Genomic DNA, 57671 nt, shown 5'->3' with positions numbered 1-57671 from the left:
TGCGAAACGCGTTTGGTTGTGAAGTTGGGTTGTCTGATCATACGCAAGGTATTGGTGCTTCGGTAGCGTCAGTAGCGCTTGGAGCATCGGTGATTGAAAAACATTTTGTTTTAGATCGTCAGGCTGGAGGCGTTGATGCCGCATTCTCTCTTGAACCCGAAGAACTGCGCGCGTTGGTAAAAGAAACCAATACCGCTTGGCACGCGTTGGGCGAAGTTAAATTTGGTGGCTCAGTGGACGAAGAAAAGGCCAAACAATATCGGCGCTCTATATTTGTCAGCCAGACAGTTCGCCAAGGCGAAATGTTGAGTAAAGACAATATTCGTATTGTTCGTCCGGCATTTGGTTTAGCACCAAAGCATTGGGATACCGTTCTGGGCAAGCGGGCTAAATGTGATTTGCCGGCAGGTAAGGCCTTAAGTTGGGAAGACTTCGAGTAATTCGTGCAGCTATCAACAACCCCTATACATGTCTTATTTCGTGTTGATGCTTCCTCACAAATAGGGTTGGGGCACCTTTTGCGCTGTTTAGCGCTGGCACAAGCATTTGACTCCGCATCTTATCGCGTGACGTTTATAGTTAACGAAGCGGCTTATGCTGTCTGCCAAAGTCGAGAGGATTGGGTTGGTAGCCGAGTTATTATACCAAGTGAATTTGCTGACTCAGATACGCAGGAACTGGCGTGGATAGAGAACTTTATTCAGATTCATGCGGTCGATATTGCTGTGATTGATGGTTATCACTTTGGTGAGTGCTTTCGCGAAGTGTTTCGGCAACTATGTAAACTGGTCGTCGCATTTGACGATATGAATTGTTTACATGCGCTGTTTTGCGATGTAGTGATCAATGCGGCTCCGATGGCCTTTCAGCTGAATTACGACAATACTGCACCCACCGCTACGCAGTGTTTGGGAGCCAGCTATCGTGTAATGCGACGAGAGTTCGCGGAAATACGAGCTTTACCCATCTCGAAGCGTCAAGCGCTAACTATCATCATGGGGGGAAGTGATCCCAAAGGGCTAACTATTCCATTGTTGAATGCAATGAATGCGTACCCGATTCACTTTCCCGTCAATGTGATTACTGGTGCTGCTTATCCTAATCAATCAGAATTGTTGCGCGTGTTAGAAGGCTTGAGCTTTGATGTCAGCCATTATCATGATCTTCAACGTGTCGCAGCGTTATTTAATCAATCTCGACTTGTCATCTCAGCGGCGGGTTCGAGCCAATTTGAATTGCAAACGTGTGGCACACCAAGTCATCTGTTAGTCGTCGCTGATAATCAATTGCTTGCCACTCAATCAGCGCAAGAGGAAGGGTGGGCGCGTGTACACGATTTATCGGTAGTAAACGATTCAGCAATGATTGCTCAGTGTGAAAAAATCGTTGAGTCAGTGCTTTGTGACTTCAATGATTATGAGCAGTTAACCCGTATGCATGAGCTGGCATTGAGGTATGCCGATAACGAAGGAGCAACACGCGTGGTTAAAGCGATTGAACAGAAGTACAAGGAGTTAACAGGCAAATGCTGACGGGATACCAGGTTACTTTGAGAGATGTCGTAGAAAATGATCTAGACCAGTTACGTGAATGGCGGAATTTACCAGAGGTTCGTCAATTCATGCTATCCGACAGTACGATTGATGACGAACAGCAACGTGCATGGTTTAAGAAAGTGCAGCGGGATAAGACGCAGCGTCATTTTGTTATTGAATACAAGGGCCAGGCAATTGGTTCTGCCAATATAAAATCACGAGGAAATAACATACCTATCGAACAGGCGAATGTAATAGAACCGGGTTTGTATATTGGCGAGGCGAAATATCGTCAGAATATTCTTGCTTTCGCACCCACACTATTATTAAACGATTATTGTTTTAACAAGCTGGGCGTGACGAAGTTAGTGGCTGTAGTCAAGCCAGATAATCAGGCAGCACTAAATTACAACGCTAAATTGGGTTATAAAGTCGTCAATCAAGGTGAATTAATTGATATCTCTTTGAATTTCGAGGATTATCAGTTACATACTCAACAGTTGAAAGCATTTTTATCCCGATAGGAAAGTTATGAGTAATCAACAAAAGCTCACAGAAGCATTTTCGCAAGGTTTAGGCATTGAGTCCAAGCAGGTTACCGACGCGCTAACATATAATACGATCCCTGAATGGGATTCGACTGCGCACATGATCCTTATCGCCGAGCTAGAAAATCAATTTAATATCATGCTGGATACTGACGATATAATAGATATGAGTTCGGTAGCAAAAGCGAAAGAGATTCTAAGCAAGCATGACATATCCTTTGATGCTTAATGAACAATATTTTTTGGTGACCGGTGCAAGTGGTGGCATTGGTCAAGCTGTGTGTCGTGCGCTGGTGGCGACTGGCGCGACGGTTTTCATGGGTGGCAGGAATGAGCAGATACTAGAGCTGCTCGCCACGGAGCTGGGCGATAACGCGATTCCGTTTTGCTATGACGTTACCAATCAAGAAGAGGTTAAAGCAGCATTTCAGCACATTCAACAACACGTAGGTCAGCTATCTGGGCTTGTTAACTGTGCCGGTATCATGGTTGACGCTGGGCTTGCGATGACACGAATGACCGATGTAGACGCTTTATTGGATGTGAACGTGAAATCTACGTTTTTACATTGCCAATTGGCCAGTCGACTGATGGCTCGGCAGAAGCGAGGCAATATTATTAATCTTTGCTCGGTAGTGGGCGAAAAAGGCAGTGTCGGGCAAAGTGCCTATGCCATGTCTAAAGCGGCAATAACAGGGCTCACGCGTGCGCTATCTAAAGAACTTGGGCCAGTGGGCATTCGCGTTAACGGCGTAGCACCGGGCTTTATAGACACTCAAATGACAGCCCATTATGACGATAGCAAAAAAGCAGCTCTCATGGATACCATCTCGCTGGGAAGGTTAGGGCAGCCTGATGATGTAGCTGACGCTATCGTCGCACTTTTGAGCGACCAGCTTCGTTATGTTACGGGGCAAATTCTTCATGTCGATGGCGGCATGCAAGTTTAGGCTGAGCATTGATGTCTCTTTTTACTGAACTAGCTGAATATGGTGACGACATTGCGTTCATAACGCCTGCTGAGCGCGTCAGTTATGTCGACGTAGACTCTCGCTGTAAAAAGATGGCAACAACGCTACCTGATAAGCGCTCTCTTATATTGATTAACGCTGAGCATACCGTTGATACCCTGATCGCGTTATTCACTTCGATACGAGAAGGGCATGTGGCGATGCTGGTAAATCCCACTATTGCAAACGATGAGCTTGATAAAATCATTGAGCATTTTTCGCCAAATGTGATGGTGAAAAATGGCATAGCGGTTACTGTTCATAATGAAGAGCTTGTTGCTGACCCAAACGTCGCGTTAATGCTTTCTACGAGCGGTTCAACAGGCTCTGCAAAATGGGTAATGCTTAGCGTTGAGAATCTTCAGGCAAATGCAGCGTCAATTTGTGCATATTTGCCTATCAGACAGGATGATTTAACACTCGGTAACTTGCCTTTACATTATGCCTATGGGTTGTCTGTGATTACGTCTCATATACTCAAAGGAGCCACGGTTTTATTGTCCAGTGTGTCTGTTATTGACAAAGCTTTTTGGCAGTTGTTTGAAGAATATCCGATCACGAGCATTGCGGGTGTGCCTTACACCTACGAGATGCTGGTACGCTTAGGGTTCCATAAAAAAAATTATTCACATTTGCGTTATTTCACGCAAGCAGGAGGAAAGCTATCAACTAGGTTGATAGACACGTTGGCTGATTTTGCCGCTACACAATCGCTCGCGTTTTATGTGATGTATGGACAAACTGAAGCGACGGCGCGTATGGCCTATTTGTCCCCTGAAAAAATTAATGAAAAGGTATCGTCCATCGGCCAGGCGATTCCTGGCGGTGAGTTGACATTAGTCAATGAATTGAACGAGACGATCACCGCGCCATATATGCACGGTGAACTGTGCTACCGTGGCCAAAATGTTATGTTAGGGTATGCGCAACGGCGTTCTGACCTTGCTAAACTCACTAATCCAGAATGGTTGGCAACCGGAGATATTGCATATTTTGATGATGCGGGCGATTTTTACATTGTGGGTAGAAAAAAGCGCTTTGTAAAATTGTGGGGGCAACGTTTTAGTTTGGATGCGATAGAATCGTTGTTGCATGAAAATGGCATTAACGGATTCGTCTTAGGCGTAGATAACCGAATTGATATTATGACGACACAAGGGCAATTGGATATTGCAGAGGGTTTGAGATTGAGATTAGCAAAACAACTAGGTGTTCATCCTTCTGCACTGCGTGTTCATGAGATGGCGTCTTTGCCAATGACGGCCAATGGAAAACCTGATTATCAAGCGCTATCCAACTACCTTACAAAGAAGTATTCATCGTGAGTGTTCCCACGCAGTACCAAGATGCTTTCGACGCATTGATGACCTTGCCACCCTATGATACGCCATATAATGAGAAGCATCCAGTGTTACTCAACGTGTTGAATTTGCTGCACGAGCATCATGTAAACACTTGCTCAGAGTACCGTAACATAATGCAAACTGAGGTGACTGGACGTGATGCTGATACTATATCGAGCTTACCTTATTTAGCAGTTCGTTTGTTCAAATTATTGCGGTTACAGAGTATTGGTGATGATGCCATCTTTCGAGTGCTGAATTCATCGGGTACGACTGGGCAGGTGCCTGCTTATATTCCGTTAGATAGAGACACCAGCTCCCGGCAATCGAAAGTCTTAGTGAGAATCATGCAGGAATGGATTGGCAAACAGCGTCTTCCCATGTTGATTATTGATCACCCTGATGCAGTGAAGCCAGGCGGACAATTTTCTGCACGTGGTGCAGGGATTCAGGGCTTGAGTTTTTTTGGACGGGATCACACTTACGCATTGAAGCCTGACATGTCGCTAGATATTGAGGCAATAAAGCAGTTTCGCGATAAGTATTCCGATCAGCCGGTGCTGATGTTCGGTTTTACCTTCATGGTATGGGCGCATTTTCTAGACTCGCTCGAAAAGTCGGACATATCAATATCGTTTCCAAATGGTATCTTGCTTCACAGTGGAGGCTGGAAGAAGTTGGAAGCGCAAAAGGTCAGCAATGACGCATTCAAAGCTAGACTACATACACTAACCGCCATCACGAAAGTACATAATTTTTATGGGATGGCCGAGCAAGTTGGGTCGGTGTTTGTAGAGTGCGAACATGGGTTTTTACACGCGCCTGTACAGTCAGAAATTATCGTTCGCGATCCGTTTACGTTGGCGGTTCAGCCTCACGGTAGACAAGGCTTGATTCAGGTTATGTCTGCTATCCCTTCCAGTTACCCCGGACACAGTATTTTGACAGAGGATCTCGGCACTATACATGGTATCGATGATTGCCTGTGCACGCGTAAGGGCACGTATTTTTCTGTTAGTGGACGTTTACCCAAGGCCGAGGTGAGAGGCTGTAGTGATACTCAAAAATGATTGATAAACTAGACCCTATTCATTCGTTAAGTCATGAGCGCTTCGATTTAGATGAATTTTTTGACTCTTCACTTTTCCCCACTTACGCACAGCAAACCTTGTCGTTTGCTCGCGCAATGTCACGTCACTTACTGACAGATTTAGCGTGTAAGCAGTACCCTGAATTAGTGTCTTTAGGATTTTGGCTGAGAGATGCGAACCTTTTTCACTTTGAAAAGAAAATAAAAGGAAAGTATTTAAAGCCACTAGGTAGCGTGCTTCACATTACGCCAAACAATGTAGATACAATGTTTATGTATAGCTGGATTTGTAGTTTGCTGATGGGAAATCGGAACTTAGTGCGTGTTTCTACAAAAGAGTCGAGAATTAAAGCACTGTTGCTAAAGGCGATTAAATCGCAATTTTCAAAATCAGAGTTTGCTGCACTGTCTAGTGCAAATCAGTTTATTTCATATGAAAAGGCATCTAATTGGACAACGTACCTTTCAGCCCGTGTTGACGCTCGGGTAATTTGGGGAGGTGACGAAACGGTCAGCGAAATTCGAGCCGCTCAAACGGGTGTAAGATGTCGTGATGTTTCCTTTGCAGATAGGCAGTCAGTTGCCATTGTGAACGGTGATATGTTTACCAATAGCGATACAATTGATGGCGTAGCGGAGCGGCTGTGGCGAGACACTCATCCATATGAGCAGCAAGCGTGTTCGTCACCGCGAATCATATTTTGGCTGGGTGAATTACGTCATCAACGCGCATTTTTTGAAGCAGTAAATACGCTAGCAACGGCGACTTCCCAGCAAATTTACCAACGAAATGAGCGACTTGTGCTCCTCCAACAACTGCGAAGCTCAGGTGTCGTTGACTCTGTGATTATGGATGATGCTATTACGGCTATGTGCTTGGCACAGTCATTTCCACTAAATAAAGTTAATCATCCTGGATATTTGCAATATTTTATTGTTGATTTAACTGCCCTCGAGGCTTTGCCAAGTTATCTTGACGAAAAGGTACAAACAGTTACCTACGCGGGTATTGAAGTGCAAAGATTGCTAAACGTTTTGTCGTGTCCGTCGATAAAAGGGGTAGATAGGGTTGTTCCTACGGGAAGTGCACTGACTTTTTCCCCTGTTTGGGACGGGTATGATTTATTTAGTCAGCTTTCTCGTGAGATTATCTTGGAGTAATTTGGATGACCGAGTTACCAAGTGTGGGAGTAGATGCTATGTTGGCGGGGCTTACCACATTTTTATTCCTCTCAGGTTTACTTCGCCTCATTAAAATATTGAGAGGTAAACGCGGCGCATTGGCAAGTGAAGTGTGTCTCGATGATTTACTTGTACTTTTTGCTAGTAGTGGTTTACTGGCATTGTGCTACGTCACGTCTTCGTATCTGCTAGGCATAGTGTCTTTACTGATTGTTGTCGTTGGCATGCTCTCCTTAATAGACGCAATGCTATTTGTGCAATACAGAATTGAAGTGAATCGGCAAACCATTTCGTGGTTCATGACTGGTAGTAAGGGGCTGGTGAAAGGTATCCCTCATCTTTTATTGGTTTTTAAAAAATATCCGCCCGCGCTCGTTGTCACTCCTCTGTTATGTGCGTATTTAGTGTTGATTAACATGAAAATACTTGTGCCTTTAATTATGCTCGCAATTTTCGTATTGGGATATGTTTGTAGCAGGTCTGGGAGCAAATCATTGTGGGATACTTTGGCAATGATGCTCTCGCTTCTTACTGCGCCAATGGTATTTTACGGCACTTTTGTTTCAAACGCATGGGTTGCAATTTTATGTTTGACTACAATCAGTTTATTGGTGATTTCAATTTTAATTAAGAGCCTGAAAAAGAGCTCTGCTGCCTTTTTAACTACACCTACTTTGCTCTTGAATTTTTTCTCTGACGATAATGTTAGTGTCGATCAGAGCGTTGATTTTAAAGAAGAGCATAAAATCTTTATTCCTCCCAAACCCGCTATTCCGGAAAAGAGCCGATACTTTGGTGAGTGCAAAGGTGCGAATATTATTCTGATTACGCTTGAATCATTAGGTGCATATATTCCTCCGTATAACAATCAAGGCGCGTATTCGACACTGTTGAAGAGATTCGAAAACAACACGTGGAATTCAAGGAAGCATTACTGTTTGTGTCCCAATACGACGGTATCGACCAATCAAATATACAGTGGTGCTTACTCAAATAACCCTTACAATAGGGAGGACTCTTTGTACCCAGGCGTTGAGCCTAAACATGTGAAAACGCTGAAAAAAGCGGGTTACAAAACTTTTTTCTTAGATAGTGCCAATATCAATCTTTACGATTACCATAAATTACTTAATCGTATAGGCTTCGATAAATATTGGGGTACAGATGATATTCCCTCCAATGGTTTACGTGCTGATTATCGAATTTGGAACATGGTAGATGAGTTAGTAGAATGCATAGATGACTCTCCCTTCTTTTTGCATTTAATAAACGATCAAACACATATGCCTTATGAAGTTGTTGATAAACAAAGGTTTAGTCGTCATAAGGGAAGATCTGCCAAAGAAACCTATTTAAATGCAATTGAAGAATCTGATTACATTATTGATGAATTTCTGACACGGCTAGGAAAGAGAATTGATTTATCTGATACGTTAATTGTGTTTACCGGCGATCATGGTGAATCGTTTGGCGAACACGGATACAGTTTTCATTCAAATTCTGTCATATCACAGCAAATGCAGGTTCCTTTTTTCATGCATCACCCTAATTTGGAGTCGAAGAGCATCGAGCACTCTTGTCACTTCGACTTATTCCCAACGTTTTTTGATTTGCTAGGTATTGAGACGTCAGAGCCATGCTTGGGTGCCTCGCTGGGTAAAGATGATAGGCCAAATGCTTACTTTTTTCATTCGGCTACTCTCAAGGGAAATACACCTGCAAATTTTGGGTTTCTTTACGAGAACCAATTTTACTGGACGGATAGACTATTTAATCAGGTTCGGCTGGTAGACGCGCAAGGTAACAATGCATCTTTAAGCAAGCATGAACGAAGCTATACTGAGGCGATGTTGTACCAAATGCTTAAAGCAAGAAATATATTAGCGTAATGGAGGGGGAAACAAATGTTTGTCGCTCATAGCTCTTATGCTCTTAAATTTCTCTCTATTGAAGAGTTAAAAGATAAAGACTACGCAGTGATAGGAGACGGTGACTACGTTGTAAAATTACTCGAATTAGTTAAAGGCACACACGGGACGATGCCGTCGGTTATTTATACGCGGCGTGATAATCCGCGTCTTGAGGGGTGTCGTTTAGAACCGGAATCTAATATCGCCCAAAGTGACATCGAGCTGTTTGTGTTGGGCACAAATCTGTTTCAGTTAGAAATCATTGACAGGGTGTCTAAATGGATACCAACACAGGCTGAGTTTGTAGATGTTTTAATTGGACGAGGGGATATTCATACACAGTTTCACTATCGACAACCTGTGCCTCAATCTAAGCGTTATGTACTTTTCTATGCTATCAACCCGATTGAAAACATTGATCACTACCTTAGATACTTTTTTACTTGGCTGCAAAATCATCAGATGGATGTGGTTATTCGACATCCACTACAACGGGTAGAAACTCACGTAATAGAAAACGCTGAGGGAGTCATTATTTGGAACGGTACAATGTCAATTTATGACTCGGTAAAGACGCGATTAATGAGCTTAGATATTCCTTTCACTTTTGTAGAGTGTGGATTTTTTCCTCAACATGAGTTTTTCTATTTTGACCGTAAAGGCATCAATACTGACAGTCAGCTATCCGAGGATGATCTAGAGTGGATTTCAGATGACCACCTTTTAACTCTTCACGAAAAGCGAGAGACTTTTCGCGCAAGTATCACTTCAATGAACAAACCTCCATTAACGGTTTCGTTGCCTGAAGATTATATATTTGTCCCGCTTCAAGTACCAACTGATACGAATATTGTGAACAACTCTCGTTTTAGTCGTGGTATGCAAGAGTTTATTGACTACATTGAAGCGCTATATCCTAATGAAAATATTGTCTTTAAGGCTCACCCTAAAGATACCCATGCGAGTACTTATCAATATCAACATGGGCACGTATCATCGCAACATACTTTATTGCTTATTGAAGGCGCTAAGCTTGTGCATGGTATAAATTCGTCGGTTTTGTTTGAAGCTGCATTATTGGGTAAAGAAGTTAAGTGTGAAGGCCATTGTCTACTGTCAGTTCACAACGACAAACCTGATAAATTGTTAGCTGCCATGATTTACAGACAATTCCATACGAGTGACACCGCATTTTCCCGTGAGAAGTTGGAGCGCTTTTCGTATCTAGGTTATTCATGCTTCGGATAAAGCTTTGTAGCGTTTGAATCAAACAGCACTCCCATAAGATTAGAGAAACATATGATAAGTGAAAATAATACTGCAGAAACCGTCAAATCTTTTAGTGCGTCGACTGAGAAAAAAATTTACATCGGGTGTGGCGAGGATAGAAGAGAGGGCTACCTTCATTGTGACTTAAGAGAGTTAGAAGGAATAGATGTAGTCTGCAATGCATGGGAGGTATCACAACATATCACAGGCCTAACAGATATTTATTCTCGACACATGTTAGAACACCTAACCTCTATGGAAGCGGAAGCAGCACTTATAGATTGGCACAATGCGCTTGCTATTGAGGGGACTGTTTATATTGTTGTTCCAAATATGGATTTTCATATTCAACAGTGGTTAAAAGCGGATTGGAACGAATCAACAATAAAGGATCCTAACTCTGATGCAAGATACGGTTTTGCCGGAATATTTGGTTGGCAGAGAGAATGTGATCCTCGCAGTGGTAATTATGAAAATACGTATTGGGATGTGCATAAATCTGGTTATAACGAGAAAAGAATGCGCTTTTTACTTGAGCGTGCAGGGTTCGTAGATATCAAGATAGAGATTAAAAATGATGTGCATCTCGTTGCAACAGCCAAAAAGACAATGCAAAGGGGTGAGAGGCAAATTTCAAGTTCACTCGAAAATATTCGCCAAGACCATGTGAATAGATACCGTTTTGCGGCTGAGCAACTTAATAATGCCAGCGTTGAATCAATCTTAGACTTAGCGACTGGAATAGGGTACGGTGCTAAATTACTTGCAGATACCACGGCAGCAAATGTTACTGCAGTAGATATAGATTCTGCTGCCATTGAGTTTGCTCAAAAGCATTATCAGGCAAAGAATGTAACCTATTTATGTCAGGATGCCAGAGAGAGCAGTTTCCAGTCCTTGTTCGATGCTATTGTGTCATTTGAAACGATAGAGCATGTTAAATTTGATAAAGAGTTGATGACATTCTTTTATCAAAATCTTACCGAAAACGGCATATTTATTTGCTCTACGCCGAATGAAATTAACATGCCATTTAGTAAAGAGAAGTTTAAGTTTCATGAGAAGCATTACACGCCCGATGAAATTATTTCAATGGTTCGCCAAGTGGGTTTTACCGACATAGATGTATATTCGCAAAAAGACAATGTTCAAGGTCAAATTCAGCAAGGATACGACGGTGTATTTACTATACTCGTTTGCCGAAAAAGCGCTACGGAGTCAGTATAGTGAAGTTTATTCAAGACGCCGATAATATAGTCAAAGGTAAGAGATGCATCGTTCTTGCCTCTTCAGGTTATTTGAAAGGTCGAGGGAAAATATCAAAAGCGTTTATCGACAGTTTTGATCTAGTCGTAAAAGTCTCTGATATGTGTGAGATACCGGATAAAAACAATGAATTGGGTTCCCGGTGTGATGTTTGGTTTGGATTGCCAAAAATTGATGATTGGACTGTTGATTTGCAAGCTATTTACAAACAGAACGTAAAGTTAATGGTTTTTCAACCTAAACTTCCTCATTATGAATCTACCTGGGACGATTGTGTCGACTGGTTCGAAAAACAGTCTCATCCTGACGGTGTTGCTTATACGTTCGCGAGTGCTAGTAAATATAAAGCGCTTACTGAAAAATTGGGATGTATGCCATTCAGTGGGATTTTTGCCGTAATGGATCTCTTAAGTCGGGGGGCCGAGCAAGTATTTGCTTATGGGCACGATTTTTTTCAATCAGGTTATTTTAAAGAATCTGAAATTTATGATGTGATTGACTCAGGTTGGCATCTTCTCGAGCCTCAGAAAAAGTATTTAGCGAATTTACTGGAAGTAGAACCTCGTTTTTCATGTGATTTAAATACGAAAAGTTTGTTACACCTGTGGTATTCGCAGGATGTCAGCCAAAATGATCGCTACATTGATCAACTATTAGGCGCTGAAAGTGATCATTTTTTTCAAAATTTAACTGGAAATGTTCTGGTTTTTCGAAGTTGTAATGAAATTATATTTGGTAAAATACTCGAAAATCTTTGCGAAAAAACTCAGCACCTTTCGGTTGATGTAGTCTGTCAGAATGCTTTTAAACCGCAGCTTACTTGTCAAAACCTCCGTTATATAGCCGTTGAGAAACAGCCATTTAATAACGAGGAAATCGTCAATAATAAGGTGCTAAGTGATAACTATAGCACATGCGTTATTCCATATAACGGTATTCCACTCTTACACTATCTACCGCTGTTTGAGGTCGCGCTAAAAAAGTCTGTAAAACAAATTATTTTAGTTAACACCAGAGGCGCAATGAAGCGATATTTTGATGTTCAAGGTTTAGTCAATCGGTGTCAAAAATATGCATCAATAAGAAGCGAATTTCGGTGCTTGCAGGATAGATTTGATCGAAAAGGGGCATTTTAATGAGCGAGCAAGGCCGACCTTTAATTGTGGTGGTTGGATGTGGAAACATCGGTTTTAGGCACGTTCAAGCGCTGTTGAGTGAAAAAAATCATTATGACATCTTAGCTTATGATCCTGATGTGGCGGGATTAAATGCGGCTGAGTTTGCACTTTTAAATCAAGATAAATTTGCCTCAAAAATACTGAAAACGACTACCGAATTTCCTAGAAATATGGACATTTCTCTCGCAATTATAGCGACAAATGCTGATGTTAGGTTTGCAGTAACTGAAAGCTTGATACAACAAAACACTGTTAAATCCATTGTTTTTGAAAAAGTGCTATTTCAGTCGAAGGTGGAAGTAGATAAGATGTCTTCGCTGCTGAATCAACAGTCTATTTCAGCGTGGGTGAATTGTCCGAGACGAATGATGCCATGCTACAAAAAAGTCAAAGAACGTATAAACCCACAACAACCTATTAAGATGGAGCTATTTGGTAAAAATGTGGGGATGGCATGTAACGCTATCCACTTTCTAGATTTATTTTTCTACTTAGGTAACATAAATCCAGTAAATTTAGATTTTCAGACAAATTTGGATGACCGTTTACTAAAAGCTAAGAGGAGTGGTTTTTACGAGCTAACTGGGGAGATTTACCTAGAGTGTGATAAACACTCTATTCATATTAATTGTGATGATGATGGTGGCAAGGAAGAAATAAAGATTAAAATAGAAAATAGCGGAGCTGAATTTCAAATTGATGAAATAAATAGTGATATTTTGACGGTAATAGACAATGAATCAATAAAATCTGATTTTATTCTTCCATTTCAAAGCCAAATGAGTCAAAAGTTTTCACTAGGCATTATCAAACATGATAAATGTGAGTTACCATCTTTTGATGAGTCAGCAAAGCTCCATGTTGCGATGATAGAAGCATTTTTGCCTCAATTTAATCGTTTATTGCACCAATCAAACGACTTTATACCTATTACCTGATATGACTCATTCAATATTATTAATTGGCGCGGGCCCAATGGCTGTAGCATATGCAAAAGTACTGCAATCAATGCACATCCCTTTTGATTGCTTGACGCGAAGTGAGGCTTCTGCAAGCTACTTTTATAAAGAAACAAACATTAAGCCATATATTGAACCGCTAGAGAGCAGAGTAGAGGCGAAAGGTGGTTATGAAAAAGCTATAGTCGCAGTGACCATCGACTCTTTGAAATCCGTTGCTTTATCTCTCTTGCACTGTAACGTGAAATCTATTTTGCTAGAGAAGCCAGGTGCGTCTGACTACGCAGGCGTGTTGGAGATTGCAAAGCTAGCGGATATAAAACGGGCCGATGTGTATGTTGCTTATAATCGACGTTTCTATCAATCGGTAATCGAAGCCAAAAGGCGGTTAGCCCGAGATGGAGATATACATAGTGTGACATTTGAAATTACGGAGTGGTCACATCTAATTGATGAAACGATGTTTTCAAAAGAGGTGCTGGAAAACTGGTTTTATTCCAATACAAGTCATGTCGCTGATTTGGCTTTTTATCTCGGTGGTAAACCTAAGACGCTAAACTGCGAAGTATCTGGATGTTTACCTTGGCATTCACGTGGCAGCGTTTTTAGTGGTAGCGGTGCAATGGAGTCGAATGCGTTATTTAGTTATCATGGTGACTGGTCTGGGCCCGGTCGATGGGCCGTATCGGTAAGCAGTGCCTCAGTAAAGTATATTTTTGCTCCCCTAGAAAAATTGCAGATACAAAAAGCTGGCAGTATTTCAATCGATGAAGTAAAACTTAACGGCTCACTAGATATTGACTTTAAACCGGGCATTTACTTACAGACACAGACGTTTCTTTCTGGTGACTGTGAAGAAATGTGCTCGATACATGAGCAGGTCGAGAATATGAAGTATTATGCTCGAATGGCTGGATACGTGTAATGAAGTACGCTCCTGAGCTTGAGTCTCTCACTATAGTCATTGTTACTTATCAACGTCATGCTTTCTTAAAACGACAACTTGATTTGTTAGTCAATTATAATCTTAACATCGTTATCATAGATGGTTCAGAGAACGCATTTGAATATAAATTCAATGATAGAATACGATATGTACACTCCCCCCAAACAAGTATGTATGACAGAATGGCGATGGGATTTTCAAAAGTCGACACAGCCTATACTCTGAGTTTGGCGGATGATGACTTTGTTATCATACCTGCCTTAGTGAAAGCTATTCGGTTTTTAGATGCAAATTGCGATTACGCTTCTTATCAAGGACGAGTTTTTGCGTTCAATAATTATTTTCCAAAATCTGGTATTGAATATTATGAAGTAGGCTTAAATGCGCGTGACTTTTCTTGCGAGCAGGATAATTTAGAAGCGCGGGTGTGTGCATTTTTTCAAAATTATATGCATTGTGTTTACTCGCTCCAACGCTCACATGTGTGGAAAGACTTATCATGCTACGTTTTGCCCGTGTTGTCAGAGTTTGAATTTGCACACTGCTTTAGACCCGCCATGTTTGAATTTTTTTGCTCGTTCTATTTATTGGTGCAAGGAAAGCATAAAGTCACTGATATCGAGTGGTTACTTCGAGAAAATATTCCAGTTTCGAGTAGTCGAGTTGATGAAGCTGATTTAAATCAAAAGTCGCTTTTATCAAAAGGGAGTGAAGTCTTTCGAGTGTTTGCGAATGTCCTGAACAATCGCGCTAGCGAGTACCATATTTCTAACGCATTGGTCGAAAAAGCCTTTATCTATTATCTGGATTGTCACATGCCTCAAGGAAGCACGCCGACCAGTCAACGCTACCCTGATTTAAATTATTTTTTGAAGACCTTATGTTCTTCGGTAAATATAACATCTGAATTTGAATCAATTGATGCTCACATACAACGTCATACCGAATCAACTAACAGGTGGATTCAAGGTCGCATAAACTCCATCGAGAGTATCTATGGGTGTGGTTGGATAGAATCCATGAAAACACGACTTGCTCCTCAATTAGATAATAGAGAGTCTCTAGTTATATTCGGTGCGGGTCAACATACTAAAGCGCTATTGGAGCTGGGCCTTTTCGACGATATGACCGTTTCACTGACAGATAACAATGCGTCACTATGGGGCTCAGACTTGTATGGTATGCGAGTTATATCGCCTAAAGAGATTACACAATATAGCGATACAGTTCTTATTTCCTCTCAAGCGTATGAACGTGAGATAGCGACGCAATTAATGCAGGACGTTAATGAAATAACATTGATCAAGTGTTACGGCACAGAATCGGAGTGAGACGACTTTGAGTAATCAAGATTTACCCTTGTACGTGCTAGCTGGTGGCAAAGGAACACGTTTACGATCAGTTGTCGCTGACGTTCCGAAACCATTGGCCCCAGTAAACGATAAGCCCTTTTTGTATTTCCAACTTCGTGCTTGGATCAAGCAAGGGTTTAAAGAGATTGTAATTCTTGCAGGTTATAAGGCCGAGCAGATAATAGACGCCGTTAATTCTGAACTCTTTTCCAAGTTAAAGGAAGAATGTCACATACATGTGATCTCCGAAGACAAAGAATTGGGAACAGGTGGAGCAATTTTAAATGCAATTGAGCACCTGGAAGAGGACCGAGACTTTGTCGCAGTCAATGCAGACACATGGATTCAGGAGGAAATTCATGAAATGGTAAAAGTAAACGCACCAGCCATGTTGATTGCATCTATTCCTGATTCATCGAGGTACGGTCGTGTATTACTTGAGTCGGATCGGGTGGTTGAGTTTATAGAGAAAAATACCGCGACGATTTCTCCATTTATTAATGCTGGCGTTTACACGTTAAACAGAGACGTTTTTAAAGGTAGAAAAAAGGGAGATGCGTTTTCTCTCGAGTATGACATTTTTCCCTATTTAGCGGAAAAATCATTATTATCTGCCGTAGTTAGAGAGTTAACTTTTATCGATATCGGCATTCCTGAAGACTATGACAAACTTCGTAAGTACCTTGAGAGTATAAAACTAATATGAATACAGACCTCTTTACAGTCGATGAGAATGTAACTCTTCGTGAAGCGTTGCAAAAGATTGATCAAAATAGCATGGGGATTATTTTCTCAGTTGATGAGGTTGGGCGTGTTTCAGGTGTTGCTACAGATGGAGATATTAGGCGAAAACTTTTGTCCGGCGTGTCTTTAGATAATATTGTAGCAAACTGCGTAAATCGAAATTTTATTTATGCAAATGAGGGGTCATCAAGGGAGTACTTGCTTAAAAGATTGGATCAAACAATAAAAGCTATCCCTTTAATTGACGAATCAGGCAAACTCGTTCGGGTGATAACTCGTGATTCATTTCCGCCCAGTAATCAAGAGCCCGTTTATGCGAGATCTCGTGCTCCTGTGAGAATTAGTTTCGGTGGAGGAGGTTCAGATTTAACTCACTTTTTTAGTGAGACAGACGGGGCAGTAATAAATAGTACGATCGCTTTGTATAGTCACGCGACGTTACGAATAAGAACAGATGAAAGCATTGCGATCTATTCAAGAGATTTAAATGACACGCTTGAGGCGAAAAACCTTTCAGAATTGTTACAACATAAAGGCAATTTTAGCCTCATCGTCGCATTGTTGAAGATGATTCAACCTGAATTTGGCTTCGAGCTTTTTTTACACTCTGATTTCAGGATGAAATCTGGTTTAGGGGGATCTGCCGTGGTTACGGCGGCAATTCTTGGATGTTTCAATCAATTTCGCCAAGATCGATGGGACTTGCATGAACTGGCAGAAATAGCTTATCAGGCTGAGAGACATTACTTAGGAATTGAAGGAGGGTGGCAAGATCAATATGCAAGTGTATTTGGCGGGTTCAATTTTATGGAGTTTAAAATGGAGCAAAATATCGTGCATCCGCTCCGTATTCACCCTGACGTTATGCTTGAGTTGGAAGAGAATCTGTTATTATGCGACAGCAACTTAGATCATGATTCAGGTAAGCTGCATGCTCATCAACGCGTTCAAATGACTAAATCAACAGTGAAAGAACGCGTGGAAAAAAATGTCAGACTGACCTATGAAATGCGCAACGACTTGTTGCGAGGGAAGCTGACGCAATTTGGTCAGGATCTTCATGAAGCTTGGCAACTCAAGCGACAATTCTCAGATAAAATATCCTCTCCAAAACTGGATGAGATCTATAATATCGCGATAGACAACGGTGCTATAGGCGGAAAGCTTTTAGGCGCTGGAGGAGGCGGGTTTTTCTTATTTTACGTTCCTGCATTTAAGCGCATAAATCTTATTAAAATTCTAGAAGAAAAAGGGCTCAACACACAGCAATTCAGATTTGAGCAGGAAGGGCTGCGTTCTTGGATGGTTAGAGAGTCAATTTAAACGGTAAAATATTATGATAATCGATGGTGTCTCAATAGGAGATAATCAAACATTTGTTATTGCTGAAATAGGTAATAATCACAATGGCTGCTTTAATCGTGCTATACAGTTAATCGATCAGGCAATTGAAGCGGGTGCTAATTGTGTTAAGTTTCAGGTGAGAAATCTTAACGCGTTGTATCGAGAGCGCTCATTGCAACGCAACGGCGATGATTTGGGCACAGAATATATTTTAGATTTACTTGATGAGTTCGAATTATCTGAACAACAACATGTACAGTTAAAGCGCTATTGCGATGAGAGAAATATCACATACCTTTGCACTCCGTGGGACGAAAAAAGTATCGATTTTCTAGAGAGTCTAAATGTCAAAGCGTACAAAGTAGCATCAGCTGACTTTACGAACGTGCCTTTACTTAAGAAACTCATTCGCACTAAAAAACCACTTATCCTCTCTACGGGCATGAGCACTGAAGATGATCTGCATTTTATTAATGACTTACTGCAATCTGAAAAGGCTGATTATGCACTGCTTCATTGCAATAGCACTTATCCAGCACCGTATGAAGACATTAATTTGCGCTGGCTTAGTTCACTTGGCAAGCTTCATCATCTTGTAGGATATTCTGGTCACGAGCGAGGGATTGGCGTCTCTATTGGTGCGGTTGCTTTGGGGGCTAAGATTATTGAACGCCATTTAACGTTAGATCGAAATATGGACGGCCCAGACCATGCCGCCAGTTTGGAGTTTATCGAGTTTAAAGAGATGGTAAAAGGCATTCGTGAGCTTGAGCGTAGTCTGGGAGATGGAAAGAGCAGAGCCGTTTCTCAGGGGGAAATGATTAATAAGGAAAACCTGAGTAAAAGTTTAATCGTTAACCGAAGCATTTCAGCTGGCACTGTCATCACATCAGATATGATAGATATCAAGAGTCCTGGACAAGGGCTTTCTCCAAGGTATTTTGAAGATTTAGTTGGCGTTAAAGTGAATCGTCATATGGAAAAAGAAGACTTTTTTTATTTGTCTGATTTGACTGGAGAGACGCAAAAGGTTGAAGCCGTTCATTTTAGCCGTCCGTGGGGGATTCCTGTTCGCTACCATGACTTTGATAAGTTCTCAAAGCGAATTTCACCCGATTTGTATGAGTTTCATTTGTCATATTCTGACATGGAACTGGATATTAAAAAACACATCACAGAAGTTCATGACTGTGATTTCGTTGTTCATGCGCCGGAACTGTTTAAAGACAGTAATCTAATGGATTTAGCAAGCCCTGACGAAGAGTACCGCGCATTTTCTATTCGTGAAACACAACGAGTTATAGATATTACCCGCGCTCTAAAGCCTTACTTTAAAAAGGCTGAGAGGCCAATGATTGTGGCAAATATTGGTGGTTACACCATGGATGCGCCGCTTTCTCAGCAGGATAAACAAGGTTACTACGAGCGCTTTGCAAAGAGCCTGCATCAACTTGACTGCGATGGTGTGGAATTACTACCGCAAACAATGGCTCCGTTTCCTTGGCATTTTGGCGGACAAAGATACCAAAACCTTTTTGTGTTGCCTGAGGAAATTACAGCATGGTGTAATGAATTAGGGCTAAGGATGTGTTTTGACATTTCCCATTCAAAACTAACCTGTAATCATTTTGGATTGGATTTTAATCAATTTGTATTAGATGTAGGCCGTGTTTCGGCCCATTTGCATTTAGGGGATGCTAAAGGGGTAAATGGGGAAGGTTTACAGGTAGGAGACGGAGATATTGATTTCGTGGAACTTGCCGCATCCTTGAAGAAATCCTGTCCTAAGGCGAGTTTCATTCCTGAAATATGGCAGGGTCATAAAAATGAAGGAGAAGGATTCTGGATCGCTTTGAATAAGCTTTCAGGATTACTTTAATTTTTTTTATCCGTGGTCGATAACAGATTACATAGTGTTTTATAAGGGCAGTCATTTGTTTGGCACAATGCAGGGGAGGTTGCTCCCTAAGTATAAAGGAAATTATCAAGCGCACCCAAAGGGGTATTGGCAGGAAGAGTTTACGATCGCAAAGCAGTTAGGGTTGGACTGTGTGGAGTTTATTCTCGATTTTGAAGACTACTCTGAAAACCCATTGATGCGTTTCGATGGTTTGCTTGAAATATGTCAAGTTGTAAGAAAAACTGGCGTGTCAGTGCGCTCAATATGTGCAGACTATTTTATGGTCAGCCCATTTCATCAAGCTAACAATGAGCACGCTAATATAAGTGTAGATGTACTTAAATACTTAATTACTATTGCCCCTCTTCTGGGGTGCCGCGATATTGTGATTCCCTGTGTTGATAATGCGTCATTGAAAAGCAGTAAAGACGTTGACAGATTTATTGAGATGTTGCGACCACTACTTGGTTTGTGTCACCAAAATAATGTTAATTTAGCGATAGAAGCTGACTTAGCTCCAAATGATCTACTTGCTTTAATCCGAAAATTTGATTCGCCAAATATTACGGTTAATTATGACATTGGCAATAGCGCTTCGTTAGGGTTTGATCCAAAAGAAGAGTTTGATGCCTATGGTAAATATATTTCAAACGTTCATATTAAAGACCGACTGCGTAACGGCCCTCCTGTAGAATTAGGTAAGGGGGATGCCCAGTTTGACGTTGTTTTTAACGCACTTAAGGAAATGAATTACCAAGGTCTGATTATCATGCAGGCTTGGCGTGATGATGAGGGAGTTGCCATTTTCAAGAAGCAGATGGATTGGATAAACCCGTTTATTCATGCATTAAATGGGACTAATCAGTATGACTGAAACGATTGCAATTATTCCGGCTCGGTCGGGCTCAAAATCTGTAAAAGATAAAAATTTAGCAAATTTATGTGGCTATCCACTCATTGCATACAGCATTGTCGCTGCGAAACTATCAACAGTTGTTGAGCGGGTAGTCGTGTCTACAGACAGCGATGACTACAAGCAAGTAAGCGAATACTTTGGTGCAGAAGTGCCATTTTTACGGCCGCAAAAATTTGCGCAAGATAATTCTACCGATCGCGGCTTCTTACTTCATGCAATGGAGTGGATGAAAGAAATGGAAGGAAATGTGCCGGAATATTGGGTGCATTTGCGGCCTACAACGCCATTACGAGAGCCAGTATTAATTGATAATGCGGTTGAAAAAATTCGAGCTGAGCGACGCGCAACATCGCTGCGTTCTGGACATAAATCACCAGAAAACCCGTTGAAATGGTTTACTAAAGACACACATAGCTTCTATCAACCGATCTTAAAAGACGATGGTTCAGAGCGATACAACCAACCCAAGGAAGCATTTCCTCAAGTTTACGTGCCCAATGGTTACGTCGATGTTGTGTTAGCTTCGCAAATTATGCGGAGTGAAACAACTCATGGCAATCAAATTCTGAGCTTTGATACACCGGTCAGTTGTGAAGTTGACTCTCCAGATGAGTTGGATTATTTGCGTTATCAACTGCAAAAGGACGGTTCTGTATTACTCACCTATTTGAAAGAAAACTTTCCCATTTACTATAAGGAACAAAACTAGTGGCAGGAGTATCATTTACTCATCAACCGCAAGATGTTGCTCATGTTGAGACTAAGTATCGAACAATCAAAACTAAAATACCTGTTCCAGAGAGTGTTCCTCTGCTTGAGGAAATGTACGCGCTAGAGTGTCGGGCAATGCATGGACAATTGCCTGTCATTTGGGATAGTGCCGATAATTTTCAAGTAAAAGATAAATGGGGAAACGTTTGGCTTGATTTTACCAGCACTATATTTGTTGCTAATGCTGGCCATGCTAATCAACGAATTATTGATAGATTACAACAATTGTTGAATAAGCCTTTACTTCATTCATATACCTATGCGCATGATACGCGAATTGCGTATTTGCGTAAGTTAAATGAGGTTACCGCTGCGCAATTTGAAAAAGCCTTTATGCTATCAGCAGGTACTGAGGCGACCGAGGTAGCGTTAAAGCTTATGCGCATGCAAGGTGCCAAGGAAGGAAAGCGCAAAGGTGGAATAGTCTGCTTCAGTGGTGCATATCACGGACGAACGATGGGTGCGCAGATGATGACGGGCAATGTAGCCGCGAAAGAGTGGATTGGTCATCATGATGCGCAGATTCATCACCTTCCGTTTCCTTACCCATGGCTTGAAGAAGTTCAGCAATCACCTAAGGCTTTCTTTGAACGCACATTTGAGCAAATGTGTGAACAACAAGGCTTGAGTGCCAAAGAAGATATCTGTGGATTTATGATTGAAACTTTTCAGGGGTGGGGCGCTGTGTTTTACCCTGACGGTTTTCTTGAAGCGTTAGCAGATTTTGCGAAGGAAAATAAAATATTAATCGCATTCGATGAAATGCAAGCAGGTTTCGGAAGAACTGGGACGCTTTTTGGTTACGAGCATTACAACATTGAGCCTGATTTATTGTGCCTTGGTAAAGGAGCAAGTTCTGGTTTACCTCTTTCAATTGTGATGGGAAGTCAGGAATTAATGGACCTGCCCGATATTGGTTCAATGAGCTCAACGCACTCTGCAAATCCACTTTGTTGTGCTGCAGGGTTGGCAAATCTTGAGGCACTTTTCGAGGATGGATTAATTGACAACTCCATGGTTTTGGGAAGGGTGCTACATCGAAAACTATCTGAACTCAAAGATCGGTACCCTAATGTTATTTCTAAAATTTGCGGGAAGGGATTACTGGCCGCTGTCATTTTTGAAAACGCAAATGGCGAACCATTGAGTGAATTGTGCGATAAGGTGTGTGAAAAAGCCATGCAGAAAGGTTTGTTGCTAGTGCATACAGGCAGAGAGTCAATCAAAATTGCTCCTCCACTGAGTATTGAAGAAGACGCTCTCATTGAAGGGGTTGATGTGCTAGCAGAGTGCATTGCTGAAGCGGTTGAGCAGACATGTTAAAGAATGTGAGGCATACGGGCATTGTGGTTCAAAACCTAGAAGCGTCAAGGTCTTTTTATACCGCCCTTGGTTTTGAGGTCGTGTCCTCTGATGTTGAAGAGGGGGCGTTTATTGAAAGTGTGACTGGGTTAAGAAACGTAAAACTGGAGTGGATCAAAATGCGATCTTCTTGTGGGTTTTTGCTCGAGCTCCTCAAGTATCACTCTCATGATTTGGCGCCCTCTGAAATACCAGCGAATGTTAACAAGCATGGATGCTCTCACATTGCATTTACTGTCGAAAACGCCAGTATGTTCTTGGAAAAAGTGTGTCAATTAGGGGGCTATATGATTAATCCTCCTGCCATAAACCCGACAGGACAGGTCAAGGTTGCGTATTGTCATGATCCCGAAGGCGTACTTTTGGAGATTGTTGAGGAGCTAGTATGAAGAAACTCACGTGTTGTTTATGCTCCAATAATGAAGACGAGCCGATATACTCAGGTAAAATTCGTGATGGACAGTATGGTTCACTGTCAAAAGCAGAGGTCGACGTCCTGCAGTGCACTCATTGCGGTCTAGTGAGATTAAGTCATGATATGAATGAGCCAGATTTCTATGAATCTGAAACCTATCGTGAAACGTTTAATGGAACGGCCTCAATAGAGAGTTATGTACATGTACATGACGTGGAGCAACCTCCGCGAATTAATAAAATTGGTATTGAGGCCTTCAGAAACAAAGTCGTGTTAGATATTGGTTGCGGTGGTGGCGCTTTCCTTGATCAGGTTGCGGGCGTTGCGAAAACGACAATCGCTGTGGAGCCTTTTGTTGGTTTTCATGAAGAACTTAAGAAAAAAGGACACATCGTCGTGTCCTCTTCTGAAGAGCTGCTACCTGAGTGGCGGACATCTATTGATACTATTGTGTCGTTTGGTGTTATTGAGCATGTCGATAATCCACTTAGCTTTCTAAAAGATGCCTATCCATTGTTGAAAGACGATGGGTGTTTTTATTTAGAAACAGATAATCTTAACGATATTTTGATGAAATTGAATGTAGAGGCATTTCCAACGTTTTTCTATCGAACCGCTCACCTTTGGTACTTTAATGCTGAGACATTATCTACTCTCGCTCGAAAGGCTGGGTATCATATTTCTAACACGAGTTTTAGGCATAATTTCGACCTCTCGAATACATTAGTTTGGGCTAATAATGGAATACCATCTGGAAATGGGAAATTGTCGTTCATTGACAATAACCTAAACCTAATGTGGAAACAGTTTTTAGAGCAGCAAGGCTATGCGGATCTGATTTTTATGCAGCTTACTAAGGGGCGCAACTAGAATGGACTTGTGTCTTCAAGGTAAGAAAGTGCTCATTTTTGGGGGCTCTAAAGGAATCGGACTTGCAAGCGCAAAAATGTTTCTTGAGGAGGGAGCGTACGTATGCCTTGTAGCTCGCGATGAAGCGAAACTAAAAACAGTTACGCAGCAGTTAGCCAAGGATTTTGGGCATGAGCGTATTCTGTGGTACACCGCGGATTGCACCATAGAAGATAAAGTAAAGGCAAGCTTTGAGTATGTATTATCCAACTGGAAAACGATACATACAGTCGTATCGTGTATTGGTGATGGTCATAGCTCATCCGACGCAATCTCTGAAGAGGCGCAATGGCAGAGCATTTGGAAAGTGAATTTTGATTCTATCCGGTTTATTTGCCGTGCCGCTCTAAAATGGATTTGCCCAGACAAAGGAAGTATCGTGTTCGTATCTTCTATAGCTGGGCTAGAGTCGATTGGGGCACCCACAGATTATTCCACAGCAAAAAGCGCAATTTCAACGTTTGTCAAAAATGTTGCTCGTAAAACTCAACCTGGCCTCAGAATTAATGTTATTGCACCGGGCAATGTCCTGGTTAAAGGGGGACGGTGGGAGCAGCGACTCAAAGAAAGTGAGAATGAGGTAACTTCGCTAATTAACCGTACGGTGCCTATGAAGCGATTTGGTCGCCCGGAAGAGATTGCTAATTTCATACTTTTTGCTGCATCAGAGTGTTCTTCATTTATGACAGGCTCAACGATTGTGGTTGACGGTGGACAGACAACAGGAATTTAACACTTATGCGTGTAGAGGGTTTATTTAGTTTACAAGGTAAAGTGATTGTCATAACGGGTGCAGCAGGTCTTTTAGGTAGACGGCATGCGGAAGCGGTTGGAATAGCGGGAGGTATTCCCGTTCTATTGGATAAAAGTGAAGCCGCACTTCGTGAGGCTGCGAGTTATCTTGAGTCTAAAAACGTGCCTTCATTTCATTGTGAAACATTAGACATAACCAACGAGGTAGATGTCTCTACTTGCTGTGAAAAAGTATTGAGTAAATTTGGTCACGTGGATGGGCTAATCAATAATGCGGCGAATAATCCAGCAGTAAAAGAAAATGATGATCTGGATAAAGACTTTTCCAGATTGGAAAATTTTCCTCTGTCTCAATGGCAGCAAGATATGAATGTCGGCGTGACAGGTGCTTTCCTATGTGCGAAATATTTCGGATATGCAATCAGTAAAAACCCGGAGGGTGGCACTATATTGAATATATCCTCTGATTTAGGCCTTATTGCACCTGATCAAAGATTATACCGCAAAGAGGGAGTGTCTGAAAACAATCAACCTGTTAAGCCAGTGACCTATTCTGTGGCCAAAACCGCGTTAATCGGGCTAACTCGATATCTGGCAACCTATTGGGCTGATAAAAATGTGAGAAGTAATGTGTTATGTCCAGGTGGCGTAGAGAATGGTCAGGGAGGCACTTTTATTCAGCATGTTTCCTCAAGAATCCCCTTAGGAAGAATGGCTAAAGCCGATGAGTACCAAGGAACAGTTATTTGGTTACTCAGCCAGGCGGCAAGTTATGTTAATGGCTCGGTAATATCAGCGGACGGTGGGCGAACAACGTGGTAAAAAGTCATGCGGCTCTCTCAAGTCTTGGTAAGGCACACATTAATTATCATGCGTACGATGATGTTGAAAATATGAAAAGATTTGACTCTGAGTCCTTTCAACAGTATTGCCAAAGTAAACTAGATTCCTGCGATAAGCACGTTAAATTTATCAAAGAGCATTGTGTTAATAACAATGCTTCTTGGGGGGGAAATATAGTTGAGATAGGGTCAGGGAATAGCAAGCTTCTAATAAATTTAGAACAATCTGGTGTTTTGAACTCCGCAATTGGCTATGAACTCAGTGAATCTCGGAATAGGTTTGCCGAAGCATTTTGCACTCATGAGGGTGTGTCTTGTATCGAAAATGTATGTGGCGATTTTCTCGATGGTGAGGTAACTGGAAATGCTGATTTAGTTATCGCGGTCGACATTGTTGCTCAACTTGTTTCCCCAACTAACCCAGAAGCAGAGAATAAGATGCTCGACTGGATATATAATCAGTGTAAAAAAAATGGGTTTGCACTGTTCGAACTTTGGGACTTTGAAAAAATTAAAGCACAACTAGCCTTATCTGAGGGAAAGTTGAACGTATGGGAAGCGTTTTCTAAAGAAGATCCATTTGAATTTTGTCTTGCCACGCTAAGTGAAACAGGCGAGCGAGATATACTTTGGCAAAAAAAGTTTCTAAAACGCGATAGTACTGAAAGGTCGTTTTTTGAACACGTTCTCCGGCCTTACGATCGTGATGACTTTTGTCAACTTTTAAAACGTGTTGGTTTTGCGCAAACGATTGTTTATGAGCACTGGAATGACGACCAAAACGGCGAAGCTGGTGAATATATAGTGTTAGCAAGAAAATAGTTTTGCGATACGCGAAGGTTTAGAGAGTTAGGAACGAATGAAAGCTGTAATATTAGCAGGTGGGTTAGGTACAAGAATAAGCGAGGAGTCGCATTTGCGACCTAAGCCAATGATAGAGATTGGGGGAAAACCAATACTCTGGCATATAATGAAACACTATTCGCACTACGGTATTCAGGATTTTATTATCTGCGGAGGATATAAGTGCTATATCATTAAGGAGTTTTTTGCTAACTATTTTCTTCATAGTTCTGATGTCACGTTTGACTTGGCGAACAATGCTTTAGAAATCCATCATCGATATGCTGAACCTTGGAGGGTAACAGTAATAGATACGGGAGCCGAAACGCAAACAGGTGGTCGCTTAAAGCGTGTGAAAGAATACCTTGATGAAGAAGACTTTTGTTTCACCTATGGAGATGGGCTGTCTAATGTCAATATTCAAGAATTGATAGCGTTTCACAAAGCAAGCAATAAGAAAGCGACGGTGACAACCGTTCAACCACCTGGACGTTGGGGTGCCTTAGACTTAAGTGAAAACACAGTGACAAGCTTTATTGAAAAGCCCAGAGGTGATAGTGGATGGATTAATGGAGGTTTTTTTGTATTGTCTAAATCTGTAATTGATTACATTCAGAACGACAGTACAGTGTGGGAGCGTGAGCCGATGAAGGCGTTATGTTCAGAAGGGCAGATGGCTGCTTTTAGACATACAGGCTTTTGGCAGCCTATGGATACATTACGCGAAAAAAGCTTATTAGAATCACTTTGGGATGAAGGCAATGCACCCTGGAAAGTGTGGTAGTCACACTTTCCTAAAACAGAATTTATATACTGAGTTTCAACTGTTAATTTTTAGCGAATTTACAATAATATAGACGCAATTAGGGGCAAGTCGACAGTCGAGCAATCACTCAATGTAGTCTTTGTAACTTCTATCTCTTTCAGAAATAACAATATTTGAATATTCTGGCCACGCAATGTTAAAAGCTGAGTCATTCCACCTCACACCTGATGCGTGTTCAGCTGAATATTCTCCTTCAAGCATAGAGTAACCAATGACCGTATTTTTTTGGAGTGTCATAAATCCGTGAGCCACACCTTTTGGAACATAGATCATTTGCCCATCAAATGCGCTTAGTTCTGTGGCGTAATGCTGTAAATAGGTTGGCGAATCAGGGCGAAGGTCCAATATAACGTCGTATAATTTACCCTGTAAGCATCTGATCAATTTAACTTCTTCATAGGGCGCACTTTGAAAGTGCATTCCCCGTAGGGTAAATGGCTTTTTATTGTAAGATTCACTTTGTTGAATAACGGTTGTCGCAAGAGACTGAGATTGCATAGTACTTTTGCAATAACTGCGTGAAAAGTAGCCCCTTTCATCTTCATGACGTGTTTGTTGAAGCAAATAAGCGCCATCTATATTTAACGCAACTTTGTTCATTTGAGCGCGCTAAAAAAGAAGTAATTTGGGTTCAGAATGCCAGTCGAGGTGGCAAATTGATCAAATAGAGCAAGTAGACGCGCTATGTCTTGCTCTTGGGATATATTGGGTCTGCGAACACCACCTAACATTCTATACATAAACGCCGCTGAGGGTTTTGACTTAAAATGCGAAAACCGTTTTTTGACGGCATTAGTAATCTCTTTACCATTGCACGAATTGTCATTAGGGGATTGTCCACTCTCGTGTTTATCTCGCTCTTGGGTGTATTCAGTGAATATGTCGTCAACATAGTCTTGAAAAGCTTCTGGTGTATAACTCTTTAGAAGACTCTCTTTACTCTCGTACCATGAGTCAGTGTGGCTTAACAGTAAACGCATCAGCGAAGTGATAGCTGCGTCAGATTTAGTCCAATTTTCGTGGCATGGCTCATGCCCTAATATTACCCCTCCATCCTTTAATAGGTCATACGCATTGTCTAGAGCCAAGTCGAGGTCAACTAAATGGTGTAATACGCCCGAAAACAGTATCGCATCATAGGTTTGGGGAATGGAATCATTTAGCTTAATTTGTTCTATTGAACCCACATGGTACTCTAGGTGACCAAAATTATCTTTGTATGGATTTGATTCCAACGCAGTTTTGGCTTGCTCAATGGCTGAATCAGCGATATCAATGGCGACCACATTGTATCCTTCACGAGCGAGTTCCAAAGCAAAGTATCCCGCTCCACACCCCGCATCCAGGATTCGTGCACCTGGCTGCACATATTTTGCCAATATATCGCGATACTCTCGGAACATATTGCCTACATATAGATCAGAGAAAACGGGGTCTCGCCAAAAACTTTTGTAAAAAAACTCACAGCGTTGATTGCGACGAAGATCTGGAATAAATCCTTCTGATACTCGTTCTTCAATGCGATGGTTAAAAGCCTTGGCTTCTTCACTCAGCGGTTTATTAACATTTTCCATTATATTAGTTCCGGATAAGGAATAGGGACGATGAACTGTGCACCCCATTCTTTGCAATAGGCAAGCTGTTCAATAATTTCATCTTTAAGATTCCACGGTAGAATCAAAATAATATCGGGCTGGTATTCCGCCAAAGCAGCTTCCCCCCATATGGGGATGTGAGAGCCTGGAAGAAGCTTGTTTTGTTTTTCTGGATTTTTATCTACAACAAAATCAATATCTTGCCGCGTTATTCCACAGTAATTAAGAAGCGTGTTGCCTTTAGCAGCTGCGCCATAAGCTGCGATTTTCAGGCCTGTTTTCTTGCTATTTTGAATGATGGATAGCAATTCTTGTTTAATTTTTTCGATATTACTTTTAAATACATCGTAAGTTTGTTTTTTATCAAGCCCAAACGTCAACTCTAATTTTTGAAGGGATTCTAACGAATGGGTCACAGCTCTATGGTTGTCATCATGGCACACGAAAATTCGCAATGAGCCTCCATGTGTACTTAAACGCTTGGCATCAAAAACTTTAAGCCCGAGACTGGCAAACATATCACGCAAGAAAAGTAAGCTAAGATAAGAATAATGCTCATGATAAATTGTATCGAACTGTGACTGCTCTATCAGTGAAAGCAAATGAGGAAACTCGAAAGTAGCGATGCCGTCTTTTTTCAGAAGTTGTTTGATACCGCTGACAAAGCTGCGAATATCTGGAACATGTGCCAGAACGTTGTTTCCAATGAGCAATTCGGCTTTGCCGTATTCAGCTGCAATGTCTCGACCTGACTCACTATTGAGAAAACAGTTTAATGTCCTAATTCCTTTTTCATTGGCAATAGCGGCAATATTTTTTGCGGGTTCTATTCCAAGAACGGGAATACCTAAATCTACAAAATTTTTTAGTAAGTAACCATCATTGCTAGCTGCCTCAATAACTAAGCTAGTGGAGTCAAGTTTAATCTGACCTTGAATTTCATCTACATATTTTTTGGCGTGTTCGAGCCAGCTTTTAGAAAAAGAAGAGAGGTAAGCGTATTGGGTAAAAATACTGCTTGGATCAATGACGTCGGTAACTTGCGCTAATAAACATTGCTCGCACACGGCTACATTTAAAGGATAGACCCGTTCTTCGGATAGAGAATTGCTATCAATATATGCATTGGCTGGCGGCATGGTACCAAGATCCGCCATTTGCCACTGTCCCGCATGGTTGCAATTGCGGCAACTAAATTTGGCTGTTCCAGTACAACTGTTCATTAAGAGAACCACTTAGTTTTAATTGATTGAGGGTAAAAAGGCGTTTACGCTGTTCAAATGTGCCCAAGCGCCCATCTTGCTTGAGTTGAATCATTAACTTTGTCAGTGTGCTTACCGTATCTTCTAGAGAATGAAGTGGTATTTGATCCTCAACAAGCGCTTCGAATTGGCTAAAATCTACTTTATACGAACGTTTATCTGGTTGATTTTTTTCATCAAGATTGACTTTCACGCCATCTAGTTGTTTTGCGACTATGTTGGCAAGGTCTTTTATTTGGAAATTATTCTTATTTTGGCCCGTGTTAAGTGCAATAAATGGAGTGTCAAATGAAAAGTTAAAAGCAGCCCATGCTAATGCAGATGCCATATCTCTGGTGTCGATAAGTGGACGCCAAGGCTTACCGTCTGACAATATATTGATTTCACCTTTAAATAGAGCCGAGTGAACGAAATCATTTAAGACCAAATCCAGTCTCAAATTGCTACTTGGACCACACGCTGTAGCGAATCTCAAGCATATGCATTGGAAGCTTGGGGTTGAAAGGGTTTTTAACGCGCTTTCAAAATCAACTTTTGTTTTTGCATAGGTTGTGACTGGCGCGATAGAAGACTGTTCAGATACCGTATCTTCACCTTCTACTAAGCCATACACACTGCAACTTGAAGCAAATACGAACTTCTTCACATTTGCATTTTTTGCATTCTCTGCAAACTTAATGCTTTGCTTTAGATTTATATCTTCAGTGACGGCCTTATAAGACTCTCCCATTGGGTCGTTGGAAATTGCAGCCAGATGAATAATGGCATCATAATCAATAAGATCGGCTTCTGTAAGCGTTCTAAAATCCAACTCTAAGTAGTGATCGGGAGAGTGTTGGTTAAACTGTTCTATGTCACTAAAGGTCTCATTAAAGTAGCCCGTATCAATGCCAGTTATATGTATATTAGGCATGTGATTTTTAATATGGTGAATCAATACAGGGCCAATATAGCCCTTGCTACCAGTAATAAGTACGTTTTTAATCTGGCTACTCATCGGCTTAAGCAACACCTCTTAATTTACGCATTTTTTGGCGCATCTCTTCTACTTCAGCCATTGTTGCATCGTCTTGCTGGCCGCAATGTGCCATTTTTCCATGGCGTTCTATAAACTCACGTGCATACCGCACTCTTAAGTTACGTTCCTTTTCAGAAAACTCTTCAGATTTATATTTCCACGCAGGTAAGTCAGGATCTAACTCAATTGCATAAACGGCAATTTCGTCAAAATGTTTAACCGCAAACGCTAAACTATCATCAAGTTCCTCATACGTTTCTGTTGGCCACCCAACAATTAAGTCAGTTCGCATGATAACACGATTGTTTCTTTCACGAATTTTTTCAATAAAAGGGCCTACCAGTGACGTTCTATCTGCTCTTTTCATCATTTTTAGAATGCGAGAGCTTGTGGTTTGAATGGGTAACTGGAAATCAGTAATACGCTTGTTTTGAACAAGCTCAGCCAATTTGTCTGACATTTTATGCAGGCCTTGAGGTTGAAACTGGGCGATGTGAACTTCAAAGTTCTCATCTATGTTGAGCACCTCTTCTAACAGTTCAGCAAAATTAGTGCCATGCTCATGACCATAAAATGACGTTTCCATACCTGTAAGCACAATGATTCGAATGTTCATTTTCTTCACAAGCTTTTCTACTTGTTGAAGTATGTCTTCCTTGGTACGGCTTCTTCGATCACCTAGGCCAGGTTTGTGATGACAAAAAGAACAGTTGAATGAACAGCCATTAGCGATATTAACGAATTGCTTACTGAGGTCGTAGATTCGGTAGTCTTCTTTAGTGCGAAACTCTGATGAATGTGGAATATCGGCAAATGGGATTGCGGCATCGGGTAGCAAGCTATCAATCTGTTCATCAATCTTTGCGTTTGAAATGGTTTGTCCGGTGTGGACAGAACTAACGCGTTTAGGATGAGCGTCATTTACACAACCAAATACGACAAGATTTTCGCTTAGCCCTAAATTTTGAAGTCGCTCGATTCTTTTAAATGAATTTTCTGTCAGAAGTTTCCAGCCATTGCATGTAAGTGCAATAGGCATATCGGCCAGTTCTGGATTTTCCGTCACTTCCCAGCCATTTGCAATAAACCAGTTTTGGACTCTAGCAATCTGAAGCTTCTGTGTCGTACACATGTCATCTTCAGAGAAGTATACTTTAGGCATAAATACCCCTTCTATCCATTCAAACGTTTAATAAAAGCGCCAGGCCAATAAGTAAGATACCGTTGATTTATGGTGCCTTCGTTAAAAGGAAATTCTGGCTCTTCAAGAGTAAATTCATCATGTAATGAACAGAACTCTTTGGCTGCTTCATAGGGATTATTCCAAGACCAATCATCAGAGGCTCTAGGCGCGCCAACTACGTCTTTCATTATGCCATCCATCGCAACAATATAAGAATTTTTTGAGACAAGAGGAGAGTATGCATCCAGCTCAGCCAGAACATGGTCTTTGGTATGCTTGGCATCTAAAAATATTAGAACAGTTTGATCACTTTCTATTTGCTGCTTTACAGAAGAAATCGTCGCGTCAGCGATTGAATCCCCTTCAATCAAAGTAATCATTTCAAATAGTTCATGGGACTCTATTGCATGTCTATTATGAGGCCTGATTTCAACGTCAACGCCTATCACTTTACCTTTGCCGATTGCTTTCATTATTGAAGCGTAAAAAACCAAAGAGCCACCATGTGCTACGCCTGTTTCAATGATCACATCGGGCTTAATTTGATAAATCAACTCCTGAATTCGAATCATATCGTCAGGGAGCTGAATTATAGGTCTGCCAAGCCAAGAAAAACTGTAGACGTACTTATTGTCCCACCCTGTTCTTAGCATTGCTTTTGAAATGAGCTTAAAGCCTTCTTCCGTGCCAATGCCAACGGTCATCGTCTTATCGTCAGTGACCGCTGTAACGCTATCTGATTCAAAATCAATATTTAAGCTCTTTATCTTCATTTCAATGTTTCTTAAAACCATAATTATTAATAGTATCAATACTATAAAAGCCAAATACTCGGTGTCAAAACACTCTTGCGTTCGCTGACGCCATAAATATTTTCAATATCGCCTTAATGTTATCGGAAAGAAGTATTGAAACTTTGATATTTTTTGGTTTAACCCACGCCTTATCACACCATATTGCGTATTGAAGAATATACCAAGGTATGAGGGGTGAGGAGTGTTGTTGAAAAAAAAAGCTAACGCCAGAGAAAATGTTTTGCTACTCTTACTGTGAGGTATTGGGAGGCTACTATGTTAAAGCTTAATACAGAATCTAATGGTTCGTTGCTTCAGCAGATCCAGCAGAAACAAAACAATCTGATGGAAAAGCTAGCATCAGGCAAGCGCATTAATAGTGCGGCTGATGGCGCGGCGGCTCAACAAATTATTGATCGTTTGTCATCTCAGGTAGAAGGGAACCGTCAGGCTATATCTAATGCTTACGATGGAATTTCTCTTGCACAGGTGGCAGAAGGTGGTCTGAAAGGCATTAATGACGATGTGAGTCGAATTCGCGAATTGTCGTTACAAGCGGGAAACGGCATTCTCAGCGACTCCGATCGCCGTGCCATACAATCTGAAATCACGCAATTGCAAGACAATATCTCTCAGACCATAGAGCAGACGAATTTTGCTGGCAAGCCATTATTAACGCAAGATGGCAGTATTGATTTTCAGGTTGGCGCGAATGCAGGCCAAAAAAATAGCATTGGTACACAAGATGTATCAGCCGGTTTAAATGGCATTTTAAATATCGATGTGACATCTCAAGGCGGTGCAGAGCAAGCATTGCAAGCAGCTGACGCTGCACAAGAGTTCGTTGGTAGTGCACGTGCTGATTTAGGTGCAACCCAAAATGCGTTTGAAAGCACAGCCAGAAACCTTGCGCAAACAGATGTTAATGTGGCAGCTGCGCGAAGTCGTATTCAGGATACCGACTACGCCCAAGTTACATCCGAAAACATTCAGGCGGGCATTCAAAATCAAGCATCGATTGCTGTTCAGACCCAGGCCAATCAACAGCGTGGTCAAGTACTTTCTTTACTTGGGTAAAGCGGAACGGGTCGGCTTGATACTCGCTACAGACAAGTGATTAAAGCGCGGTTTCTTAGGAGCCGCGTTTTTTATTGGGCAATAAAATTTCAAAACTGACGGCTTTTTGCCCGTTTAACACGGGTTTTACAAAAATCATTGGCTACAATATTGCTATCCCTTGTTGAATGATTAAAATCATTAGTAACGACAAATACTTATAATTAGAAGTTGCAACGATACATGCTAATGAATTGCACCAAAGACAACCTTAGTTTCAAGATAAATGCATGCACTGTAGCACTGACTTTGTGGACAGGTGTAGTATGAGTTCAGCGCTAATTATTTCCAACCTTGATGCGCGGCAGCAAAGTCTTGAAACCATCCTCTCGTTTCTTGGGGAAACAGGAGAGTCTGTGGCATTTTCATCTGCGGTTCAGCACCTAAAGTCTGTTTCTCATTATTATGCGGTATTTGTCGATGCGGATGATCCTGAGCTTATGCATGATTTAGCTGCGCAGTTTCCTGGTCAGCCGTTTATCGGTGTCGCAGGCGTAGCCGTGTCGGAGCCGTTGGCAAAAAACATCGTCGGTTTTGTCGTTGAACCCGTTACCTATCCAGTGCTAACGCAAATGCTGCACAGATGCCAAGAATATTTGCGTCAAAAACCCGGAAGAGAAACCTCGCCGCAAAATCGAACAAAGCTCTTCCGAAGTCTTGTGGGCGGAAGCGCTGCAATTCAGCAAGTTAGACACCTAATTGAGCAAGTCGCGCCTACAGAGGCAACAGTACTTGTGCTTGGTGAATCTGGAACGGGTAAAGAAGTTATCGCGCGGAATGTACATTATTTATCTAATCGAAAAGATGGCCCATTTATTCCAGTCAATTGTGGTGCAATTCCTGGCGAACTGCTAGAAAGTGAATTGTTTGGACATGAAAAAGGTGCGTTTACTGGCGCAATCAGTGCGCGTAAAGGACGCTTTGAACTTGCTGAGAATGGCACCCTGTTTCTTGATGAGATAGGTGATATGCCTTTACAGATGCAAGTAAAATTGCTTCGTGTTTTGCAAGAGCGCACGTACGAACGTGTGGGTGGCACCAAGCCTATTCAGTGTAATGTTCGAGTGGTAGCGGCAACGCATCGCGAGCTAGAAAAAATGATAGAAGAAGGCAAATTCCGAGAAGACTTGTTTTATCGCTTGAACGTGTTTCCAATTGAAAGCCCTGCGCTAAGGGAGCGTCGAGATGATGTGCCACTGCTTTTACAAGAACTGGTTTCGCGGATGGAATCTGATGCAGACACCACGGTGAAGTTTACTGACAATGCCATCCAATCGTTAATGCAACATGATTGGCCGGGAAATGTACGAGAATTGTCTAATCTAGTTGAACGACTGATGATCTTATTTCCTGAGCAAATGGTGGACGTTGCTGAGCTACCAGCTAAATATCGTCATGTTCAGGAGGATGAGTTTGAACCCGAATACCCTGAAGAGTTGCTAGAGCGAGAAGCCATTAATGCTTTGTTTGGCGGAGGCGATGACGAAGACGAGGAAATTCAGCAAAACAGTCACAGCGAAGGACAGTTTGATCCTAATTCAGCATCGTTGCCTGCCGAAGGGTTGAATTTGAAGGAGTACCTGTCTGATTTAGAAGTAAACCTGATTTCTCAAGCGCTAGAGCAAACGGATTGGGTCGTCGCCAGAGCCGCTGATATTCTGGGAATGCGCAGAACCACTTTGGTAGAAAAAATGCGCAAATACAACATAAGCAACAAGGAAAGCTAATCCGTTGTGCTGTTGCTGACGTTGTAAAAGCAACGTTGGCCGTCTGTAATATTTATCCTCTCTCACTGTTTTATTCTGATCCTGCGTCACCTATTTGACAGTCTATATCGACATCTTACTTGTTGAAAATTAAAAGAAATATTTATTGGCACAGTAAATGCTTATTCATGTTTAGAAAATGATGTCTGTTTTTTGACATGAGGCGCATATGGCATTTGAATCTTCTTTAATACAACATAATTACTGTCATGGTGACAATTACCCTGACTCGTTGTCGCCGTTTCATCGTCACAACGAGGTAGGGGAAGAATCAAACGTTATGACGGTGGTGGACACTCGTGAGTTGCAGTCGTTACGTAAACAAGCGCAGCGTTTAGAGCAAATGCTACAGGTTATGCCCTCTGGTGTGGTTGTGTTGGATGGTGATGGGGTGGTGAGACAAGCTAATACACTCGCGAAGATGTTGTTAGGAGAGCCACTAGAAGGCCAACGATGGTGGAAAATCATAGAGCGCTCTTTTAACCCCCAAGCTGATGATGGGCATGAAGTGTCGCTGCGTGATGGCAAAAAAGTAAAGCTATCAATTACGCCTTTGCTAAATGAGCCCGGCCAACTTATCGTGCTGACGGACTTAACGGAAACTCGGCAAATGCAACAGCGCATCAGCCATATGCAGCGCTTATCTGCATTGGGTAAGACCGTTGCCTCTCTTGTGCACCAAATTCGGACACCTTTATCTGCAGCAATGCTTTATGCGTCAAATTTGACGTCAAATAAGTTGCAAGAAAGTGCTCGAGCACGATTCGTAAATAAATTGACTGATCGCTTGGGTGAATTAGAGCAGCAAGTCAATGACATGTTGCTTTTTGCTAAAAGTGGTGAACAGCAGGTGCTGCAAGATGTGTCTGTCGAGGATCTGATTGATGCAATCAAAACCGGTGCAGAGGCAATGCTAAATAGCAATCAGGTTGCATTTTATGTTGAAAGTGAAACGCCTCAATTAAAGCATTCACCGCTTAAAATCAATCTTTCTGCGATTCAAGGGGCGTGTTTAAATTTAATTCACAACGCCATTGAGGTGGGCGCAGACCACATTGTTTTACGTTGGCATTTTACCCGTGTGTCAGGACAAATCATGTTTGCATTGTCGGTGGAAGACAATGGACCGGGAGTGAAGGCTGAAGATATTAGTTTTATCTTCGACCCATTTTATACCACGCGAAGTCAAGGAACGGGCTTGGGCTTAGCGGTGGTAAATGCTGTGGCTCAATCTCACAAAGGTGAGGTAAGCGCGAATAATTTATCTGAGGGTGGTGCGCGTTTTGTCATGACCTTGCCTGTATATCAATCTGGAGGACAATAATGAACCTCACCAAAATATTAATTGTTGAAGATGATGCTGGACTTAGAGAGGCGCTCGTCGATACGCTCTTGCTGGGAGGCTACCAAATTATTGAAGCCGACAGCGCAGAACAAGCCATGATTAAATTGAATGAGTCTTCTGTCGATCTGGTTATTTCTGATATTCAAATGGGTGAGATGAATGGTCTCACACTGCTTCGTAGTATCAAGAATAAGCTTCCTAATATGCCAGTAATTTTGATGACGGCCTTTGCCACTATCAATGATGCGGTACAGGCGATGCGTGATGGGGCAACTGATTATCTATCAAAACCATTTTCACCCGAAGTATTGCTGAACCTAGTTGGTCGATACGCCCCTGCTCATAAAGTTGAATCACGCACGCCAATTGTTGCGGATACCAATAGCGTAAAGCTATTGGAACTTGCCAGAAAGGTAGCGCGTTCAGAAGCAACCGTGATGGTATTGGGGCCCAGTGGTTCTGGTAAAGAAGTCCTTGCACGATATATTCACGATCAGTCTAACCGAGCTGATCAACCCTTTGTGGCAATTAACTGTGCAGCCATACCTGAAAACATGCTGGAAGCAACACTGTTTGGCTATGAAAAGGGCGCGTTTACTGGTGCTTTGCAGGCATGTCCGGGTAAATTTGAGCAAGCACAAGGCGGCACAATTCTGCTAGATGAAATTACAGAGATGGATCTCGGGTTACAGGCTAAACTTTTGCGCGTGTTACAAGAAAAAGAAGTCGAGCGCTTAGGAAGCCGTAAAACCATTTCTTTAGATGTACGTGTGGTCGCAACCAGTAACCGTGATGTGAAGCAGTCTGTCGAATCGGGTGAGTTTCGAGAAGATTTATACTATCGATTGAATGTTTTTCCATTGATGTGGCGACCGCTGTGTCAACGCCCAGATGATATTGTCCCTCTGGCTGAGCATTTGATTGAACGTCACTGCAAACAAACTGCCAGAGCGGTCCCATCACTGAGTGCATCGGCACGTAATAAACTGGTTAACCACAGTTGGCCTGGAAACGTACGAGAGTTGGAAAACGTCATTCAACGCGCTTTGATTTTGGCAGCTGATGATCAGATAGATGCGACTGATTTGATGATCGAATCCTATACAACGCCCAACCAGGCTGGATTTAACACAGATAATGTGCTCCCCGAGCAAGACGCGAGTAAACTTGGATCTGAACTTAGGCAGCAAGAGCATCAAATTATTCTCGATACACTGCATTCATGCAATGGTAAACGAAAAGACGTAGCGGAGAAGCTTGGCATTAGTCCACGTACGTTGCGTTACAAACTTGCCAAAATGCGTGAAGTCGGGATTAAAGTTCCTGCATAGTTTACCATGTCTACCAATGCGCTCTAAGTCTTAGGGCGCTTCTCTATTTTATGCGCTATGTGAATGTCAATAAAATGACAAACTGCGACATGTCACAGTAAAGACGCTAACTTCTTTCAATAAATCCTCCTCAAGCTATTGTAAATAAAGAGTATTTTTACTTGGCATCGCAATTGCATTATTAGCCATGTAGTGAGTAATTTTCCGTACTGTGGAGTGGACCATGGACATCAAAGCACAATCTCTTTATCAAGAAATGCAAGCAATGGCGGCACAAACGCGCATGGAGATTAACCCCATTAGCGTGCCGACAGGTAATCCTCTGGAGGTCAATAAATCGGCTGAGAATTTTGCAGATATGCTTGGTCAAGCGATTGAAAATGTGAACCAGTTACAACTGAATTCACGCAAGCAGCAAATGGCCTTCGAGATGGGTGATAAGTCAATGAGTCTGGCGGATGTTATGGTGGCGAAGGAGAAGTCTGGGATTGCCTTTGAAGCTACAGTACAAGTACGAAATAAATTGCTTGAAGCATACAAGCAAATTATGAATATGCCAGTTTAATAAGAGGTAATTGAGCGTGGCTGAAGCAACAGGTACAGAGTTAGCCGTAGCAGGCGATAACGATTACGGCGCAGACAACGAAGCTGAGCAAAAGTCAGGCTTCATGGAAGCTTTGAGCAGCGTAGAAATGATGCGTCAGATGACCTTGGTGGTTGCACTGATCATTTGTATCGCCATTGCAATTTTCATCTTGATTTGGGCGCAAGAGCCAGATTTTCGTCCGCTAGGCACAATGCAAACTGATGAGCTTATCGAAACATTGGATTATCTGGATGTGAATTATCCAGATTATGAACTTAAAGGTAACACGATTTACGTCAGAGAAGATCAATATCGTGAGATCAAATTGGGCATGAGTCGAAGCGGTGTGAGCCAATCTGATTCGGCAGGTGCAGGCACGGATATTATTATGACTGACATGGGATTTGGCGTTAGTCAGCGCGTTGAAAAAGAGCGCCTTAAACATGCCCGTGAGCAACAAATTGCGCGCACAATAGAAGAGATGAATGGCGTTGCAAGAGCGAAAGTACTATTGGCAATGCCAAAAGAAAATGTATTTGCACGTCGCGAAAAGAAAGCAAGTGCAACGGTGGTGGTAACGGCAAAACGAGGCTCGGTGCTTTCGGGCGAAGAAGTTGATGCTATTGTTGATATTGTGGCATCTGCGGTGCAAGGCATGGAGCCGTCGCGCGTCACGGTAACCGATAATAATGGCCGTCTGCTTAATTCCGGCTCTCAAGATTCTATGTCGGCACGCTCGCGTAAAGAGTACGAAATTGAGAAAAAGCGCGAAGAAGAATACCTGAATAAAATTGATTCCATTCTTATTCCTGTTCTGGGGTTGGGTAATTACACGGCACAAGCCGATGTATCGATGGACTTTACGGCGGTTGAACAAACTCAGCGCCGCTACAACCCAGATCTTCCTGCTGTTCGCAGTGAAATGATTGTTGAAGATAACAGTATCGGCAGTGTGATCGCGGGTATTCCCGGTGCGCTAACCAACCAACCCCCACTTGAGTCGAATATCCCTGAGCAAGCTACAGGTGCTAACCGCGAAACCACCGTGCCCGGCAGAAATCATAAAGAGGAAACTCGCAACTATGAGCTAGACACTACGATTAGCCATACTAAACAACAAACCGGTGTGATTCGTCGCCTTAGTGTGTCGGTTGCCGTGGACTATAAAAACGTAGCGGCAGAAGATGGTAGCGTTTCTTCATCGCCACGCACTCAGGAAGAGCTTCTAAATATCCGACGTCTGCTTCAAGGGGGAATTGGGTTTGATGTTACACGTGGGGATTCATTAGAAGTTGTGAGCATTCCGTTTACCCGTGACGCAGATATTATTGAAGTCGAAATTCCTATTTATGAGCAAAATTGGTTCTGGCGTTTAGTGAAATTCGGTGCAGGTGCATTAGTGATCATCGTGCTGATTCTCGCCGTAGTGCGTCCGATGCTTCGCAAACTCATTGAGCCAGAAGGGACAACCGAAGGTGATGACTTCGATGCAGACGATGCACTTGATTTAGGTGACGAGACAATCAGCATGCTGTCTCAAGAATTTGACGAAGGGCAGGTAGGATTTGCTGCAGATGGTACACTTATGTTACCAGACTTGCACAAAGATGAAGATGTTCTAAAAGCAGTGAGAGCTTTAGTTGCCAATGAGCCAGAGTTATCGGCTCAGGTAGTTAAAGGCTGGCTGATGCAGGACGAGTAGGAATAGAGACCATGGCTGAAGAATTACAAGAAGCACAAGCTGAATCCTCCTATGATGTAAGTAAGTTAGAAGGGGTAGAAAAAGCGGCGATTTTACTTTTGAGTTTGTCAGAAGAAGATGCGGCGCAAATTCTTAAACACCTTGAGCCAAAGCAAGTGCAAAAGCTCGGAACTGCAATGGCGCAGGTCGAGGACATGACACAAGCCAAAATTACGGCGGTACATAAGCACTTCATTGAAGAGATTCAAAATTACAGTACGATTGGCTTCCAGAGCCAAGACTTTGTAAGACGTGCATTAACGGCTGCGTTAGGTGAAGATAAAGCCGCCAACCTGATCGACCAAATTCTGATGGGAAGTGGTGCGAAAGGATTGGATTCACTTAAATGGATGGATTCGAAGCAAGTTGCTAGCATCATTCGAAATGAGCACCCGCAGATTCAAACGATTGTTATGTCTTACTTAGAGCCTGAACAATCTGCCGAAATACTATCGCAATTCCCTGAAAAAGTACGCCTCGATTTAATGATGCGTGTGGCCAACTTGGAAGAAGTTCAACCCGCAGCCTTACAGGAGCTAAACGAAATCATGGAGAAACAATTTGCCGGTCAAGCTGGCACGCAGGCCGCGAAGATGGGCGGTCTTAAAGCCGCTGCGGATATCATGAACTACCTAGATACTAACGTGGAAGGCCAGTTAATGGATGCAATTCGCGAGCAAGACGAGGAAATGAGTCAGCAAATTCAAGATCTCATGTTTGTCTTTGATAACTTGACGGACGTTGATGACAGAGCCATTCAAGCTATTTTACGCGAAGTGCAGCAAGATTCACTGCTCAAAGCGATCAAAGGGGCTGACGACGAGCTTAAAGATAAGATTACGAAGAACATGTCTAAACGTGCGGCAGAAATGTTGCTTGATGATCTCGAGGCTCTGGGGCCTGTGCGTATCAGTGAAGTTGAAACCGCACAAAAAGAAATTTTGTCTGTTGCCAGACGCCTTGCTGATGCTGGTGAAATTATGCTTGGCGGCGGCGGTGGCGAAGAATTCTTGTAGTAGGATGTCATGAGTGTGAGTAAGCCAACATTACCCTCTGATGAAGCCGCGCAGGCGCAATCGTGGGAACTGCCATTTGTTGAAGACGACAAAAAAGTTGATGATTCAAAAACCAATGCCTTTAATAAACGCAGTACATGGAAGTATGAGCCGCCCGAAGAAGAGGAAGAAATTCTACCTCCTACAGCAGAAGAAATAGAAGCCATCCGCACTGCAGCACATCAAGACGGATTCGAACAAGGGCAGCAAGAAGGGTTAGCTCAAGGGCTGGAAGAAGGGCGTGCGAAGGGATTGGAAGAAGGCCATGCAGCAGGCAAAGAGCAAGGATACCAAGAAGGGTTAGCACAAGCGCAAGAAGAGATTGCGACCCAACTGGATGTTTGGAAAGGCTTAATGGAGCATCTACACGAACCCATCAAACAAGTAGATGACGCGTTAAAAGAAGAGCTGGTTAAACTAGCAACCAGCTTAGCCAAGGCGGTTATTCGTTCAGAAGTGAAAACGAATAATGACATTATCTTTCAGGCATTGAGTGAGGGGTTAAAAGTGCTGCCCATTCAAGAGTCAAAATACCAAATTCACGTAAACCCTGACGATATCGCTTTGATAAAAGCGCACTTTTCTGATGAAGAAATCCAACAGCACAATTGGGTTTTTGTCGAAGCGCCACAGATGAGTCGCGGCGGATGCGATATTACGACCGACAGCAATGCGGTAGATGTGTCGATTGAACGACGTACACGCGAAGTATTAGATACATTTTTGCTACAGCAAGGTTTATCAGAGAATGAAGGTGATGCGTGACGACACTGTTGGATGAAATAAAAGCGCTTCGCTCGCAAATTCCAGAACCTCCTACTGTTGCCGCTGGAAAACTGGTGCGCGGCATTGGGCTCACGCTCGAAGCCGTAGGCTGTCAACTTCCTGTTGGTAGCCAATGTTTAGTGCAGACTATCGATGGCGCGATTGAAGCTGAAGTGGTCGGCTTTGCGGAAAACATCACTTACTTAATGCCTACCGAAGCTGTGCGTGGCATAGTGCCAGGTTCGCGCGTACAACCTCTTAATCGTGAGCAAGGGTTGCCTGTCGGCATGGAACTACTAGGGCGAGTGGTTGACGGTAACGGTGTTCCTCTTGATGGCTTAGGGCCAATTAAAACCGAAAAACGCGTTCCGTTTACACGCCCAGCAATGAATCCACTTATTCGTAAACCCATAACGACTCCTCTAGATGTGGGAGTACGTGCAATTAATGCCATGATTACCGTAGGCTCAGGCCAGCGTATGGGATTGTTTGCTGGCAGTGGTGTAGGGAAAAGCGTTTTATTGGGAATGATGACACGAGGAACGGTAGCCGATGTTGTTGTCGTTGGGTTAGTGGGCGAACGTGGTCGAGAAGTAAAAGAGTTTATTCACGATATTTTGGGAGACGAAGAGCGTCAGAAATCAGTCGTTGTGGCGGCACCCGCTGATACATCACCGCTTATGCGATTGAAAGGCTGTGAGACGGCTGTGAGCATTGCCGAATATTTTCGTGATCAGGGTATGAATGTTTTGCTGCTTATCGACTCTTTGACTCGTTACGCTATGGCACAGCGTGAGATTGCATTGGCCGTCGGTGAGCCTCCTGCTACTAAAGGTTATCCACCTTCGGTATTTGCACGTCTTCCCGCCTTGGTTGAAAGAGCCGGAAATGGGGCTGAAAATCAAGGCTCTATTACTGCATTTTACACGGTGCTGACTGAAGGGGATGATTTACAAGACCCGATTGCTGATTCTGCACGCGCGATTCTTGATGGACATATTGTGCTTTCTCGTCGTTTGGCTGAGTCAGGACACTATCCTGCTATTGATATTGAAGCGTCGATTAGCCGCGTTATGCCGATGGTCGTGAGTGATGAACACTTACAAGGCAGCCGACGTATTCGACAAGTGTATTCTACTTATCAGCAAAACCGAGATCTCATTAGCATTGGGGCTTACAACAAAGGAACAGACCCGCGAATTGATTTGTCTATTGCGGCAGAACCTGCGATTAATGCATTTCTTCAACAAGGCATGAAGCAAGTGATCCCATATGATGAGAGTCTTGAAGCGATGGTGAAGCTGGCGACAGGCCTTGGGCCGGGTTAATAAGGGGCACAAACGATGGCTGATAAGCAATTAGAGCGCGTGGCGCAGTGGGAACAGGAAAAAGAAGATAAAGCCGCACAAGATTTTCGCTTGGCACAGCAACATGCTGACTTGCAGCGACAACGTCTCTCCCAGCTTGAGGTATATCGTTTAGATTATATGCGTCAGTCTCGTGAAAAAGCACAACAAGGGTTGAATGCCAGAAATCTTAATCAGCAATTGGCTTTTGTTGCAAAGCTAGATACTGCGTGCGAGCAACAAATGCATGCAGTTAGCCAAGCAAAAATGGTGGCAGAACAACGTAAAACGCAATGGTTGAAACAACAACAAAAGCGTAAAGCAGTCGAGCTATTACTGGATAAGAAGCGGGCTCAGAAAGCGGCTTTAGAAGCGCGACAAGAACAACAGTTGCTGGATGAGCTGGCAACACAGCGCTACGTACGGCGCTAATTTTCGTTTTGGTGAAAGTTGGAACACTCTTTGCTGAGATTAACCCGTAACCCTAATTTTTGATGTTGGAACGCGGATATGATGCAACACATTGCCACTACATCGACAAAGCTTGCCGTTATTGGTACGCAAGAGCATTCGTCTTCTTCACGTGACTCGCAAAACCCTGACTACTTTAGGCAAATGCTGGAAGAGAATAATCGGCATTATGCGCAGCCAGTTAAACCCGTGACCGCGCCTGAACAGTCGCGCCGAATGCACGATGATAAGCAAGCCGGTAAGGCTGAACCTGTGCCTGAGCCGTCGCGTGCCGATAGCCAAGAGCGGGTGGAAGAGCCTCGTCAGAACACCACATCTCGCCATGCAGAATCTTCTGATGGTACATCTGAACGAAAGCAGCAAGACGTCAGTTCAGATAAAGATGCTGAGCATGCTTCGTCAATAGAAAATGAAGACAAAAATGCATCAGAACAAGATAGCGCTACGGAGCAGGAGTCCCAATCTGAACAAGAAGAGCCAGCCTCTGAAGTGAGTGCAGGGGCTGAGAATACTGAAGCTGCCGATGCCAACAAAGACGGTGAGTCAGTTGATGGTACAACACAAGAGAATGATGATGTGTTAAATGACGTTGCTTCCAACTTGGAAGAGACAATCAATGCGCAGCAAGATATTGATTGGTTGGCGTTACTTCAGCAAGCTCAGCAACGCGCAGCAAGCCTTTCAGAAGAGGGGGGCTCGAAAACTAATACTGATGAACTGTCTAATGAAGAGTCAGAGAGTGACGCAAACGATGTGTTTTTAGCAAATCTGGCTGCCTCATTTGCCGAAGAGGGAACTGAGGAATCCGTTGAAGGAGACTCTGATATTGGCGATATGCTAGATAAGCTCTTGGGCCTGGTAGAACAACTAGGAAAGCAAGACACATCGACTGATTTTGACGTTGATGTTGAAGAGCAAATGGAAACACTCACATCGTTGATTGAACGCTTACGCGAGCAACTTGCGGATGACAGTAACGGTAATGGAGAGGCCAATGCCGACGAACCTGATGCCGCATTGATAGCCGCTTTGTTGGCGGCCCAATTACGCCATTCAGACACGGCCTCTGAGGCAAGAAAGCCTGAAGATACGGCGGTAGAAGGAACATTTGGAGAAAAGGGGATTGATCTCTCTTTTCTCACTACGTTAAGTGACAAAGAGCAAACGCATATACTGACTAAGCTAGTAGACAATATTGAAGCCAGTGTAAAACAAGGTGAAAACACGGTGGATGTCGCAGCTAAGGAACTTAATCTCATTTCTCAATTGTCTAAGCAAGACAAGCAACACTTCGTTGACGCATTGAAAGCCATGTTGAAGGACGCGAAATCAAGCGGCGCTGACGTGACGTCACAGACGATAACTAACGCGATGACCAGCGCGTTACAGACGATTCAGCCTAATATGGCCGAAGATGTTATCGCAGAGCAAAGTGCGCAACTCGCGGCAAGTCTAATGCGCGCGAGTGAAGCAGCAACATTGGTTGCAAGACAGCTAGAAAGTCACCATGCGACTCAGCAAACACCGCTAAATACCTTGAATACAGTTGATAAGGTTGCGACGAAAGAGGCAGTAGTTACGAGTCAGATCGAACAGGCCAAACAACAAGCACAACAAACCGATAAGCCCGTCAATATTTTGAAGCCTGAAGGCCAACAACAGTTGGTGGAGAAAGTTCGGTTTATGGTGAATCAAAATAATATGCAGGCCGATATACGCCTCGATCCACCCGAACTTGGTAGTATGAAAATTCGAATTAATATGAGTGGTGAAGCTGCCAGTGTCAATTTTGTTGTTCAATCACAAGCTGCCAGAGAGGCGATTGAACACAATACACCTCGCTTAAAAGAGCTATTAGAGGAACAAGGCATTGAGTTGGGCCAGTCATCTGTCGAGCAAGAGAGTCAATCGTCAGACGATGACACAGAACTTGCAGGTGGAAGCAACGGTGATGGCGCATCTGACGAAGAAAACAACGAAATGGTGACAGAACAGCCAGTTACTAGAGGCCGTGTGGGCGGAATAGATTATTTTGTGTAACTATAATGGTGAATAGATTGCGAATTTTCCATTTAGGCTGATAATGTCAGCAATCCATCACAATATTGAGAAGAGCTATGGCTGAAGAAGAATTACAAATGGAAGAAGGCGGCAAAAAGGGCAAAATGATGATTATTATCATTGTTGCTGCCGTTTTAATAATCGGGGGGGCTGCTGCGTTCTTTCTACTAGGCGGAGACGATGAGCCTGCCGTAGAGGGAGAGGAAGTGGTTGCTGAGCAAGCGGAAGGCGAGGCGCAATCCTCTGGTGCAAAGGTGGGAAGCGCATTGTATGTAGCGATGCCTCGACCATTTGTCTTTAATGTGCCGGGTGCAGGACGAGACAGGCTTGTGCAGATAAAAGTTCAGTTGATGGTGCGAGGCACCGATAACGAAGAAACGGCTAAAATGCACATTCCGATGATAGAAGGCACGTTACTAAAAGTATTTAGCACTGCGAATGCAGACGATTTGGTGACGGAAGCAGGCAAAGTGGCGCTTCGTGATCAGGCTGTACGTGATGTTCAGACAGCATTGCAAGACATTACAGGTAATCAGGTGGTAGAGCAGGTGTTATTCACAGGCTTTGTCATGCAGTAGAACGTTAGGCGAGAGAAACATTGAGCGATTTATTATCACAAGACGAAATTGATGCGCTATTGCATGGCGTCGATGACGTTGAGGAAGAAGATACCGAATCGATTGAAGATGACGGTGATGCGCTGGAATATGATTTCTCGTCTCAGGATCGTATTGTTCGTGGGCGCATGCCTACATTGGAAATCGTTAACGAACGCTTCGCGCGGCATATGCGGATCAGTCTATTTAACATGATGCGCCGTTCGGCTGAGGTGTCGATTAACGGTATTCAGATGATTAAGTTCGGCGAGTATATCCATACACTCTTCGTCCCTACAAGTTTAAACATGGTGCGCTTCCGCCCGCTCAAAGGTACGGGGCTTATCACCATGGAAGCCCGATTGGTGTTTATTCTGGTTGACAACTTCTTTGGTGGAGATGGACGCTACCATGCAAAAATTGAGGGACGTGAATTTACGCCAACAGAGCGCCGTATTATCCAGATGTTGTTGAAGCTTATTTTTGAGGACTATAAAGAGGCTTGGGCGCCTGTTATGGATGTCTCTTTTGAGTATTTGGACTCGGAAGTGAATCCAGCGATGGCCAATATCGTCAGCCCCACAGAGGTGGTGGTGATCAGCTCGTTCCATATTGAATTAGACGGTGGCGGCGGGGATTTTCACGTGTCACTTCCTTATTCCATGTTGGAGCCGATTCGTGAGTTGCTTGATGCGGGTGTACAAAGCGATAAAGAGGATACGGATTTACGTTGGAGTAAAGCGTTACGAGACGAAATTTTAGATGTGAATGTGGAACTCACTACGCACATGATGGATGTTGATTTGAGTCTTCAGGAAATCATGGAACTCAAAGCGGGCGATATCATTCCCATTGAAATGCCTGAGCATATTACTGTGCTGATAGAGGATTTACCTACCTTCAGGGCAAAACTAGGACGTTCGCGAGACAATGTCGCGTTAAAAATTACAGAGAAAATCCCACGACCTACTTCAGTGAAGTCAGAGCTTCAGTTATTAACGAAAGGGGGCCGTCGGATAGACAGCGATGCAGATTTGCAAGTGTTAGGAGAGGATTTGTAACGTGCTCACAATCTTCGAGCTTGCAATGACTATACGAGGTAAAGAGTATGAGTGAAGATGATTCTATGGATGATTGGGCTGCGGCCATGGCTGAGCAGGCTGATGCAGAAGGCGAGGGTGAAGAGGGGCCTGATATGGGGGCCAGTGAGCTTGACGTGCAAGTGGCTGAACTGGACGAACTCCAAGAAGACAGGCCTATCACCGAAGATGAACAGCGCAAACTAGATACGATTTTAGACATTCCCGTTACGATTTCGATGGAAGTCGGTCGTAGCCAAATTAGCATTCGTAATTTGCTTCAATTGAACCAAGGATCCGTGGTTGAATTAGACCGAGTTGCCGGTGAGCCATTAGATGTTTTAGTAAATGGCACGTTGATTGCTCATGGAGAAGTAGTAGTGGTCAACGATAAATTTGGTATTCGGTTAACGGATGTTATTAGTCAAATCGAGAGAATTAAAAAGCTTAGGTAATAAAACCTTAAATAAATTAAAGGGTTACAGCTTATTTGTAGCCCTTTTTGTCCTTTCTTTTCAGGCTTGTGCAGAAACAAAAAGCCTGTCTAATCCCACGTCTGTGGTGTCAATTTTTATGTCTTTGCTGGTGGTGATCGCCGTTGTTTTTATGTTGGCGTCAATAATGCGTCGCTTTAATGTGGCACAAGCTGGGCAAGGGCAAATGAAGGTTGTGGCATCAATGACGATGGGGACGAAAGAGCGTGTTGTTGTATTGCAAGTAGGTGATGAACAGCATTTGATTGGCGTTACTGGTCAAAATATCAACCACCTGAGCAAGTTAGACACACCACTGACTTCGCCGTCGCAACAGACGGAGCCGCATCCGTTTAAAGATAAACTAACACAAGCACTGGCAGGCAAAATCCAATCTAGCCTTCAGACCAAAAAAGAGGGCACATCATGAAGTATTGGTTAATGATGGGGTTGAGTGTCATCTTTTTGGCTCCTACAGAGGTATTCGCATCGCCCGGCATTCAAGCATTAACGGTGACCACCAATCCTGATGGCAGTGAAGACTATACCATGACGCTACAAGTGTTGGCGATCATGACAGCGCTGAGCTTAATTCCTGCCTTCATTATGATGATGACATCATTTACGCGCATCATTATCGTGCTATCTATTCTTCGTCAAGCAATAGGGTTACAGCAGTCGCCGTCGAATCAAATTTTGATTGGAATTGCACTCTTTTTGTCTATGTTCATCATGGCACCGGTATTCGAGCAAATTAATCAAACAGCATTGCAGCCTTACCTGAGTGAAGAGATTACGTCGAAAGAAGCCTATGAGCGAGCGAAACAACCTATGAAGGCGTTCATGCTGTCACAAACCCGAGTAAGAGATTTAGAAACATTTGTTGAGTTGGGGGGATATCAGGATCAGGTGACTGCGCCAGAGGATGTGCCGATGAATGTGTTGATTCCGGCATTTGTTACCAGTGAACTAAAAACGGCATTCCAAATCGGATTTATGCTGTTTATTCCTTTCTTAATTCTCGACTTGGTTGTGGCATCTATCTTGATGGCGATGGGGATGATGATGCTGTCCCCGATGATCGTCTCATTACCGTTTAAATTAATGTTGTTTGTTCTCGTGGACGGCTGGAATTTGATTTTTGGCACGTTAGCAAACAGTTTTGGAATGGGGTAATCGAATATGAGCCCAGAGGTTTTTGTTGAAATACTAAAAGAATCCCTCAACATGGTGATTCTATTAGTATCGGCAATAATATTGCCGAGCTTGTTTGTCGGATTAATTGTTGCCGTGTTTCAAGCTGCTACCTCTATTAACGAACAAACCATGAGTTTCTTGCCCAGATTAATTGTCACCTTATTAGCGTTGAGTTGGGGGGGGCATTGGCTCGTGCAAAAGTTAATGGATTTCACCTTCTCTATGGTGGAGCGAATTCCAGAGGTAGTTGGATAATTCATGGAATTTGCGCTAGACACGATTACCCGCTTTATGGCAGACATGATGCTGCCATTTATGCGTATATCCGGTATGTTTGCCGCCATGGTAGGCATTAGCGCCAAAACCGTGCCGACACCAGTAAGAGCCTTGCTGACCCTGCTGCTGACGCTAGTTATTATGCCTGTTGTGCCGCCTGTTCCAGTCCCCGAAATGTTTGATGCGGGTACATTTGTGTTAGTCATTCAGCAGCTGGTAATCGGCATAGCGATTGGCTTTGTCTCAACCATGGTACTGAATACGTTTGTTTTGGCAGGGCAAGTGGTAGCGATGCAAACTGGATTGGGATTTGCGTCTATTGTGGATCCGGTGAATGGAATTAATGTTCCTGCCGTGGGGCAGTTTTACTTGATTCTCGCCACGTTACTGTTTTGGGCATTTGACGGTCATTTGTCTATGATTCGAATGATTGTGATGAGCTTTGAGGCGTTCCCGATTGGCTCCGCATGGTGGGAACCTCAGCGATTTATGGACATAGCTGAGTGGGGAAGTTGGATGTTTGTCGCGGCACTCACGTTGTCTCTGGCCCCAATCGTTTCGCTGTTAATCGTGAATCTAGCATTTGGTGTAATGACTAAGGCAGCGCCTCAATTGAATATTTTCAGTATCGGCTTTTCAATCGCACAAATCATGGGGTTGGTAATTATATGGCTGACGATGTCTAACTTTACGGACCACTTCGAAAATCAGTGGTCTAGGGCCTTGCAATTCATGTGCGAATTGCTTTATGTGTGCCCCGTTTAAAGGAGTGGTCTGATGGCAGATGCACATGATAAAACGGAAGAACCCACGGCCAAGAAACTCGAACAGGCGAGGAATAAAGGCCAAATTGCTCGTTCGAGAGAGTTATCAACTACTTTAGTGCTTATCGGTAGCGCCGTTGCTTTTTTATTATTCGGTGGCTATATCGCGGAAGCGTTATTTGAAGTGATGCGCCGAACATTTACGCTATCTCGTGATGAAACCTATGACTACACCCATATGTTTCAGGCTTGGGGATTCGCGTTTGATGCGATTAGCATTCCAGTTCTTACCTATTTAATTATTGCCACCATCGCAGGCATTTACGGAAGCATAGCCCTAGGAGGCTACAACTTTACGTGGGAATCAGCCAAACCCAAATGGAATAAAATGAGCCCACTGGCCGGATTCAAACGCATGTTTGGCGTGAACGGATTAGTTGAGTTGCTCAAAGCGATCGCTAAGTTCTTTGTTGTGCTTGGGGCGGCTTACTTGGCAATGGTATTTTTTCAGGATGAAGCTCTGCATTTGGATATGGAGCTATATCCTCGCAATATTTTTCACGCACTTGATTTAATCGGCTGGGCATTTTTAATTATGTGTTGTGCGCTAATACCCATCGCGCTTATTGATGTGCCATATCAAAGCTATAAGCATAACAAAGAATTAAAAATGACCAAGCAGGAAGTGAAAGACGAGCGCAAAAATGCAGAAGGGGATCCGCAGGTTAAAGGGCGTATTCGCCGACTACAATATCAAGCCGCAGCTAAACGCATGATGCAAGAAGTGCCTAAAGCCGATGTGGTTGTAACCAACCCCACGCACTTTTCTGTTGCTTTAAAATATGAAGAAGATGGAAGTAGAGCACCGGTTCTCGTGGCAAAAGGCGCTGACGAGTTAGCTATGCATATCCGGAAAATCGCCAACGCTCACGAAGTGCCAATTGTTGAGTCACCGTTACTTGCGCGTGCCATCTTTCATACTACGGAGCCAGAACATGAAATTCCAGAGGCTCTGTTTATGGCGGTTGCACAGGTTCTTGCTTATGTGTATCAATTGAAAGCGTTTAGGCAAGGGAAAGGTAAGCGACCTGTTCCACTTCGCAAAGACTTGCCTATTCCGCCAGACATGCGGTATTAGCGCGCCTGATGTTTCCTAAACGACAAATGTCACAGAGAGAAAGCGTTAACCCGCTTTCTTCTCTGCGAATGGAAGGTTGCTAATTTAGGCTGAAAAACGAATGTTTTCTTCAACGCGTTTTTTAACTTCATCAAAAGACTGGCCTTTATCTGCCACCATAACCAAATGCGCTGTTGGGTATTCGATGATTTCACCGTGAAGGTTATCATCGCTGAAAAAGCGCTTGCTTGTATCTCCTTCGGTTTTAGGAATAACAAATACTGTGACTTTCCCTTCCTCTCCGTCAACCACCATATGAAAGCTTTTTACACTGTCAAAAAAACAGTGGCTAGCAAAGTATACACGGCCTAAATTTGACGCAAATTTAGCACCAATAGAAGATATACGCGCATTGATTACATCCATGGGGATATCATCACTCACTTTCAGTGCATAGCCATCAGCCTCATGATAGACATGAGCTAAGGCATGATCTGCGATGTTGGCGGGTTGTTGCTGCCAGAGAATGAAACTAAAACCAAACACAAATACAATTGATGCAGCGATACCAAACACGGCGTTACGCTTTGTTTTCGTTTGCTGGTGCTGTTCGAAAGACTGCTTTAATATCAACCTTTCAGCTAAACCTTCTGGTATTTCTATCTGGCTCGCATCGTGAATGGCTTTATCAAGATTTCTTACTTCGTCCCAGCTTCGCTGTTTGTTTGGATCTTGGTTTGCAGCTTGTTTGACCTCGTCACTTGTGGTGTTCGGGTCTGCATAAATGGTACGTCTGAACTGTAAATCATCCATTTTGGCGCCCCCTTTGTAAATCTGCCTTCTCCATTGCCTCTTTTAGTTGATTTCGTGCTCTAAAAAGGCGTGTCATTACGGTATTTTTGTTTAGGTTTAACTGTTCGGCAATTTCTTCTCCAGTGAAACCAAATAAGATTTGTAGCATGAGTGGTTCTCGATACTCTTCGCTCAAATTCGACAACTGTTTGCGAAGTTCACGATGTTCAATTTGGGTTTCATTCGAGAATGCGTCATCAACTAGAACGACCTCGTCCATGTCGACGGTATCGAATTGTTTGCGTTCAAAGCGGCGGGCATTCTCTCGCCGTAAAATGGTGATAAGCCAAGACTTGGCTGCTTTTTCATCTTGCAGCGAGTCTAACGATTTCCACGCGCGCAAGAAGGTTTCCTGAACAATATCTTCAGCGATTGCTTTGTCTTTGACTAGCCAGTACGCATATCTGTATATATCGCCGTGAAGTGCGCGTACTAATGCTTCATAGCGTTTTTGCTTATTTGCCATGTCTTCAGAGACCGCGCTTCGGACTTTTTCATTTCGAGAAAACATGCATCAATGTCTCAATTTTAGTTAACTGTTTGATAAGCATAAGGATTAAGTATCGCTTTGAATAGCTTTTTCAGTCCTATTCAAGATTGTAGCAAAAGGTGATGTTTGCCGTGTAACGTGATACCTAAATATATGGAGATAGCACAGCACCAACGGTAACGTTGATGCCGTGCTAAAAAGAGGATTAACCTTTCTGTGAATTCACCCAGTTTTGAATTTTGTCTTCCAAAATGTTAAGAGGCACAGGGCCGTCTTTTAGAATTTCGTCGTGGAAACCTCGAATGTCAAACTTATCGCCCAGTTCGGTTTTTGCTGCTTGTCGTAATTCCATGATTTTCAGCTTTCCAATCATGTATGCGGTAGCTTGTCCTGGCATGGCAATGTATCGCTCAATGGCTTTGGTAGCGTCGTATTCAGAGTTGGGTGTATTTTCTACCAAATAATCGATCGCTTTTTCACGTGACCATTGTTTAGCATGTATACCCGTATCAACCACCAAGCGGCATGCGCGCCAAAGTTCCATCGCTAATCGGCCAAAGTCAGAGTATGGATCCTGATAGAATCCCATATCTTTGCCCAATTCTTCTGTGTACAAGCCCCAGCCTTCAGAATAAGCTGTAAAAGACACATATTTTTGGAATTCGGGTACCCCTTCTAATTCTTGTGCAATTGCGAGCTGCATGTGGTGACCTGGTATTCCCTCATGATACGCCAGCGCTTCCATTTGATAAGTAGGCATCGAGTTCATATCGTATAGGTTGGCGTAATAAATACCGGGGCGAGAGCCATCTGCCGATGGACGTTGGTAAAAGGCCTTGCCCGCAGATTGTTCCCTAAATGCTTCTACACGTTTAACTATCATAGGAGCTTTTGGGGTCAGGCCGAAAAACTCTGGAATACGCTTTTCCATTTCGTCTATATACGCCATAGCCTCTTTTAAGTACTTGTCGCGGCCTTCTTGTGTATTGGGATAATAGAACTGTTCATCGTTACGCATAAATTTAAAGAAGGCTTGAAGTGAGCCATCAAAACCAACTTGCTCTTTTATCGCTTCCATTTGCGTATGGATACGCTTGACGTTTTCCAATCCTAACTGATGTACTTGGTCTGCATTCAAATCGGTCGTTGTGAAATGGTTCAATCTATTTTGATACCACTTATCGCCGTCAGGCAAGCGCCATACACCATCTCCTGCGGGAGTAAGCGTTTGTTGTTCTTCTAGTTCAGCAATAAGGCTTTCATAGGCAGGTTTTACTTGTGTATTAAGTGCAAGTCGAGCACGGTTTAGCAGATCTTGAGACTCTGACTTGCTTAATGATAAGGCTTCGACTTTTTCTTTGAAATCTGCCCAAATTGTGGAGTCTTGTGTGCTTTCTTCAAACGGAATGTCGGAGATTACGTTTTTCGATGCTTGAATCATCTGATCGTAGGACCATTTAGGCGGAAAAACGCCCATTTCTTCACGCACGCGCAGTTGGTCTATAACTTGTGAAAACAGGGGCTTTACACCCTGAAGCCGCGAGATATAGGCTTCTGCATCTGATTTATCTTCAACACGGTGGATATTAATCAGGAAGCTAGGTACTGTTGTGTGCCAAGCTCTGAATTGATCCATGATGTAAGTGTGATGTCTGAATTCGTCATTGGTTAATGCGCGCTGCAGAGACAATTTAGCAATTTCCAAGCTCAGCAATTCTTGTTGGCTAAGCTGCTCTTTATCGAATTCATTTAACGCCGCTAAACGCGTGAGGTTTAACTCTCTGGTTTTGTTTTGAAACTCATCGCTGATGTCATCCCACTTGCCATAATCCCATTTTAGGCCAAGATAACTCTGCGATATAGGTGAGCGTTTGAGCCCTTGAGTATGCATGTCGTCGAAAAAAGCTGCAAGCCTCTCAGATTCATTAAGTTGACTGACTTCGACCTCTTTAGTGCTTGGCGCTCCTTGAGACGTTTGTGACGTAGTATCTGTACCTTGCGGGCTACAAGCCATAAGTGTCAGAGCAATGGCTGATAAGGGAAAAAGTTGAGCTAAGCGCATAATGGGTTCCTTTGTTTTATTGATAGAGTGGCGCTAGTGTTTGCGTTTGTGCTCTATCTTGTGTCAATTTCTTTCTTAAAGCATGTAGATCTGTGCGCAATGTATCAGGAGACCAATCTTTATCTGCTGAACCATAACAATACTCATACAATGCATTTATATGGGCGTCGAGTTTTTCATCTTTCAAGTGACGCTGCGCTATCACGAGTGATGCAAAATTTTGTTCTGTCACGGCGTTAAGCCATATGAGTAAAGCGTTGAGTATAGCGTCAGGGCGCTTTGTTTCTACGCTTTTCATTAGCTTTGTCCATGCTTGTTTCTTACTTTCGAACGTTTGACTGTCGGGGCTGGCTGTTTTGTTTAGCGTTATGCGATGGGCGTGACGCCACCACATTAAGAGAGTAATTAACCACATTACCACTAAAATAGAACTACTGTGAGACCACCATCTCATCGAAAGCTGACTTTGCTTATGGGAGATATCTTGAACTATTTCTTGCTTATCGCTCATCCCTTGTGAGAAACGAGTGGGAAGGGGAGTGGTTTCGATGGTGGGCGTAACAGCCGATGCATTACCTTCGACATTAATGCGTTTTTCAGGAAGGATCGCATATTCCGTTTGTTTGGTTCGAGTGTTAAACCACGGCACCCGAACTTCAGGTAAAGTTAACGTACCCGGCTGTGATGGAATAATTGCGGTAGAAAATGTTTTCTGCGCAATTAGTGATTGATCTTTTTCCACCGTCGTTGACGAGGGTTTATCCGGATAGGTATTCACTGAACTTGGGTAATCAACGTCAAGGTCAGGTAGTTGAGTGTCAACTACACCAACAGCCGTAAGGCTAATAGTTCGTGTAATTGGGTCGCCTTCATTTACGCTTTCAGTACTAGGGTGCCATTCTTCGGTTAACTCAACGAATTCACTCGCTAGCCAGTTACCCGAATAAGAATCTGGCTTTGGGATAACATTAATTGTTTGTGTGTCTCCGATTCTGTTAACGGTTGTAGTTGGGTTAATAAAGCCAAAACCTCGATTACGGCTATCAACCACTTCTCCTTGAAAGACAGGGCCTGTGATCGAAAACTCTCCGCTTTTTTGAGGAATAATGGCAAAGGTGCGTTCAATAATGCGGTAGCGCTTGCCATTAATTATGTCATTATATTCTTTATCTTTGCCTACTTGCCTAATTTCGGCACTGTCTAACTTAGGCGCGTCTAAGCTGCCACGTGTGATATCCTTAGCTAAGAAGAGTTTCGCTGTGTAGGTGAGTTGTTGCTGCAGATACACTTCGTGCTTATTTAGATGGGTTTCTAAATAGATATCTCTTTGGCCCGACCCTTGTGAGTGGGTTTTAGGTACAACGAGAAGTTGAATTGGCTTGGAGCGCTTTCCATCAATGTCGATGGCAGGAATGGTAAATTGCCCAGTACCTCTTGGGATAAGTACTGTTGACCACACTGTAGAGCGATCTGTTTTAAAATTAACCATACGAGTTTGGCTGCTAATCGAAGTGCGGCCTACGATAAAGTCTTGCATGAGTATTGATGAGTCAAATGCATTTCTCTCAGCATCTCCATTAGCCGTGACTGTCAAGATGAACGATTCATCTACCATAACGGGATTCTTATCAACACTGGCAATCACTTCTGTTACGTTAGCCAGAGTTGTCATAGGGATAAAAAGCGCGCTCAATAGTAATAAGCGTTGAAACCATTTCGCTATATTCACTACCATTCTTCAGTCTCTCTTGGTGGCAATCTTTCTTGTTGGCGTCTTTGGTACTCTAATTCCATTTTTCTTTTTAATAAGAAAGCAGGATCATCAGGTACTTTACGTAAAATCGACTGCATCCGTCTCATCTCCTCTTTCTCTTCCTCTGACATAGGTGAGGCGTCAGAGGTTTGTTTTTCGTTTTCTTCACCTTGCTCCTTGTCGGTCTGATTTTCTAGATTTTTTTCTTGTGTCTTAATATCAGCCCCATCACCATCTTGCTGTTGCTGTTGCTGTTGCTGTTGCTGTTGCTGTTGCTGTTGCTGTTGCTGTTGCTGTTGCTGTTGCTGTTGCTGTTGCTGTTGCTGTTGCTGTTGCTGTTGCTGTTGCTGTTGCTGTTGCTGTT

56 protein-coding genes and 1 pseudogene (1 of these 57 running past the window's edge) are annotated in these 57671 nt (G+C 42.9%); 46 read left to right on the top strand and 11 right to left on the bottom strand.

The features are described 5' to 3' along the window. The 27 genes in view from pseI to rfbF are tightly spaced (at most 55 nt apart) and all read left to right on the top strand, a layout consistent with a single transcriptional unit that may run on beyond the window. Nucleotides 1–440 carry the 3' end of a pseudaminic acid synthase gene (pseI, locus tag OE749_RS12210; protein ID WP_263712752.1) on the top strand. The gene continues 613 nt to the left of window position 1, outside the view, so only the last 440 of its 1053 coding nucleotides appear in the window; its start codon lies beyond the left edge, outside the window; the stop codon is at nucleotides 438–440. A 3-nt stretch (nucleotides 441–443) separates the two neighbouring features. Next, on the top strand, nucleotides 444–1532 hold the full coding sequence (pseG, locus tag OE749_RS12205) for a UDP-2,4-diacetamido-2,4,6-trideoxy-beta-L-altropyranose hydrolase (RefSeq protein ID WP_263712751.1): 1089 nt from the start codon (nucleotides 444–446) through the stop codon (nucleotides 1530–1532). Continuing rightward, nucleotides 1526–2059: a GNAT family N-acetyltransferase gene (locus OE749_RS12200; RefSeq protein WP_263712750.1), complete on the top strand. Its 534-nt coding sequence runs from the start codon at nucleotides 1526–1528 to the stop codon at nucleotides 2057–2059. The genes pseG and OE749_RS12200 overlap by 7 nt, the downstream gene beginning before the upstream one ends. 7 nt (nucleotides 2060–2066) lie before the next feature. After that, a complete protein-coding gene (locus tag OE749_RS12195; protein WP_263712749.1) occupies nucleotides 2067–2312 on the top strand; it encodes an acyl carrier protein in 246 nt (81 codons plus the stop codon). Continuing rightward, on the top strand, nucleotides 2290–3033 hold the full coding sequence (locus OE749_RS12190; RefSeq protein WP_263712748.1) for an SDR family NAD(P)-dependent oxidoreductase: 744 nt from the start codon (nucleotides 2290–2292) through the stop codon (nucleotides 3031–3033). Before OE749_RS12195 ends, OE749_RS12190 begins: the two co-directional genes overlap by 23 nt. Before the next feature lie 11 nt (nucleotides 3034–3044). Next, entirely contained in the window at nucleotides 3045–4418 is a 1374-nt protein-coding gene (locus tag OE749_RS12185) for an AMP-binding protein (protein ID WP_263712747.1), read from the top strand. Further along, nucleotides 4415–5506: a LuxE/PaaK family acyltransferase gene (locus OE749_RS12180; RefSeq protein WP_263712746.1), complete on the top strand. Its 1092-nt coding sequence runs from the start codon at nucleotides 4415–4417 to the stop codon at nucleotides 5504–5506. Before OE749_RS12185 ends, OE749_RS12180 begins: the two co-directional genes overlap by 4 nt. Further along, nucleotides 5503–6687, top strand: a complete 1185-nt coding sequence (locus OE749_RS12175) for an acyl-CoA reductase (RefSeq protein ID WP_263712745.1) — start codon at nucleotides 5503–5505, stop codon at nucleotides 6685–6687. Before OE749_RS12180 ends, OE749_RS12175 begins: the two co-directional genes overlap by 4 nt. A 5-nt stretch (nucleotides 6688–6692) precedes the next feature. After that, on the top strand, nucleotides 6693–8597 hold the full coding sequence (locus OE749_RS12170; protein WP_263712744.1) for an LTA synthase family protein: 1905 nt from the start codon (nucleotides 6693–6695) through the stop codon (nucleotides 8595–8597). A 15-nt stretch (nucleotides 8598–8612) separates the two neighbouring features. Beyond that, a complete protein-coding gene (locus OE749_RS12165) occupies nucleotides 8613–9866 on the top strand; it encodes a capsular polysaccharide export protein, LipB/KpsS family (protein ID WP_263712743.1) in 1254 nt (417 codons plus the stop codon). 51 nt (nucleotides 9867–9917) lie between these two features. Continuing rightward, the gene (locus OE749_RS12160) at nucleotides 9918–11114 is read left to right on the top strand and encodes a class I SAM-dependent methyltransferase (protein ID WP_263712742.1); all 1197 of its coding nucleotides are present in this window, start codon (nucleotides 9918–9920) and stop codon (nucleotides 11112–11114) included. Beyond that, nucleotides 11114–12289, top strand: coding sequence for a hypothetical protein (locus tag OE749_RS12155; protein ID WP_263712741.1), 1176 nt, complete (start codon nucleotides 11114–11116; stop codon nucleotides 12287–12289). The genes OE749_RS12160 and OE749_RS12155 overlap by 1 nt, the downstream gene beginning before the upstream one ends. Then, on the top strand, nucleotides 12289–13269 hold the full coding sequence (locus tag OE749_RS12150) for a Gfo/Idh/MocA family oxidoreductase (RefSeq protein WP_263712740.1): 981 nt from the start codon (nucleotides 12289–12291) through the stop codon (nucleotides 13267–13269). The genes OE749_RS12155 and OE749_RS12150 overlap by 1 nt, the downstream gene beginning before the upstream one ends. A 37-nt stretch (nucleotides 13270–13306) precedes the next feature. Beyond that, the gene (locus tag OE749_RS12145) at nucleotides 13307–14215 is read left to right on the top strand and encodes a Gfo/Idh/MocA family oxidoreductase (protein WP_263712739.1); all 909 of its coding nucleotides are present in this window, start codon (nucleotides 13307–13309) and stop codon (nucleotides 14213–14215) included. Beyond that, nucleotides 14215–15567, top strand: coding sequence for a TIGR00180 family glycosyltransferase (locus OE749_RS12140; protein ID WP_263712738.1), 1353 nt, complete (start codon nucleotides 14215–14217; stop codon nucleotides 15565–15567). Before OE749_RS12145 ends, OE749_RS12140 begins: the two co-directional genes overlap by 1 nt. A gap of 7 nt (nucleotides 15568–15574) precedes the next feature. Further along, nucleotides 15575–16294: a sugar phosphate nucleotidyltransferase gene (locus tag OE749_RS12135; protein WP_263712737.1), complete on the top strand. Its 720-nt coding sequence runs from the start codon at nucleotides 15575–15577 to the stop codon at nucleotides 16292–16294. Next, nucleotides 16291–17655 carry a GHMP family kinase ATP-binding protein gene (locus OE749_RS12130; RefSeq protein ID WP_263712736.1) on the top strand — a complete coding sequence of 455 codons (1365 nt, stop codon included), beginning with the start codon at nucleotides 16291–16293 and terminating at the stop codon, nucleotides 17653–17655. Before OE749_RS12135 ends, OE749_RS12130 begins: the two co-directional genes overlap by 4 nt. Before the next feature lie 13 nt (nucleotides 17656–17668). Further along, the gene (locus tag OE749_RS12125; RefSeq protein ID WP_263712735.1) at nucleotides 17669–19555 is read left to right on the top strand and encodes an N-acetylneuraminate synthase family protein; all 1887 of its coding nucleotides are present in this window, start codon (nucleotides 17669–17671) and stop codon (nucleotides 19553–19555) included. Nucleotides 19556–19610: 55 nt separating this feature from the next. Next, entirely contained in the window at nucleotides 19611–20450 is an 840-nt protein-coding gene (locus tag OE749_RS12120) for a sugar phosphate isomerase/epimerase family protein (RefSeq protein ID WP_263712734.1), read from the top strand. Next, the gene (locus OE749_RS12115) at nucleotides 20443–21201 is read left to right on the top strand and encodes an acylneuraminate cytidylyltransferase family protein (protein WP_263712733.1); all 759 of its coding nucleotides are present in this window, start codon (nucleotides 20443–20445) and stop codon (nucleotides 21199–21201) included. The genes OE749_RS12120 and OE749_RS12115 overlap by 8 nt, the downstream gene beginning before the upstream one ends. Beyond that, on the top strand, nucleotides 21201–22586 hold the full coding sequence (locus tag OE749_RS12110) for an aspartate aminotransferase family protein (protein WP_263712732.1): 1386 nt from the start codon (nucleotides 21201–21203) through the stop codon (nucleotides 22584–22586). Before OE749_RS12115 ends, OE749_RS12110 begins: the two co-directional genes overlap by 1 nt. Then, nucleotides 22580–23014, top strand: a complete 435-nt coding sequence (locus OE749_RS12105) for a VOC family protein (protein ID WP_263712731.1) — start codon at nucleotides 22580–22582, stop codon at nucleotides 23012–23014. Before OE749_RS12110 ends, OE749_RS12105 begins: the two co-directional genes overlap by 7 nt. Continuing rightward, nucleotides 23011–23910, top strand: coding sequence for a class I SAM-dependent methyltransferase (locus OE749_RS12100; protein WP_263712730.1), 900 nt, complete (start codon nucleotides 23011–23013; stop codon nucleotides 23908–23910). Before OE749_RS12105 ends, OE749_RS12100 begins: the two co-directional genes overlap by 4 nt. 1 nt (nucleotide 23911) lies before the next feature. Beyond that, the gene (locus OE749_RS12095; protein WP_263712729.1) at nucleotides 23912–24682 is read left to right on the top strand and encodes an SDR family NAD(P)-dependent oxidoreductase; all 771 of its coding nucleotides are present in this window, start codon (nucleotides 23912–23914) and stop codon (nucleotides 24680–24682) included. A 5-nt stretch (nucleotides 24683–24687) separates the two neighbouring features. Further along, nucleotides 24688–25524 carry an SDR family oxidoreductase gene (locus OE749_RS12090; RefSeq protein ID WP_263712728.1) on the top strand — a complete coding sequence of 279 codons (837 nt, stop codon included), beginning with the start codon at nucleotides 24688–24690 and terminating at the stop codon, nucleotides 25522–25524. Then, nucleotides 25518–26366: a class I SAM-dependent methyltransferase gene (locus OE749_RS12085; protein ID WP_263712727.1), complete on the top strand. Its 849-nt coding sequence runs from the start codon at nucleotides 25518–25520 to the stop codon at nucleotides 26364–26366. The genes OE749_RS12090 and OE749_RS12085 overlap by 7 nt, the downstream gene beginning before the upstream one ends. A gap of 37 nt (nucleotides 26367–26403) precedes the next feature. Further along, nucleotides 26404–27171 (top strand): glucose-1-phosphate cytidylyltransferase, encoded by a 768-nt coding sequence (rfbF, locus tag OE749_RS12080; protein ID WP_263712726.1) that lies wholly within the window; start codon nucleotides 26404–26406, stop codon nucleotides 27169–27171. A 105-nt stretch (nucleotides 27172–27276) separates the two neighbouring features. Here rfbF and OE749_RS12075 read toward each other — a convergent pair whose 3' ends face one another. The 6 genes from OE749_RS12075 to OE749_RS12050 are packed head-to-tail and all read right to left on the bottom strand — an operon-like array spanning nucleotide 27277 to nucleotide 33044. Beyond that, the gene (locus OE749_RS12075) at nucleotides 27277–27813 is read right to left on the bottom strand and encodes a dTDP-4-dehydrorhamnose 3,5-epimerase family protein (protein WP_263712725.1); all 537 of its coding nucleotides are present in this window, start codon (nucleotides 27811–27813) and stop codon (nucleotides 27277–27279) included. After that, on the bottom strand, nucleotides 27810–28787 hold the full coding sequence (locus OE749_RS12070) for a class I SAM-dependent methyltransferase (RefSeq protein WP_263712724.1): 978 nt from the start codon (nucleotides 28785–28787) through the stop codon (nucleotides 27810–27812). Before OE749_RS12070 ends, OE749_RS12075 begins: the two co-directional genes overlap by 4 nt. Beyond that, the gene (locus OE749_RS12065; RefSeq protein WP_263712723.1) at nucleotides 28787–30031 is read right to left on the bottom strand and encodes a class I SAM-dependent methyltransferase; all 1245 of its coding nucleotides are present in this window, start codon (nucleotides 30029–30031) and stop codon (nucleotides 28787–28789) included. The genes OE749_RS12070 and OE749_RS12065 overlap by 1 nt, the downstream gene beginning before the upstream one ends. Continuing rightward, nucleotides 30000–31067: an NAD-dependent epimerase/dehydratase family protein gene (locus OE749_RS12060; RefSeq protein ID WP_263712722.1), complete on the bottom strand. Its 1068-nt coding sequence runs from the start codon at nucleotides 31065–31067 to the stop codon at nucleotides 30000–30002. Before OE749_RS12060 ends, OE749_RS12065 begins: the two co-directional genes overlap by 32 nt. A 4-nt stretch (nucleotides 31068–31071) precedes the next feature. Continuing rightward, a complete protein-coding gene (locus OE749_RS12055; RefSeq protein WP_263712721.1) occupies nucleotides 31072–32250 on the bottom strand; it encodes a radical SAM protein in 1179 nt (392 codons plus the stop codon). Nucleotides 32251–32261: 11 nt separating this feature from the next. Beyond that, nucleotides 32262–33044: a cephalosporin hydroxylase family protein gene (locus tag OE749_RS12050; RefSeq protein WP_263712720.1), complete on the bottom strand. Its 783-nt coding sequence runs from the start codon at nucleotides 33042–33044 to the stop codon at nucleotides 32262–32264. Between the two features lie 297 nt (nucleotides 33045–33341). Between OE749_RS12050 and OE749_RS12045 the strand changes: the two genes are divergently transcribed. From OE749_RS12045 to flhB, 19 genes are all read left to right on the top strand, one after another. Further along, the gene (locus OE749_RS12045) at nucleotides 33342–34142 is read left to right on the top strand and encodes a flagellin N-terminal helical domain-containing protein (RefSeq protein WP_263712719.1); all 801 of its coding nucleotides are present in this window, start codon (nucleotides 33342–33344) and stop codon (nucleotides 34140–34142) included. A 305-nt stretch (nucleotides 34143–34447) separates the two neighbouring features. Further along, on the top strand, nucleotides 34448–35908 hold the full coding sequence (locus OE749_RS12040) for a sigma-54 dependent transcriptional regulator (RefSeq protein ID WP_263712718.1): 1461 nt from the start codon (nucleotides 34448–34450) through the stop codon (nucleotides 35906–35908). A gap of 208 nt (nucleotides 35909–36116) precedes the next feature. Continuing rightward, complete coding sequence (locus tag OE749_RS12035) at nucleotides 36117–37271, top strand: sensor histidine kinase (protein WP_263712717.1); 1155 nt, start codon at nucleotides 36117–36119, stop codon at nucleotides 37269–37271. Continuing rightward, a complete protein-coding gene (locus OE749_RS12030; RefSeq protein ID WP_263712716.1) occupies nucleotides 37271–38623 on the top strand; it encodes a sigma-54-dependent transcriptional regulator in 1353 nt (450 codons plus the stop codon). Before OE749_RS12035 ends, OE749_RS12030 begins: the two co-directional genes overlap by 1 nt. Before the next feature lie 223 nt (nucleotides 38624–38846). Beyond that, nucleotides 38847–39188, top strand: a complete 342-nt coding sequence (gene fliE, locus OE749_RS12025; protein ID WP_263712715.1) for a flagellar hook-basal body complex protein FliE — start codon at nucleotides 38847–38849, stop codon at nucleotides 39186–39188. Between the two features lie 16 nt (nucleotides 39189–39204). Further along, a complete protein-coding gene (gene fliF, locus OE749_RS12020) occupies nucleotides 39205–40911 on the top strand; it encodes a flagellar basal-body MS-ring/collar protein FliF (RefSeq protein WP_263712714.1) in 1707 nt (568 codons plus the stop codon). A gap of 11 nt (nucleotides 40912–40922) precedes the next feature. After that, nucleotides 40923–41966, top strand: coding sequence for a flagellar motor switch protein FliG (gene fliG, locus OE749_RS12015; protein WP_263712713.1), 1044 nt, complete (start codon nucleotides 40923–40925; stop codon nucleotides 41964–41966). Between the two features lie 15 nt (nucleotides 41967–41981). Continuing rightward, nucleotides 41982–42770, top strand: coding sequence for a flagellar assembly protein FliH (gene fliH / locus OE749_RS12010; protein WP_263712712.1), 789 nt, complete (start codon nucleotides 41982–41984; stop codon nucleotides 42768–42770). Further along, on the top strand, nucleotides 42767–44098 hold the full coding sequence (gene fliI / locus OE749_RS12005; protein ID WP_318527880.1) for a flagellar protein export ATPase FliI: 1332 nt from the start codon (nucleotides 42767–42769) through the stop codon (nucleotides 44096–44098). The genes fliH and fliI overlap by 4 nt, the downstream gene beginning before the upstream one ends. Nucleotides 44099–44113: 15 nt before the next feature. Then, nucleotides 44114–44548: a flagellar export protein FliJ gene (gene fliJ / locus OE749_RS12000; protein WP_263712711.1), complete on the top strand. Its 435-nt coding sequence runs from the start codon at nucleotides 44114–44116 to the stop codon at nucleotides 44546–44548. A 78-nt stretch (nucleotides 44549–44626) separates the two neighbouring features. Beyond that, a complete protein-coding gene (locus OE749_RS11995; RefSeq protein ID WP_263712710.1) occupies nucleotides 44627–46627 on the top strand; it encodes a flagellar hook-length control protein FliK in 2001 nt (666 codons plus the stop codon). Between the two features lie 77 nt (nucleotides 46628–46704). Continuing rightward, a complete protein-coding gene (gene fliL / locus OE749_RS11990; RefSeq protein ID WP_263712709.1) occupies nucleotides 46705–47226 on the top strand; it encodes a flagellar basal body-associated protein FliL in 522 nt (173 codons plus the stop codon). A gap of 20 nt (nucleotides 47227–47246) precedes the next feature. After that, nucleotides 47247–48305, top strand: a complete 1059-nt coding sequence (gene fliM, locus OE749_RS11985; RefSeq protein WP_263712708.1) for a flagellar motor switch protein FliM — start codon at nucleotides 47247–47249, stop codon at nucleotides 48303–48305. Between the two features lie 47 nt (nucleotides 48306–48352). Next, nucleotides 48353–48778 carry a flagellar motor switch protein FliN gene (fliN, locus tag OE749_RS11980; RefSeq protein WP_263712707.1) on the top strand — a complete coding sequence of 142 codons (426 nt, stop codon included), beginning with the start codon at nucleotides 48353–48355 and terminating at the stop codon, nucleotides 48776–48778. Nucleotides 48779–48896: 118 nt separating this feature from the next. Further along, nucleotides 48897–49226 (top strand): flagellar biosynthetic protein FliO, encoded by a 330-nt coding sequence (fliO, locus tag OE749_RS11975; RefSeq protein WP_263712706.1) that lies wholly within the window; start codon nucleotides 48897–48899, stop codon nucleotides 49224–49226. 11 nt (nucleotides 49227–49237) lie between these two features. Further along, entirely contained in the window at nucleotides 49238–49972 is a 735-nt protein-coding gene (gene fliP, locus OE749_RS11970) for a flagellar type III secretion system pore protein FliP (protein ID WP_404828176.1), read from the top strand. A 6-nt stretch (nucleotides 49973–49978) separates the two neighbouring features. After that, entirely contained in the window at nucleotides 49979–50248 is a 270-nt protein-coding gene (gene fliQ, locus OE749_RS11965) for a flagellar biosynthesis protein FliQ (protein WP_263712704.1), read from the top strand. Nucleotides 50249–50251: 3 nt separating this feature from the next. Then, nucleotides 50252–51034: a flagellar biosynthetic protein FliR gene (gene fliR / locus OE749_RS11960; protein ID WP_263712703.1), complete on the top strand. Its 783-nt coding sequence runs from the start codon at nucleotides 50252–50254 to the stop codon at nucleotides 51032–51034. A 12-nt stretch (nucleotides 51035–51046) separates the two neighbouring features. Next, on the top strand, nucleotides 51047–52171 hold the full coding sequence (gene flhB, locus OE749_RS11955) for a flagellar biosynthesis protein FlhB (RefSeq protein WP_263712702.1): 1125 nt from the start codon (nucleotides 51047–51049) through the stop codon (nucleotides 52169–52171). A gap of 84 nt (nucleotides 52172–52255) precedes the next feature. Here the strand turns inward: flhB and OE749_RS11950 are convergent, their stop codons facing one another. The 5 genes and pseudogenes from OE749_RS11950 to OE749_RS11930 form a co-directional block, all read right to left on the bottom strand. Next, nucleotides 52256–52963 (bottom strand): DUF3379 domain-containing protein, encoded by a 708-nt coding sequence (locus OE749_RS11950; RefSeq protein ID WP_263712701.1) that lies wholly within the window; start codon nucleotides 52961–52963, stop codon nucleotides 52256–52258. Next, nucleotides 52956–53513, bottom strand: a complete 558-nt coding sequence (locus OE749_RS11945; protein ID WP_263712700.1) for a sigma-70 family RNA polymerase sigma factor — start codon at nucleotides 53511–53513, stop codon at nucleotides 52956–52958. Before OE749_RS11945 ends, OE749_RS11950 begins: the two co-directional genes overlap by 8 nt. Nucleotides 53514–53697: 184 nt before the next feature. Further along, entirely contained in the window at nucleotides 53698–55554 is a 1857-nt protein-coding gene (locus tag OE749_RS11940) for a DUF885 domain-containing protein (RefSeq protein ID WP_263712699.1), read from the bottom strand. 16 nt (nucleotides 55555–55570) lie between these two features. Beyond that, on the bottom strand, nucleotides 55571–57289 hold the full coding sequence (locus OE749_RS11935; RefSeq protein ID WP_263712698.1) for a BatD family protein: 1719 nt from the start codon (nucleotides 57287–57289) through the stop codon (nucleotides 55571–55573). Further along, nucleotides 57283–57671 (bottom strand): annotated as a pseudogene (locus OE749_RS11930) (hypothetical protein); the annotation flags it as partial. The gene OE749_RS11935 and the pseudogene OE749_RS11930, both read right to left, overlap by 7 nt.

The sequence above is a fragment of the Fluctibacter corallii genome (assembly GCF_025751585.1).
Taxonomy (GTDB): domain Bacteria; phylum Pseudomonadota; class Gammaproteobacteria; order Enterobacterales; family Alteromonadaceae; genus Fluctibacter_A; species Fluctibacter_A corallii.
This window is presented reverse-complemented; position numbering and strand designations above follow the sequence as displayed.

What these genes read in the sequence shown, in the direction of transcription:
- OE749_RS12130 (WP_263712736.1), top strand. Translation starts at nt 16,291, where the DNA reads ATGAATACAGACCTCTTTACAGTCGATGAGAATGTAACTCTTCGTGAA.
- OE749_RS12170 (WP_263712744.1), top strand. Translation starts at nt 6,693, where the DNA reads ATGACCGAGTTACCAAGTGTGGGAGTAGATGCTATGTTGGCGGGGCTT.
- fliR (WP_263712703.1), top strand. Translation starts at nt 50,252, where the DNA reads ATGGAATTTGCGCTAGACACGATTACCCGCTTTATGGCAGACATGATG.
- OE749_RS12105 (WP_263712731.1), top strand. Translation starts at nt 22,580, where the DNA reads ATGTTAAAGAATGTGAGGCATACGGGCATTGTGGTTCAAAACCTAGAA.
- OE749_RS12065 (WP_263712723.1), bottom strand. Translation starts at nt 30,031, where the DNA reads ATGAACAGTTGTACTGGAACAGCCAAATTTAGTTGCCGCAATTGCAAC.
- fliJ (WP_263712711.1), top strand. Translation starts at nt 44,114, where the DNA reads ATGGCTGATAAGCAATTAGAGCGCGTGGCGCAGTGGGAACAGGAAAAA.
- OE749_RS12045 (WP_263712719.1), top strand. Translation starts at nt 33,342, where the DNA reads ATGTTAAAGCTTAATACAGAATCTAATGGTTCGTTGCTTCAGCAGATC.
- OE749_RS11950 (WP_263712701.1), bottom strand. Translation starts at nt 52,963, where the DNA reads ATGGATGATTTACAGTTCAGACGTACCATTTATGCAGACCCGAACACC.
- OE749_RS11935 (WP_263712698.1), bottom strand. Translation starts at nt 57,289, where the DNA reads ATGGTAGTGAATATAGCGAAATGGTTTCAACGCTTATTACTATTGAGC.
- OE749_RS12145 (WP_263712739.1), top strand. Translation starts at nt 13,307, where the DNA reads ATGGCTGTAGCATATGCAAAAGTACTGCAATCAATGCACATCCCTTTT.
- OE749_RS12160 (WP_263712742.1), top strand. Translation starts at nt 9,918, where the DNA reads ATGATAAGTGAAAATAATACTGCAGAAACCGTCAAATCTTTTAGTGCG.
- OE749_RS12060 (WP_263712722.1), bottom strand. Translation starts at nt 31,067, where the DNA reads ATGAGTAGCCAGATTAAAAACGTACTTATTACTGGTAGCAAGGGCTAT.
- OE749_RS12095 (WP_263712729.1), top strand. Translation starts at nt 23,912, where the DNA reads ATGGACTTGTGTCTTCAAGGTAAGAAAGTGCTCATTTTTGGGGGCTCT.
- OE749_RS11995 (WP_263712710.1), top strand. Translation starts at nt 44,627, where the DNA reads ATGATGCAACACATTGCCACTACATCGACAAAGCTTGCCGTTATTGGT.
- fliG (WP_263712713.1), top strand. Translation starts at nt 40,923, where the DNA reads ATGGCTGAAGAATTACAAGAAGCACAAGCTGAATCCTCCTATGATGTA.
- OE749_RS12100 (WP_263712730.1), top strand. Translation starts at nt 23,011, where the DNA reads ATGAAGAAACTCACGTGTTGTTTATGCTCCAATAATGAAGACGAGCCG.
- OE749_RS12150 (WP_263712740.1), top strand. Translation starts at nt 12,289, where the DNA reads ATGAGCGAGCAAGGCCGACCTTTAATTGTGGTGGTTGGATGTGGAAAC.
- fliL (WP_263712709.1), top strand. Translation starts at nt 46,705, where the DNA reads ATGGCTGAAGAAGAATTACAAATGGAAGAAGGCGGCAAAAAGGGCAAA.
- OE749_RS12175 (WP_263712745.1), top strand. Translation starts at nt 5,503, where the DNA reads ATGATTGATAAACTAGACCCTATTCATTCGTTAAGTCATGAGCGCTTC.
- OE749_RS12165 (WP_263712743.1), top strand. Translation starts at nt 8,613, where the DNA reads ATGTTTGTCGCTCATAGCTCTTATGCTCTTAAATTTCTCTCTATTGAA.
- OE749_RS12075 (WP_263712725.1), bottom strand. Translation starts at nt 27,813, where the DNA reads ATGAACAAAGTTGCGTTAAATATAGATGGCGCTTATTTGCTTCAACAA.
- fliN (WP_263712707.1), top strand. Translation starts at nt 48,353, where the DNA reads ATGAGTGAAGATGATTCTATGGATGATTGGGCTGCGGCCATGGCTGAG.
- rfbF (WP_263712726.1), top strand. Translation starts at nt 26,404, where the DNA reads ATGAAAGCTGTAATATTAGCAGGTGGGTTAGGTACAAGAATAAGCGAG.
- OE749_RS12185 (WP_263712747.1), top strand. Translation starts at nt 3,045, where the DNA reads ATGTCTCTTTTTACTGAACTAGCTGAATATGGTGACGACATTGCGTTC.
- flhB (WP_263712702.1), top strand. Translation starts at nt 51,047, where the DNA reads ATGGCAGATGCACATGATAAAACGGAAGAACCCACGGCCAAGAAACTC.
- OE749_RS12200 (WP_263712750.1), top strand. Translation starts at nt 1,526, where the DNA reads ATGCTGACGGGATACCAGGTTACTTTGAGAGATGTCGTAGAAAATGAT.
- OE749_RS12030 (WP_263712716.1), top strand. Translation starts at nt 37,271, where the DNA reads ATGAACCTCACCAAAATATTAATTGTTGAAGATGATGCTGGACTTAGA.
- OE749_RS11945 (WP_263712700.1), bottom strand. Translation starts at nt 53,513, where the DNA reads ATGTTTTCTCGAAATGAAAAAGTCCGAAGCGCGGTCTCTGAAGACATG.
- OE749_RS12140 (WP_263712738.1), top strand. Translation starts at nt 14,215, where the DNA reads ATGAAGTACGCTCCTGAGCTTGAGTCTCTCACTATAGTCATTGTTACT.
- fliQ (WP_263712704.1), top strand. Translation starts at nt 49,979, where the DNA reads ATGAGCCCAGAGGTTTTTGTTGAAATACTAAAAGAATCCCTCAACATG.
- fliE (WP_263712715.1), top strand. Translation starts at nt 38,847, where the DNA reads ATGGACATCAAAGCACAATCTCTTTATCAAGAAATGCAAGCAATGGCG.
- OE749_RS12125 (WP_263712735.1), top strand. Translation starts at nt 17,669, where the DNA reads ATGATAATCGATGGTGTCTCAATAGGAGATAATCAAACATTTGTTATT.
- OE749_RS12040 (WP_263712718.1), top strand. Translation starts at nt 34,448, where the DNA reads ATGAGTTCAGCGCTAATTATTTCCAACCTTGATGCGCGGCAGCAAAGT.
- OE749_RS12090 (WP_263712728.1), top strand. Translation starts at nt 24,688, where the DNA reads ATGCGTGTAGAGGGTTTATTTAGTTTACAAGGTAAAGTGATTGTCATA.
- OE749_RS11940 (WP_263712699.1), bottom strand. Translation starts at nt 55,554, where the DNA reads ATGCGCTTAGCTCAACTTTTTCCCTTATCAGCCATTGCTCTGACACTT.
- OE749_RS12070 (WP_263712724.1), bottom strand. Translation starts at nt 28,787, where the DNA reads ATGGAAAATGTTAATAAACCGCTGAGTGAAGAAGCCAAGGCTTTTAAC.
- fliP (WP_404828176.1), top strand. Translation starts at nt 49,238, where the DNA reads ATGATGGGGTTGAGTGTCATCTTTTTGGCTCCTACAGAGGTATTCGCA.
- OE749_RS12050 (WP_263712720.1), bottom strand. Translation starts at nt 33,044, where the DNA reads ATGAAGATAAAGAGCTTAAATATTGATTTTGAATCAGATAGCGTTACA.
- OE749_RS12195 (WP_263712749.1), top strand. Translation starts at nt 2,067, where the DNA reads ATGAGTAATCAACAAAAGCTCACAGAAGCATTTTCGCAAGGTTTAGGC.
- OE749_RS12035 (WP_263712717.1), top strand. Translation starts at nt 36,117, where the DNA reads ATGGCATTTGAATCTTCTTTAATACAACATAATTACTGTCATGGTGAC.
- OE749_RS12190 (WP_263712748.1), top strand. Translation starts at nt 2,290, where the DNA reads ATGACATATCCTTTGATGCTTAATGAACAATATTTTTTGGTGACCGGT.
- OE749_RS12055 (WP_263712721.1), bottom strand. Translation starts at nt 32,250, where the DNA reads ATGCCTAAAGTATACTTCTCTGAAGATGACATGTGTACGACACAGAAG.
- fliO (WP_263712706.1), top strand. Translation starts at nt 48,897, where the DNA reads ATGTCTTTGCTGGTGGTGATCGCCGTTGTTTTTATGTTGGCGTCAATA.
- OE749_RS12115 (WP_263712733.1), top strand. Translation starts at nt 20,443, where the DNA reads ATGACTGAAACGATTGCAATTATTCCGGCTCGGTCGGGCTCAAAATCT.